The 54,620-nt window shown below is 68.2% G+C and carries 58 protein-coding genes, 1 pseudogene and 1 riboswitch (1 of these 60 running past the window's edge); of the genes and pseudogenes, 33 read left to right on the top strand and 26 right to left on the bottom strand.

What is annotated here, in order from left to right:
* The 12 genes from SBI67_RS02255 to SBI67_RS02200 all read left to right on the top strand — a co-directional run.
* On the top strand, positions 1-114 hold the final stretch of the coding sequence (locus tag SBI67_RS02255) for an SRPBCC family protein (protein ID WP_318978999.1). It extends 327 nt beyond the left edge of the window; the window shows 114 of its 441 coding nt (coding positions 328-441); its start codon lies beyond the left edge, outside the window; it ends in the stop codon at positions 112-114.
* Between the two features lie 288 nt (positions 115-402).
* Positions 403-1,254 carry an ABC transporter permease gene (locus tag SBI67_RS02250; protein ID WP_318978998.1) on the top strand — a complete coding sequence of 284 codons (852 nt, stop codon included), beginning with the start codon at positions 403-405 and terminating at the stop codon, positions 1,252-1,254.
* Complete coding sequence (locus tag SBI67_RS02245; RefSeq protein WP_318978997.1) at positions 1,251-2,234, top strand: ABC transporter permease; 984 nt, start codon at positions 1,251-1,253, stop codon at positions 2,232-2,234. The genes SBI67_RS02250 and SBI67_RS02245 overlap by 4 nt, the downstream gene beginning before the upstream one ends.
* A 47-nt stretch (positions 2,235-2,281) precedes the next feature.
* Entirely contained in the window at positions 2,282-3,874 is a 1,593-nt protein-coding gene (locus SBI67_RS02240) for an ABC transporter substrate-binding protein (RefSeq protein WP_318978996.1), read from the top strand.
* A gap of 32 nt (positions 3,875-3,906) precedes the next feature.
* Entirely contained in the window at positions 3,907-4,962 is a 1,056-nt protein-coding gene (locus SBI67_RS02235) for an isopenicillin N synthase family dioxygenase (RefSeq protein WP_318978995.1), read from the top strand.
* A gap of 62 nt (positions 4,963-5,024) precedes the next feature.
* Positions 5,025-5,702 (top strand): GntR family transcriptional regulator, encoded by a 678-nt coding sequence (locus SBI67_RS02230; protein WP_318978994.1) that lies wholly within the window; start codon positions 5,025-5,027, stop codon positions 5,700-5,702.
* A 223-nt stretch (positions 5,703-5,925) separates the two neighbouring features.
* Complete coding sequence (locus SBI67_RS02225) at positions 5,926-6,366, top strand: SRPBCC family protein (RefSeq protein WP_318978993.1); 441 nt, start codon at positions 5,926-5,928, stop codon at positions 6,364-6,366.
* A 42-nt stretch (positions 6,367-6,408) separates the two neighbouring features.
* Positions 6,409-7,326, top strand: coding sequence for a TIGR03564 family F420-dependent LLM class oxidoreductase (locus SBI67_RS02220; protein WP_318978992.1), 918 nt, complete (start codon positions 6,409-6,411; stop codon positions 7,324-7,326).
* Positions 7,327-7,371: 45 nt separating this feature from the next.
* Positions 7,372-8,073 (top strand): GntR family transcriptional regulator, encoded by a 702-nt coding sequence (locus SBI67_RS02215; protein WP_318978991.1) that lies wholly within the window; start codon positions 7,372-7,374, stop codon positions 8,071-8,073.
* 81 nt (positions 8,074-8,154) lie between these two features.
* Positions 8,155-9,702, top strand: coding sequence for an NCS1 family nucleobase:cation symporter-1 (locus tag SBI67_RS02210; protein ID WP_318978990.1), 1,548 nt, complete (start codon positions 8,155-8,157; stop codon positions 9,700-9,702).
* A complete protein-coding gene (locus SBI67_RS02205) occupies positions 9,699-10,418 on the top strand; it encodes an aspartate/glutamate racemase family protein (RefSeq protein WP_413232384.1) in 720 nt (239 codons plus the stop codon). Before SBI67_RS02210 ends, SBI67_RS02205 begins: the two co-directional genes overlap by 4 nt.
* Entirely contained in the window at positions 10,412-11,206 is a 795-nt protein-coding gene (locus SBI67_RS02200) for a phosphodiesterase (protein ID WP_318978989.1), read from the top strand. The genes SBI67_RS02205 and SBI67_RS02200 overlap by 7 nt, the downstream gene beginning before the upstream one ends.
* 7 nt (positions 11,207-11,213) lie before the next feature.
* On the opposite strand, the gene SBI67_RS02195 is transcribed toward SBI67_RS02200, so the two are convergent.
* Together SBI67_RS02195 and SBI67_RS02190 are read right to left on the bottom strand one after the other, a co-directional pair.
* Positions 11,214-12,422, bottom strand: a complete 1,209-nt coding sequence (locus tag SBI67_RS02195; RefSeq protein ID WP_318978988.1) for a DUF6986 family protein — start codon at positions 12,420-12,422, stop codon at positions 11,214-11,216.
* Between the two features lie 9 nt (positions 12,423-12,431).
* A complete protein-coding gene (locus SBI67_RS02190) occupies positions 12,432-13,604 on the bottom strand; it encodes a pyridoxal phosphate-dependent aminotransferase (protein ID WP_318978987.1) in 1,173 nt (390 codons plus the stop codon).
* A gap of 79 nt (positions 13,605-13,683) precedes the next feature.
* Between SBI67_RS02190 and SBI67_RS02185 the strand changes: the two genes are divergently transcribed.
* The 3 genes from SBI67_RS02185 (at position 13,684) to SBI67_RS02175 (ending at position 18,297) form a co-directional block, all read left to right on the top strand.
* Positions 13,684-14,793, top strand: coding sequence for an alkene reductase (locus SBI67_RS02185; protein WP_318978986.1), 1,110 nt, complete (start codon positions 13,684-13,686; stop codon positions 14,791-14,793).
* A gap of 132 nt (positions 14,794-14,925) precedes the next feature.
* Positions 14,926-16,137, top strand: coding sequence for an acetyl-CoA C-acetyltransferase (locus tag SBI67_RS02180; protein ID WP_318978985.1), 1,212 nt, complete (start codon positions 14,926-14,928; stop codon positions 16,135-16,137).
* A 12-nt stretch (positions 16,138-16,149) separates the two neighbouring features.
* Entirely contained in the window at positions 16,150-18,297 is a 2,148-nt protein-coding gene (locus tag SBI67_RS02175; RefSeq protein ID WP_318978984.1) for a 3-hydroxyacyl-CoA dehydrogenase NAD-binding domain-containing protein, read from the top strand.
* Between the two features lie 53 nt (positions 18,298-18,350).
* Here the strand turns inward: SBI67_RS02175 and SBI67_RS02170 are convergent, their stop codons facing one another.
* Positions 18,351-19,532 (bottom strand): FAD-dependent monooxygenase, encoded by a 1,182-nt coding sequence (locus SBI67_RS02170; RefSeq protein ID WP_318978983.1) that lies wholly within the window; start codon positions 19,530-19,532, stop codon positions 18,351-18,353.
* Positions 19,533-19,608: 76 nt separating this feature from the next.
* Here SBI67_RS02170 and SBI67_RS02165 point away from each other — a divergent pair, with 76 nt between their 5' ends.
* Positions 19,609-20,154: a TetR/AcrR family transcriptional regulator gene (locus tag SBI67_RS02165; RefSeq protein WP_318978982.1), complete on the top strand. Its 546-nt coding sequence runs from the start codon at positions 19,609-19,611 to the stop codon at positions 20,152-20,154.
* Here the strand turns inward: SBI67_RS02165 and SBI67_RS02160 are convergent.
* The 5 genes from SBI67_RS02160 to SBI67_RS02140 all read right to left on the bottom strand — a co-directional run bounded on the left by SBI67_RS02160 (position 20,151) and on the right by SBI67_RS02140 (position 25,276).
* On the bottom strand, positions 20,151-20,573 hold the full coding sequence (locus SBI67_RS02160; RefSeq protein ID WP_318978981.1) for a PPOX class F420-dependent oxidoreductase: 423 nt from the start codon (positions 20,571-20,573) through the stop codon (positions 20,151-20,153). The two genes, SBI67_RS02165 and SBI67_RS02160, sit on opposite strands and share 4 nt — an antisense overlap.
* Entirely contained in the window at positions 20,570-20,995 is a 426-nt protein-coding gene (locus SBI67_RS02155; RefSeq protein ID WP_318978980.1) for a pyridoxamine 5'-phosphate oxidase family protein, read from the bottom strand. Before SBI67_RS02155 ends, SBI67_RS02160 begins: the two co-directional genes overlap by 4 nt.
* Positions 20,996-21,043: 48 nt before the next feature.
* A complete protein-coding gene (locus SBI67_RS02150) occupies positions 21,044-22,663 on the bottom strand; it encodes an alpha/beta fold hydrolase (protein WP_318978979.1) in 1,620 nt (539 codons plus the stop codon).
* Positions 22,664-22,780: 117 nt separating this feature from the next.
* Complete coding sequence (locus SBI67_RS02145) at positions 22,781-24,466, bottom strand: esterase/lipase family protein (protein WP_318978978.1); 1,686 nt, start codon at positions 24,464-24,466, stop codon at positions 22,781-22,783.
* A 159-nt stretch (positions 24,467-24,625) separates the two neighbouring features.
* Positions 24,626-25,276 (bottom strand): hypothetical protein, encoded by a 651-nt coding sequence (locus SBI67_RS02140; RefSeq protein ID WP_318978977.1) that lies wholly within the window; start codon positions 25,274-25,276, stop codon positions 24,626-24,628.
* 85 nt (positions 25,277-25,361) lie between these two features.
* Between SBI67_RS02140 and SBI67_RS02135 the strand changes: the two genes are divergently transcribed.
* Positions 25,362-26,351 carry an LLM class F420-dependent oxidoreductase gene (locus SBI67_RS02135; RefSeq protein ID WP_318978976.1) on the top strand — a complete coding sequence of 330 codons (990 nt, stop codon included), beginning with the start codon at positions 25,362-25,364 and terminating at the stop codon, positions 26,349-26,351.
* On the opposite strand, the gene SBI67_RS02130 is transcribed toward SBI67_RS02135, so the two are convergent.
* Both SBI67_RS02130 and SBI67_RS02125 read right to left on the bottom strand, forming a co-directional pair.
* A complete protein-coding gene (locus tag SBI67_RS02130; protein ID WP_318978975.1) occupies positions 26,344-26,712 on the bottom strand; it encodes an SgcJ/EcaC family oxidoreductase in 369 nt (122 codons plus the stop codon). The genes SBI67_RS02135 and SBI67_RS02130 overlap by 8 nt on opposite strands.
* Positions 26,699-27,403, bottom strand: coding sequence for an SDR family NAD(P)-dependent oxidoreductase (locus SBI67_RS02125; protein WP_318978974.1), 705 nt, complete (start codon positions 27,401-27,403; stop codon positions 26,699-26,701). Before SBI67_RS02125 ends, SBI67_RS02130 begins: the two co-directional genes overlap by 14 nt.
* Before the next feature lie 118 nt (positions 27,404-27,521).
* Between SBI67_RS02125 and SBI67_RS02120 the strand changes: the two genes are divergently transcribed.
* Positions 27,522-28,454: a LysR family transcriptional regulator gene (locus SBI67_RS02120; RefSeq protein ID WP_318978973.1), complete on the top strand. Its 933-nt coding sequence runs from the start codon at positions 27,522-27,524 to the stop codon at positions 28,452-28,454.
* Positions 28,455-28,496: 42 nt separating this feature from the next.
* Here the strand turns inward: SBI67_RS02120 and SBI67_RS02115 are convergent.
* Positions 28,497-29,420, bottom strand: a pseudogene (locus SBI67_RS02115) (YbfB/YjiJ family MFS transporter); the annotation flags it as partial.
* A 214-nt stretch (positions 29,421-29,634) separates the two neighbouring features.
* Between SBI67_RS02115 and SBI67_RS02110 the strand changes: the two are divergent.
* Together SBI67_RS02110 and SBI67_RS02105 are read left to right on the top strand one after the other, a co-directional pair.
* On the top strand, positions 29,635-30,312 hold the full coding sequence (locus SBI67_RS02110; RefSeq protein WP_318978972.1) for an SDR family oxidoreductase: 678 nt from the start codon (positions 29,635-29,637) through the stop codon (positions 30,310-30,312).
* Positions 30,313-30,351: 39 nt separating this feature from the next.
* Positions 30,352-30,696, top strand: a complete 345-nt coding sequence (locus tag SBI67_RS02105; RefSeq protein ID WP_318978971.1) for a cupin domain-containing protein — start codon at positions 30,352-30,354, stop codon at positions 30,694-30,696.
* A gap of 4 nt (positions 30,697-30,700) precedes the next feature.
* On the opposite strand, the gene SBI67_RS02100 is transcribed toward SBI67_RS02105, so the two are convergent.
* Complete coding sequence (locus SBI67_RS02100; protein WP_318978970.1) at positions 30,701-31,117, bottom strand: DUF5313 domain-containing protein; 417 nt, start codon at positions 31,115-31,117, stop codon at positions 30,701-30,703.
* Positions 31,118-31,200: 83 nt separating this feature from the next.
* On the opposite strand from SBI67_RS02100, the gene SBI67_RS02095 reads away from it, so the two are divergent.
* The gene (locus SBI67_RS02095; RefSeq protein WP_318978969.1) at positions 31,201-31,677 is read left to right on the top strand and encodes a MarR family winged helix-turn-helix transcriptional regulator; all 477 of its coding nucleotides are present in this window, start codon (positions 31,201-31,203) and stop codon (positions 31,675-31,677) included.
* Here the strand turns inward: SBI67_RS02095 and SBI67_RS02090 are convergent, their stop codons facing one another.
* Positions 31,678-33,327 carry a DNA repair helicase XPB gene (locus tag SBI67_RS02090; RefSeq protein WP_318978968.1) on the bottom strand — a complete coding sequence of 550 codons (1,650 nt, stop codon included), beginning with the start codon at positions 33,325-33,327 and terminating at the stop codon, positions 31,678-31,680.
* Positions 33,328-33,360: 33 nt separating this feature from the next.
* Positions 33,361-35,619 (bottom strand): helicase-associated domain-containing protein, encoded by a 2,259-nt coding sequence (locus tag SBI67_RS02085; protein WP_318978967.1) that lies wholly within the window; start codon positions 35,617-35,619, stop codon positions 33,361-33,363.
* Between the two features lie 84 nt (positions 35,620-35,703).
* Between SBI67_RS02085 and SBI67_RS02080 the strand changes: the two genes are divergently transcribed.
* Genes SBI67_RS02080 through SBI67_RS02065 form a run of 4 tightly spaced genes read left to right on the top strand, consistent with a single transcriptional unit; the run spans position 35,704 to position 37,263 of the window.
* Positions 35,704-35,895: a hypothetical protein gene (locus SBI67_RS02080; protein ID WP_266048237.1), complete on the top strand. Its 192-nt coding sequence runs from the start codon at positions 35,704-35,706 to the stop codon at positions 35,893-35,895.
* Positions 35,896-35,941: 46 nt separating this feature from the next.
* Positions 35,942-36,376, top strand: a complete 435-nt coding sequence (gene moaC / locus SBI67_RS02075) for a cyclic pyranopterin monophosphate synthase MoaC (protein ID WP_318979547.1) — start codon at positions 35,942-35,944, stop codon at positions 36,374-36,376.
* Positions 36,369-36,845, top strand: coding sequence for a MogA/MoaB family molybdenum cofactor biosynthesis protein (locus SBI67_RS02070; protein ID WP_318978966.1), 477 nt, complete (start codon positions 36,369-36,371; stop codon positions 36,843-36,845). Before moaC ends, SBI67_RS02070 begins: the two co-directional genes overlap by 8 nt.
* The gene (locus tag SBI67_RS02065; protein ID WP_318978965.1) at positions 36,835-37,263 is read left to right on the top strand and encodes a molybdenum cofactor biosynthesis protein MoaE; all 429 of its coding nucleotides are present in this window, start codon (positions 36,835-36,837) and stop codon (positions 37,261-37,263) included. Before SBI67_RS02070 ends, SBI67_RS02065 begins: the two co-directional genes overlap by 11 nt.
* Positions 37,264-37,342: 79 nt before the next feature.
* Here SBI67_RS02065 and SBI67_RS02060 read toward each other — a convergent pair whose 3' ends face one another.
* The 4 genes from SBI67_RS02060 to SBI67_RS02045 all read right to left on the bottom strand — a co-directional run bounded on the left by SBI67_RS02060 (position 37,343) and on the right by SBI67_RS02045 (position 40,816).
* Positions 37,343-38,686 carry a transglycosylase family protein gene (locus tag SBI67_RS02060; RefSeq protein WP_318978964.1) on the bottom strand — a complete coding sequence of 448 codons (1,344 nt, stop codon included), beginning with the start codon at positions 38,684-38,686 and terminating at the stop codon, positions 37,343-37,345.
* Positions 38,687-38,695: 9 nt separating this feature from the next.
* A riboswitch (cyclic di-AMP (ydaO/yuaA leader) is annotated at positions 38,696-38,874 on the bottom strand.
* Positions 38,875-39,120: 246 nt separating this feature from the next.
* Entirely contained in the window at positions 39,121-39,375 is a 255-nt protein-coding gene (locus tag SBI67_RS02055; protein WP_266048242.1) for a MoaD/ThiS family protein, read from the bottom strand.
* Position 39,376: 1 nt separating this feature from the next.
* Entirely contained in the window at positions 39,377-40,426 is a 1,050-nt protein-coding gene (gene moaA / locus SBI67_RS02050; protein WP_318978963.1) for a GTP 3',8-cyclase MoaA, read from the bottom strand.
* Positions 40,427-40,816, bottom strand: coding sequence for a YccF domain-containing protein (locus tag SBI67_RS02045; RefSeq protein ID WP_318978962.1), 390 nt, complete (start codon positions 40,814-40,816; stop codon positions 40,427-40,429).
* A 116-nt stretch (positions 40,817-40,932) separates the two neighbouring features.
* Between SBI67_RS02045 and SBI67_RS02040 the strand changes: the two genes are divergently transcribed.
* Both SBI67_RS02040 and SBI67_RS02035 read left to right on the top strand, forming a co-directional pair.
* Positions 40,933-41,343, top strand: coding sequence for a cold-shock protein (locus SBI67_RS02040; protein ID WP_318978961.1), 411 nt, complete (start codon positions 40,933-40,935; stop codon positions 41,341-41,343).
* A 92-nt stretch (positions 41,344-41,435) separates the two neighbouring features.
* Complete coding sequence (locus SBI67_RS02035; RefSeq protein WP_318978960.1) at positions 41,436-42,395, top strand: glutathione S-transferase family protein; 960 nt, start codon at positions 41,436-41,438, stop codon at positions 42,393-42,395.
* A 17-nt stretch (positions 42,396-42,412) separates the two neighbouring features.
* Here the strand turns inward: SBI67_RS02035 and SBI67_RS02030 are convergent, their stop codons facing one another.
* Together SBI67_RS02030 and SBI67_RS02025 are read right to left on the bottom strand one after the other, a co-directional pair.
* On the bottom strand, positions 42,413-42,901 hold the full coding sequence (locus SBI67_RS02030) for a DUF2771 domain-containing protein (protein WP_318978959.1): 489 nt from the start codon (positions 42,899-42,901) through the stop codon (positions 42,413-42,415).
* The gene (locus tag SBI67_RS02025) at positions 42,898-44,472 is read right to left on the bottom strand and encodes an MFS transporter (RefSeq protein ID WP_318979546.1); all 1,575 of its coding nucleotides are present in this window, start codon (positions 44,470-44,472) and stop codon (positions 42,898-42,900) included. Before SBI67_RS02025 ends, SBI67_RS02030 begins: the two co-directional genes overlap by 4 nt.
* 150 nt (positions 44,473-44,622) lie before the next feature.
* Here SBI67_RS02025 and SBI67_RS02020 point away from each other — a divergent pair, with 150 nt between their 5' ends.
* Positions 44,623-45,543, top strand: coding sequence for a DUF3027 domain-containing protein (locus SBI67_RS02020; RefSeq protein WP_318978958.1), 921 nt, complete (start codon positions 44,623-44,625; stop codon positions 45,541-45,543).
* On the opposite strand, the gene SBI67_RS02015 is transcribed toward SBI67_RS02020, so the two are convergent.
* Both SBI67_RS02015 and SBI67_RS02010 read right to left on the bottom strand, forming a co-directional pair.
* Positions 45,540-46,004, bottom strand: coding sequence for an SRPBCC family protein (locus SBI67_RS02015; RefSeq protein ID WP_318978957.1), 465 nt, complete (start codon positions 46,002-46,004; stop codon positions 45,540-45,542). The two genes, SBI67_RS02020 and SBI67_RS02015, sit on opposite strands and share 4 nt — an antisense overlap.
* 10 nt (positions 46,005-46,014) lie before the next feature.
* Positions 46,015-46,278, bottom strand: coding sequence for a DUF2530 domain-containing protein (locus tag SBI67_RS02010; RefSeq protein ID WP_318978956.1), 264 nt, complete (start codon positions 46,276-46,278; stop codon positions 46,015-46,017).
* Between the two features lie 57 nt (positions 46,279-46,335).
* Here SBI67_RS02010 and SBI67_RS02005 point away from each other — a divergent pair, with 57 nt between their 5' ends.
* The 3 genes from SBI67_RS02005 to SBI67_RS01995 all read left to right on the top strand — a co-directional run bounded on the left by SBI67_RS02005 (position 46,336) and on the right by SBI67_RS01995 (position 47,872).
* Positions 46,336-46,773 (top strand): Rv0880 family HTH-type transcriptional regulator, encoded by a 438-nt coding sequence (locus SBI67_RS02005; RefSeq protein WP_318978955.1) that lies wholly within the window; start codon positions 46,336-46,338, stop codon positions 46,771-46,773.
* A 104-nt stretch (positions 46,774-46,877) separates the two neighbouring features.
* The gene (locus SBI67_RS02000; protein WP_318978954.1) at positions 46,878-47,582 is read left to right on the top strand and encodes a TrmH family RNA methyltransferase; all 705 of its coding nucleotides are present in this window, start codon (positions 46,878-46,880) and stop codon (positions 47,580-47,582) included.
* A complete protein-coding gene (locus SBI67_RS01995) occupies positions 47,582-47,872 on the top strand; it encodes a DUF2537 domain-containing protein (protein ID WP_318978953.1) in 291 nt (96 codons plus the stop codon). Before SBI67_RS02000 ends, SBI67_RS01995 begins: the two co-directional genes overlap by 1 nt.
* Positions 47,873-48,047: 175 nt before the next feature.
* On the opposite strand, the gene sepH is transcribed toward SBI67_RS01995, so the two are convergent.
* The 3 genes from sepH to SBI67_RS01980 form a co-directional block, all read right to left on the bottom strand.
* Positions 48,048-48,899 carry a septation protein SepH gene (sepH, locus tag SBI67_RS01990; RefSeq protein ID WP_318978952.1) on the bottom strand — a complete coding sequence of 284 codons (852 nt, stop codon included), beginning with the start codon at positions 48,897-48,899 and terminating at the stop codon, positions 48,048-48,050.
* Between the two features lie 66 nt (positions 48,900-48,965).
* Positions 48,966-50,072: a phosphoserine transaminase gene (gene serC, locus SBI67_RS01985; protein WP_318978951.1), complete on the bottom strand. Its 1,107-nt coding sequence runs from the start codon at positions 50,070-50,072 to the stop codon at positions 48,966-48,968.
* A gap of 49 nt (positions 50,073-50,121) precedes the next feature.
* Complete coding sequence (locus SBI67_RS01980; protein ID WP_318978950.1) at positions 50,122-51,075, bottom strand: SPFH domain-containing protein; 954 nt, start codon at positions 51,073-51,075, stop codon at positions 50,122-50,124.
* Between the two features lie 359 nt (positions 51,076-51,434).
* Between SBI67_RS01980 and SBI67_RS01975 the strand changes: the two genes are divergently transcribed.
* The gene (locus tag SBI67_RS01975) at positions 51,435-52,451 is read left to right on the top strand and encodes an AurF N-oxygenase family protein (protein ID WP_318978949.1); all 1,017 of its coding nucleotides are present in this window, start codon (positions 51,435-51,437) and stop codon (positions 52,449-52,451) included.
* A 9-nt stretch (positions 52,452-52,460) separates the two neighbouring features.
* Positions 52,461-54,152, top strand: a complete 1,692-nt coding sequence (locus SBI67_RS01970; RefSeq protein WP_318978948.1) for an FAD-dependent oxidoreductase — start codon at positions 52,461-52,463, stop codon at positions 54,150-54,152.
* A 15-nt stretch (positions 54,153-54,167) separates the two neighbouring features.
* Here the strand turns inward: SBI67_RS01970 and SBI67_RS01965 are convergent, their stop codons facing one another.
* Positions 54,168-54,617 carry a VOC family protein gene (locus SBI67_RS01965; protein WP_318978947.1) on the bottom strand — a complete coding sequence of 150 codons (450 nt, stop codon included), beginning with the start codon at positions 54,615-54,617 and terminating at the stop codon, positions 54,168-54,170.
* Between the last annotated feature and the right edge of the window lie 3 nt (positions 54,618-54,620).

The following is a 54,620-nucleotide window of genomic DNA, read 5'->3' as shown; positions in this document are numbered from 1 at the left end:
GTCGAATTGGCCATCCCGATGCCCGGGTTCCTGCTCAAGAAGGTGATGAAGGGTGCCCTCGACGTGGCGACCGACGGGTTGCGCAAGCAGGTGCTAAAGGTCAAGAAGGGTTGACGAGCGGCATTTTGCATACCGTTTGGCTTGAACGGTTTTGGTGACTTCGTGTTGAACTGCGTTGAAACGTGATCGTCACCGTCGCTAACACGTGCGCAATCCAAAACGGTATACCGTTTGCGATGTGAGCCTTCCGATCCGTGTCGCGCGATGATGCATCAGACATCAAGCGCTGGTGGCCACGGATCAGGTAGGGCGTGCGTCATCACGCCCTATCTAGGTGACCTTCTACGCGGCCTTGACACAGATGCGCCCGCAGCCGGGGGCTGAAGCACCCACGGGGGCGCCATGACCGCGCTCGCCGTGCCGCGCCGCCGCCTCTCCCCGTTGCAGCTCGAAGTGCACGGACGGTTCAACCACGCGATGGCCGCGCTCCTGGCGGTGATCACCGTGCTGGTCCTGGTGGCGCCGTGGATCGCGCCGTATGACCCGGTGCAGCCGGTCGGCGGACTCAACTTGCCGCCCCTCACTCCGGGGCATCTTCTGGGTACCGACGGGGTCGGGCGGGATGCGCTCAGCCGCACCCTGTTCGGTATTCGGGCCAGTTGGCTGTCGGCGTTGCTCGTTGTCGCCGTCGGCCTGCTCGTCGGCGGAGTCGTCGGGCTGGTCGCCGGGGCGACGGGGCGCTGGGTGGACGGGATCCTGATGCGGCTGACAGACCTGTTTCTTTCGCTGCCGGGAACGTTGGTCGCGATCGCCATCGTGGCCGCGCGCGGTCCCGGCTTGGCCAACACCCTGATCGCCATCTCGATCGTCTGGTGGCCGTACTACGCGCGCGTGGTCCGTGGTGAGGTACGTGCTCTCGCGGTACGCCCGCACGTCGAGGCGGCCCGGCTGGCCGGCGCTGGTCGGATCCGGGTCCTGCTGCGGCACCTGTTGCCCGGTGTGCTGCCGACTTCGGTGGTGGCGGCCAGCCTGGACGTCGGCAACGCCGTGTTATTGCTGGCGGGACTGTCCTTCCTCGGGCTGGGGCAGCGCGAACCCGCACCGGAACTCGGCTCGGACACCGCGGCGGCGTTACCGCAGCTGCTCGGCGAATGGTGGGTACCGGTGATCCCGGCGGCCACCGCCCTGCTGCTCAGCCTGGCGGCCAACCTGGGTGGCGACGCGCTGGGCAAAATCCTCGGCGAGAAGTCATGATCCGCTTCGTCATTCGCCGCTTCTGCTGGGCCGTGCTGCTGCTGGCGGTGCTGTCCGGGGCGGTGTTCGTGCTGCAGAAGATGAGCCCGGGCGACGGCGTCAAGGCCTATCTCGGCGGCAATGCCTCCCCGGCGGCCGTCGTCGCCGCCCGGCACCAGCTGGGGCTGGACCGGCCGATGCTCCAGCAGTACCTGGACTATGTGTGGCGGGCCTTGCACGGCGACTTCGGCACCTCGATGCGCAGCCGCGACGCGGTGTCGGCTGATCTGCTCACCTTCGGACCTGCCACCGCCGAACTCGTCCTGTGTGCCTTTGTGATCGCGGTGGCGCTGGCCCTGGTGTTCGCACTCTCGGGTGCCGTCCGGATCCCGGGCACGGCGTGGTATCGGGGCGCGCTGCTGGTCGGTGGGTGTGCGCCGCCGTTCCTCGTCGCGATGGTCACCTTGATCGTGTTCTACCGCAACCTGGCCTGGCTTCCAGGAGGTGGCCGCGGGCAGTCCGACGGACCCACCAATATCGTTCTGCTGGACAGCATTCTGGCCGCCGACCCGGACCGGTGGTGGTCCGGTGTTCAGCACCTGATCCTGCCGGCCGCGACCCTGGCCATCGCGCCTGCATTGGCCATGGGCCGGGTGTTGCGGACCAGTCTGGAGTCGACCATGAAGGCCGACTACATCCGCAGCGCGCAGATGAAGGGCCTACGCCCGGCTTCGCTGCTGATGCGGTACGTGCTGCGCAACGCCGTCAACCCGGCGCTGTCGATGGCCGGTCTGCAACTGGGCTTCATGTTCGCCGGTGTCGTCGTGGTGGAACAAATCTTCAACTGGCCCGGCATCGGCAACTACCTGGCCGCCAGCATTCCGGTCGACGACTTCCCGGCCATCGCCGGGGTCACCCTGCTGCTGGGCGCCATCTATATCGTCGCCAACGCCGTCGTCGACATCCTCCAAGCCATGGCTGACCCCCGAATCGCCCTGTGACGCGCGCCCGGACGATGCCAAAGATCTTCGAAATCAAGGAGTATCGCGTGATATCGCTGACATCGGGCGGCGTGCGCGCCGTCGCTGCCGCGCTCTGTGCGGTCTCGGTGCTCGTCGCGGGCACCGCATGTGGCGGCAAGAACGCCTCCGGTGGGGGCTCGAAGGCGCCCACCGACGGCGTGTTGGTGCTCGGGCTCAACGGCGATATCGGCCAGCCGCCCGACCCGGATATCTACTACGCCAACAACGGTGTGGCCATCATCCAGAATGTGTACGAGGGTCTGGTCAAATACAAGGACGGCGCCAACAGCCCGGAACTCGCGCCGGCGCTGGCCACCGCGTGGACGGTGAACCCACAGAACACGGTCTTCACCTTCCAACTGCGCGACGGTGTCACCTTCCACGACGGCACACCCTTCGATGCCTCGGCGGTCAAGGCATCGTTCGATCGGCGCACCGCCGTCAACGGTGGACCCGCCTACATGGTGGCCGGTGTGCAGAGCGTCGCGACCCCGGATGCCCACACCGCCGTCGTCACGCTCAAAGAACCCAACTCTGCCTTCCTGGACTACCTCGCTTCGCCGTTCGGGCCGAAGATGGAATCGCCTGCGGGACTGGTCAAGTATGCCGGATCCGACCACGGCCAGGACTATCTGAGCAAGCATGACCTGGGGACGGGTCCGTACGAACTGAGCAAAGCCGAGACCGGTAGGCAGTACGAGCTCGCCGCATACCCGGGCTACTGGGGCCAGAAATCCCCCTTCACCACGGTGCGGTTGACGGTCTACAACGATGTCTCGGCGCTGCAGCTGGCCCTGGAGCAGGGTGATGTGGCTGGTGCGGTGAATGCGCTGCCGTCCTCGAACCTCAAGCGATACCAGTCGATGTCGTCGGTGAACAACTACTTCCTGCCGACGCTCGGAGCCGCCCTGCTGACTCTCAACCCGAGCAAGGACTTCTTCCGCGGCCAGCCCGCACGAATGGCCTTCCTGCAGATGATCGATCAGCAGAAACTTGTCGGCGAGGTGATGGGGGAGACCTCCGAGGTGGCGACCACCATGTACGGAAAAGGGATGATCCCCGGCGGCGCGGATCGCCAGCACGTCAGCTATGACCCGTCGGTCATGGCGGCGTACGCCAAGACATTGCCTGCCGGTACCGAGATGACGCTCGGCTACGCCACCGGCAACGAAAATGCCCAGAAGATGGCTAATCTCATTGTCGCTCAGCTCCAGACGACGGGAATCCAGGCCGCGGCGCAGGCCTATCCGACCGCCACGGTGTTCTCCTGGCCCAACGACCCGACCAAAGGCCCTGACGCATTCGTCGACGGCAGCAACGGGCCCGACGGCGGCAACCCGTACATGTGGGGTCATGTGTTCTGGGACAAGTCCGGCGGTATCAACTACTTCCTCTGCGATAGCCCGGACGTGGACCGCCTACTCGACGACGCTGTCAAGACCGGCGACATCGCGACCTACGTGAAGGCCGGTGACGCCTACGGCGCCACCGGTTGCTACCTGAACCTGGCCTACAACAAGGACTGGGTGGTGGCGCAGAAGTGGCTGGGCAACGTGGAAAAGGCCCACAACATCGGGTCTTTCGAGCTCAACTTCAACCAGCTCACCATCAACGCTTAGCAGAGGTCACCCGAATGCCAATAAGGAATGACATGAACGACCACTCCGGCCCGCAGCTCAGCCCCAGCGCGGAGTACATGACCACCTCGCGCATCGCCGACGTGGCCAGCAGCGGTGTCGTCGAAGTCGAGACCGTCGATCTGACAGGTTCTCTCGGAGCCGACGCGTCCCGTGCCAGACTCGCCGAGGTGGCTGCCGAGTTGGTGGCGGCATTCGGCCGTACCGGATTCGCTGTGGTGACCGGTCACGGTGTCCCCCAGGACGTGTTCGACGACTTCTGCGCGACATCAAGGGAGTTCTTCGCTCTGCCCGTGGCCGAGAAGATGAAGGTGTCCTTCCCCGCCCCGGAGATCATCCGCGGTTACGAACCGCTTCCCGACATCACCGGCGCGGTCAGAGCCCCGAACGCCATGGAGTCCCTGCTGATCAACCGGCTCGACACCGTCGACGATTACGCACCGGGCAGCCCGCAGGCCCGGCTGTGGCGGTGGCCGAATCTGTGGCCGGAGCGGCCGGCGAACCTGCGGCCGGTCTGGGAGCGCTATTACCGCGAGATGGAGTTGCTCGGAAACCGCTTGTTGGAGCTGATCGCCGCCGGCTTGGGTCTGCCGCACGACTGGTTCGCCGACAAGTTCGACCGCCACTTCAACAACTTGGCTTCCAACTTCTACCCACCGCGCCAGGACGTCGGCGACGGCTTCATGATCCCGAACGGCACCCACACCGACCACGGGGCGCTGACCTTGCTGTACCGGCCTGTCGAGCCTGGCGGACTGGAGGTGTTTGCGCAGGAGCAGTGGTGGAACGTGCCGTACATCGAGGGATCGCTGGTGCTCAACGTCGGGGATGTCTTGGAGCACTGGACCGGTGGACGGCTGCCCGCGACACCGCACCGGGTGGTCTGGGCGCAGGGACCGGCAGCACGCCTGGGCCGCCAGTCCGTCGCCTACTTCCAGCAGCCCAATCCGGATGCCCCGCTGACGGCAGCGCCCGGACTGGGCGGCGCAGCCACACCGGCCGCACTGGCGGGCCCGCACATTTCCCGCAAGGAACTCGGGCAGGCCACGCTGGAGGCGCTGGGTATCTGAAGCGGGCGCCGGGTAGCGTCGATCGACAGTCAAAGACGCGAGAGACCACGACGGGAGAGACAATGCCGAGCCTGAAAGCCGAAGCACCCCGGTCATTGTCCTCGAAGATGATCTACGACTCGTTGCGCGAGGGCATCATCCGTGGCACCTATCCGCAGGGCGCGCGGCTGGCTGAGCAGCGGCTGGCCGCCGAATTCAACATCAGCCGGGTCCCGCTGCGGGAGGCCGTCCCGAGGCTGGAATCCGACGGATTTGTGCGGACCCTGCCGAGGCGCAGCGCCGTCGTGAACTCGTGGACGGTGCAGACGGTGCACGAACTATTCGATCTGCGGCTGTGTCTGGAGGTTGGGGCGGCCCGGTACGCGGCCCGCCAGGTAGCTCTCGGTGCGTCCACAGACCGGCTGCACCGCGCCCTCGACGATGCCACGCGCGGGCTGCAAACCCGCGACGTCTATCTGGTCGCCGAGCAGAGCACCGAGTTCCACGAGGTGATCGCGGATCTCACCGGCAACGAGCTGATGCGTTCGATGATGCGATCACTCGCAGGCCGGATGATGTGGCTGTTCTACATGACCTCCGACCTCGACAACGTGGCGGCCCACCAGGACCACGCCGACATCGTGACGGCGATCGAGACCGGCAACGAGCGGCTCGCCGAGAGCGTCGCCTACGCCCATATCGAGCGGGACCGGCAGGAGTCCGTTCAGGTGCTCAAACGGCACGGCCTGCTTGTCGGCTGAGGCTGCGAGCAAAGTGATCGGCGGGCCGGGGCCGCGCTGTTGCGGATGCGTCCGCCGGGCACCTGTCGCCGATCTCCTCCGACGGAGCACAACCGGCCGGCGCGTCGTCGTAAAGCGCAGTGCCGGTCGACCGGATCGCCGGCTGACGATTCGCTTACGTTTCGGACAAAATTAGCCCTCGGAAGCGCTGCACGAGGCCGAATCGCGAATTAGATTTGCCCGTATGGCCGTCAGGGCAACCCGGGAAGCCGTCTTCGACGCCCTCCCGGAGGAGATACTGGACGCTATCGCCGATGTCGACGCGGTCCCGTCGTGGTCGTCGCTGCACCGGGAAACCGAAGTCCTGGACCGTCATCCGGACGGACGTCCGCACCACGTGCGGGCAACACTGAAGATCATGGGTTTCACCGACAAGGAGTTGCTCGAATACCACTGGGGCGAGGACTGGGTGGTGTGGGACGCCGCGAGCACCCTCACCCAGCGCGGCCAGCACGGCGAATACAACCTCACCCGCGAAGGTGACCGCACCCGGGTCCGCTTCGACATCATCATCGACATCGCCGCGCCGCTGCCCGAATTCATCGTGCGGCGCGCCAAGCGGATCGTGCTCGACACCGCCGTGGACAGCCTGCGCCAGCAGGTGCAGGACAAGTACTCAGCCTGAGCGCAAGGGAATCTCGGCGGGCGGCGGCCGGTTGTGGCCGGTATGCCCACCGGAGTTGTCCTCGATCCCGACCGCACCGCCCCCAACCACGTGGCCGCCGCCATCGACCAGGCTCGCCGCGCCCACGACGCGGGTGTCCGTCAGGTGTGGATCGCCCAGCAGTTCGACCATGACGCCATCTCGCTGGCCGGCTACGTCGGGGCAGCCGTGCCCGGCCTGGGCGTCGGCACGTTCGTGGTGCCCATCAACCCGCGCCACCCGCTGATCGTTGCCTCGCAGGCGCAGACCGCGCAGGCGGCCACCGGCGGGAACTTCAGCCTCGGTCTCGGGCTCGGCGCCCACGCACCCGAGCAGGCGGCCTTCGGTACCGCCTGGCCGAACACCGTGGGACGGCTGCGTGAGCATCTGCAGGTGCTGCGGTCCATCCTCGATACCGGAACCGTCGACTTCCACGGTGACCAGTTCACCGCGGCCCCGCAATGGCCGGTCGCGGTGGCAGGCGGCGCACCGCTGCCGGTCTACGTTGCGGCCATGGGGCCCAAGGCCTTACGCGTCACCGGCGAGCTGGCCGACGGTACCTTGCCCTACCTGGCCGGCCCCCGCACGCTGGAAGAGTTCATCGTGCCGACGATCGCGGCGGCCGCCGCCGATGCCGGCCGACCAGCACCCAAGGTGATCGCGGCGGTGCCGGTGCTGGTGACCGATGATGTCGAGCAGGGGCGGGCGGCGGCCGCCGAGGTCCTGGAGTTCTACGCGGCCATCCCGTCGTACGCGAAGGTCATCGAACGCGAGGGGGTCGACTCGGTGGCCGAACTGGCCGCGGTGGGCACCGCGGCCCAGGTCACCCGCCAGCTGCAGCGCTACCGCGACGCCGGGGCCACCGATATCGTGCTGAGCCCGCTGGCGCGGACCGGGATCGCGGCGCTGGAGCCGATCTGGGACGTGGCGGCCGCGCTGTAAGCGACACGAAACAGGGCCGCAACACCGGTGTCCTACCCTGCGCCCATGCGGCCTCAACGGCGATCGGCGCTGCTCGACCATCTGGTGGCCGACCGCGCCGGCTCCTCACAGCAGGCCGTGCTGGGCGAATTGCGCCGGGCCATCCTCGATGGTGGTGTCCCGCCCGGGACGCCGATCCCCCTGGCCGAGGTGGCCGAGGTCTTCGGCGTAAGCCAGATACCGGTGCGCGAGGCGTTGAAGACCCTGGTGGGTGAGGGGCTGGTGGGGCAACGGCGCAACGCGGGGTACACCGTTGCGTTGCTGACCGCCCAGGAGCTGCGCGAGATGTACATCGTGCGGGAGACGTTGGAATCGGCGTCGTTGGCGGCGGCCGTCGCCAACGCCACCGACGCCGACCGGGCAGCGGTTATCGCCGCCAACGACGTTCTGGAACAAGCGGTTCGGGATGGCGACGGGGTGGCCTATCACCGCGGTAGCCGCGCCTTCCATGCGGCGCTGACGAAGCCGTCACGGATGCACCGGCTGCTGCACATGCTCGAGGCGGCGTGGAATGTCACCGAGCCCGTACAGTCCATGGTTCATGTCGCACGCGAGGAGCGCGCGCAGCTGCACGCCGATCACGGCGCCATGCTGGCGGCCTTCCTCGCCGGGGATGCCGCACGGCTGCTGGCCACCTCCGAGGAACACGCGGCGCGCTTGAACGCCGTGATCGCGACGCTGCCCACCGACACCGGCCTGCTTGCCTAGCTGGCAATATATTTTCTTCGCAATCAATCCATAGTCGTTGTGAAACGCCAGGGAAACACCTGGTTCCTAGCGTCACCGACTATGACCGATACCGTCATCCCCAAGAACGACCTGCCTCCCGGCGCCGTGGTCGGCGCCGGTGACATCGTGGAAGCGGCCGGTCACCCGGTCGGCGGTGGTGAGATCAAGCCCGGCTACGACCCGCGGCTGACCAATGAAGACCTGGCCCCGCTGCGCAAGCAGACCTGGGGCTCCTACAACATCTTCGCGTTCTGGATGTCCGATGTGCACAGTGTCGGTGGCTATGTCACCGCGGGCAGCCTGTTCGCGCTGGGCCTGGCCAGCTGGCAGGTGCTGATTGCGTTGCTGGTGGGCATCAGCATCGTGTACTTCCTGTGCAACCTGGTGGCCAAACCCAGCCAGCTGGCCGGTGTGCCGTATCCGGTGATCTGCCGCACCGTGTTCGGCGTCCTGGGCGCCAACATCCCGGCCATCATCCGCGGCCTGATCGCGGTGGCGTGGTATGGCATCCAGACGTTCCTGGCCTCGGCGGCTCTGGACATCGTGCTGGTGAAACTCTTCCCGGGGCTGGCGCCGTACGCCAAGGTGGACGACTACGGGTTCGCCGGGCTGTCCCTGCTGGGCTGGGGCAGCTTCCTGCTGCTGTGGGTGCTGCAGGCGTGCGTGTTCTGGCGCGGTATGGAATCCATCCGCAAATTCATCGACTTCTGCGGCCCGGCCGTGTACGTCGTGATGTTCATCCTGTGCGGTTACCTGATCTATAAGGCCGGGTGGAGCGCCATCGACCTGAACCTCGGCGATGTGAAGTACACCGGCTGGTCCTCGCTGCCGGTGATGCTCGGCGCGATCGCCCTGGTGGTGTCCTACTTCTCCGGGCCGATGCTGAATTTCGGTGACTTCTCCCGCTACGGCAAGACGTTCGCGGCGGTCAAGAAGGGCAACCTCCTCGGCTTGCCGGTGAACTTCCTGGTGTTCTCGGTCCTGGTGGTGGTCACGGCCTCACTGACGTTGCCGGTGTTCGGTGAGCTGATCACCGACCCGGTGGAAACGGTGGCCCGGATCGACAGCACCTTCGCTATCGTGCTGGGCGCGTTGACGTTCACCATCGCCACCATCGGTATCAACATCGTCGCCAACTTCATCTCCCCGGCGTTCGACTTCTCCAACGTCAGCCCGCAACGCATCAGCTGGCGCGCCGGCGGCATGATCGCCGCGGTCGGTTCGGTGCTGATCACCCCGTGGAACCTGTACAACAACCCCGAGGTCATCCATTACACGCTGGAAACCCTCGGCGCCTTCATCGGCCCGCTGTTCGGTGTGCTGATCGCCGATTTCTACCTGATCCGCAAACAGAAGGTGGTCATCGACGACCTGTTCACCATGGATGAGGGCGGAAAGTACTGGTACACCAAGGGATACAACAAGGTTGCGGTGATCGCCACCGTCGCCGGCGCCGTCCTGGCCGTCATCCCGGTGCTGCTCGGCGGTTCCGTCTACGGTATGCACACCGCGGCGCAGTACAGCTGGTTCATCGGCTGTGGCGTGGCGTTCGGTCTGTACTATCTGCTGGCCCGCCGCGACGTGCTGGTCGCCGAGTCGGTGTCGTGAAGATCTGGGTAATCAATCCCAACACCACCCGGGCCATGACCTCGACCATCGAGGCATGCGCCCGGGCGGTGGCCGGTCCGGCCACCGAGATCACCGGTGTGACATCGGAGTTCGGACCGCCGTCCATCGAGAGTCACTACGACGAGGCGATGAGCGTACCCGGTCTGTTGGATGCCATCCGGCGCGGTGAAGACCAGGGTGTCGACGGTTACGTCATCGCGTGTTTCGGTGACCCCGGGCTGGATGCCGCCCGCGAGCTGGCCCGCGGGCCGGTGCTCGGCATCGCCGAGGCCGCCATGCACACCGCCAGCCACCTGGGCCGCGGCTTCAGTGTGGTGACCACACTGGCCCGCACCATGGGCCGTGCCGCTGACTTGGCCGAACACTATGGCATGCAGCGGTTCTGCCGCGGCATCCACGCCTGCGAGATCGCGGTGCTTGACCTCGAGACCGACCCCGATGCCCGCAAGATCATCACCGAAGCCTGCCGGGAAGCACTGGAAACCGACAGCTCCGATGTCATCGTGCTGGGTTGCGCGGGCATGGCGGACATGTGTGCCGCCATCTCGGCGGACCTCGGTGTGCCGGTGATCGACGGGGTGACGGCCGCGACGTTGACGGTGCAGTCACTGATCACCCTGGGCCTGCGGACGTCCACCCGCGGCGAGTTCGCGGCGCCCCCGGAAAAGCGCTACACGGAACGTTCGATGTGCTGATCGCGCAAGTGTCGGACCCGCACGTCCGTCCGCGCGGGGTGCTGTATCAGGGGGTGGTGGACTCCAATCGCGGGTTCGCCGAGGCGATCGAGCACGTGCTGGCGCTGCAGACCCGCCCCGACCTGGTGCTCGTCACCGGTGACCTGGTGGACGAGGGGTTGCCGGACGAGTACGCGATGGTGCGGGAAATCCTTGCCGCCCTGACCATTCCGCATCTGGTGATCCCGGGCAACCACGACGACCGGGCGCGTTTTCGGGCCGCATTCTCCGATCATCGGTATCTGCCGCTGCGGGGCCCGTTGCACTACTGTGTCGACGACCATCCGGTGCGCATCATCGGCCTGGACTCCACCGTTCCCGGGCAGCACCACGGCCACCTCGACCAGGCGGGATTGGACTGGCTGGCAGACACTTTGGCCCAGCAGCCCGACAAACCGACGGTGGTGATGCTGCACCACCCGCCGCTGGTCAGCGGCATACCGTACCTGGACGCCTACCGCTACTTCGACGAGTCGGCACTGCGCGGCGTCGTCGCACGGTTCGGCAACATCGAGGCGGTGCTGTGCGGGCATGTCCACCGGCCGATGGTGAAACGCTGGGCCAACACGGTGCTGTGCACGAGCCCGAGCACCGCAACCCAGATCGACCTAACATTCACCGCTACCGCGGCCCCGTCCAGTCACGACGGCCCGCGGGGCTACCTGCTGCACCACTGGACCGAGGGCGACGGCTTGGTCAGCCACACCGTCCAGCTCGGCACGTTTGCCGGGCCATACCCGTTCGCGTAGCGGCGCATCACACCTGTCGCGACTTGAGCGCCCGTAACGTCGCCAGGTCGGCGCTGGGCGCCTGTGCCAGCACGTCGGCAATGTCGACCGCACCGCAGTCCAGTCCGCGCAACACCACCGCGGCCAACGCCTCGGCGGTCGCCGGTTCGTCGACCACGGCCCCGCCGCGGCGATCCAGGTACGCCTGCAGGCGCGGCGCCGCGGCGGTCAGCGCGGACCGGAAGAAGGTGAATGTCGCCAGCCACCGTGTCACCAGGTGCCCGGGATGCATATCCCAGCCCTGATAGAAGCCGCGCTCCAACGACCGGGTGACCAGCCGGTGATGGCGCCGGATCGCCTGGTGCACTTCGGCTTCGGTGCCCACCGGGTTCACCTGGGTGGACCCGTCGGCCACCCACACCCCGGTCTGCGCGGCGGCGGCCAGCATGACGGCCTTGGCATGATCGGCCACCGGATGCTCCAGCGACTGATGCTGGGGGGTGATACCGCACGCCGCGCTGTAGTCGTAGGTGCCGTAATGCAGGCCGGTGCAACGGCCTTCGGCCAGATGCAGCGCTCGTGCCAGCGTCGCGGTCCCGTCGGCGCCGAGCACGGCCTGGGGGCTCTCGATCTGCAACTCGAAGCGCAACGCCCCAGACGGCAATCCGTGCGCGTGCTCCAGCGCCTCACACACCCACACCGTCGCGGTGACCTGTTCGGCGGCCCGCAGTTTCGGCACGGTGAAGACGAACCCGTCCGGCAGGCCGCCCTCGAGCACCAGCTCCAGGGTGCGCACCGCGCGCGGCCGGTCGGCCAGCGTCAGCCCCTTGAACCGGATCCCGGACGAACCCAGCCGCAGCGCCCGCAGCGTCTGCCCGGCGCGGCGCGCATCGGTGTCCTCCACATCGTCGCCGCGACGACCGTAGCCGTCCTCGAAATCCAGGCGCAGGTCGGCGATCGGCGCCTCGACCAGCCGCCGGCGCACCATGGCGAGTACCTCGGCCGACCCGAGCTCCTCGAATACCGCCGGATGCCGGTCCAGCAGTTCCAGCGCGGCCGCGCCCCACACCGCCGGGGTGTCGGCCGAGGCATCCGCGGCGCTGACGTACACGGTGTGCACCGGCTGCGGTTGCGGGCGGTCCCCGGGGTAGTGGGCGGCCAGATCGGCGTCGATATCGGCCAGCAGGGCGTCGATGCGGGCGAGCGTCGGTTCGGGAATCGCGTTCACGCCCACCATCGTTGCGTGTCAGCGCGGCCGGAGCACGTCCAATCGCCGGATCGCCTCGTCCAGCGTGTCGTCGCGTTTACAGAAGGCGAAGCGCACCAGGTGATTCCAGCCGTTGGTGGGCTCGGCGCAGAACGCCGACATCGGGATGGCCGCGACGCCGGCCTTGTGCGGCAGCTCAGCGCAGAACTCGGTGCTGTCGTGGTAACCGAGCGGCCGTGGATCGGCGCACAGGAAGTAGGTGCCGTGGCTGTCGTGCACCTCGAAACCGAGGTCGGTCAGCGCGCCGGCCAGCCGGTCCCGTTTGCGGTGCAGGCTGTCGCGTAACGCGTGCACCCAGGCGTCCTCGTGATCCAGGGCGTAGGCCACCGCGGGCTGGAACGGCGCCCCGCCCACGTAGGTGAGGAACTGCTTGGCCGCACGCACGCCGGCGATCAGTTCGGCGGGCCCACAAGCCCATCCGATCTTCCAGCCGGTCACGTTGAACATCTTGGCGGCACTGGAGATCGTCACCGTGCGTTCGGTCATCCCCGGGTAGCGTGCCAGCGGCAGATGCCGGACGTAGTCGGAGTCGGTGTACACCAACGCCTCGTAGACCTCGTCGGTGATCACCAGCAGGTCGGCGTCCACCGCCAGGTCGGCGATGGCGCTGAGTTCGGCATCGCTGAGCACAGTCCCGGTCGGGTTGTGCGGCGAGTTGAGGATCAGCGCCCGGGTCTGCGGCCCGATGGCGGCGCGCAGCGCGTCGAGATCCAGGGCGAAGCCCCGCCCGTCGGGCACCATCGGCACCACCTTGCGGATGCACCCCGCCATGGCGATGACGGGGGAGTAGGAGTCGTAGAACGGTTCGAGCACCAGCACCTCGGAACCGGGTTCCACCAGCCCGATGACGGCGGCGGCGATGGCCTCGGTGGCCCCGACCGTCACCAGCACCTCGGTGTCGGGGTCGTACTGCATGCCGTACTGCCGGGCCCGCTGTCGCGCGATCGCCTCCCGCAGTTCCGGGATCCCGGGGCCGGGTGGGTACTGGTTGACCCCCTCGGCGATGGCGTCCTGGGCAACCTTCAGCATGCCGGCCGGCCCGTCCTCGTCGGGGAAACCCTGGCCGAGGTTCACCGCACCGATCCGAGCCGCCAGCGCGGACATCTCGGCGAAGATCGTCACCGCATACGGCTGAAGCCGCGACACCGTCATGGCACCGAGAGTATGTGGGAATGCGCACACGGCGGGAACCGAGTGGAATGAATCGCCGGGCAGCAGCGCTTACCAGCACATGGCCTTCACCCTCGCCCCCGATGCCGCCCTGCTGAAGCCGATTCGCGTCGGTGACATCGAAGCGCGGAACCGGATTTTCATGGCGCCGCTGACCCGGTCCCGGGCGCAGGACGACGGCACGCCCTCGGACCTGGCGGCGCTGTACTACGCGCAGCGTGCCGGAGCGGGCGTCATCATCACCGAGGCCACCGCCATCTCCGAGGCCGCCAACGGCGCCTATATGAACACCCCCGGCAACTACACCGACCGGCATCAGGAGAAGTGGGCCGAGATCGCCGACGCCGTGCACCACGCCGGTGGCCGAATCTTCATGCAGCTGTGGCACGTCGGTCGGATGGGCCACCCGGAGGTCAACGGCGGCATCGAACCCGTCGCCCCGTCGGCCGTCGCCGCCGACCTGACCACCCACACCCCGAACGGCAAACAGCCGCTCGTGCTGCCGCGCGCACTGCGCACCGACGAGATCCCCGGCATCGTCGCCGATTTTCGGGCCGCCGCTCGCCGCGCCGTCGATGCCGGCCTGGACGGAGTGGAGATCCACGGCGCCAACGGCTATCTGCTGCACCAATTCTCGTCCGATGTCACCAACCAGCGCACCGACGCGTATGGCGGCTCCGCGGAGAACCGGGCCCGACTGACCGCCGAGGTGGTCGAGGCTGTCGCCGCCGAGATCGGCGCGGGCCGGGTCGGCCTGCGCATCTCGCCAGGGAACACCGCCGGCGACATGCGTGAGGAGAACCCTGTCGCCGTCTACGAGGCGCTGCTCAATCGGATCGCCCCGCTGGGCATCGCCTACCTGCACGTGCTGATCGACCCGAGCGCGCGCGAGTTCGGCGTGCTGCGTGCGCTGTGGTCGGACAACCTGGTGCTCAACACCGGGCGCAACACCGGCACCGACTTCTGCCAGCTGGAGAGCTACGCCGAGTGGGGTGCCGTCAGCGCCGTCGCGGTTGGCCGGGCGTTCTTGGCCAACCCCGATCTGATCGACCGGTTGTTGCTGGGCGCCGAGCTCAACGAGCCGGATGTGGCCACTTTCTACGCACCGGGTGCCGAAGGTTACATCGACTATCCCACCCTGGCTGAGCTGGAGGAACCGCGCGCGGTGTGACCGTGTGGGGGTGAACGGGCGGCGAGGCAGATGCCCAACCAACAGGTTGGTTTGCGCTTTTGTTAGGCTTCGCGACCAGTGGACCTGCGTCCTCACCGACGATCCCGTCACCCACCCGAAAGGGAACTACACATGTCCGAAGAAGCCTTCATCTACGAGGCCATTCGCACGCCGCGCGGTAAGCAGCGCGGCGGCGCCCTCAACGAGGTCAAGCCCGTCAACCTCGTGGTCGGGCTGATCGAGGAGATCCGCAGCCGGTTCCCCGATCTCGACGAAAACCTGATCAGCGACGTCATCCTGGGTGTCGTCTCCCCGGTCGGCGATCAGGGCGGCGATATCGCCCGTACCGCAGCTCTGGTGGCCAAGCTGCCCGAGACCACCGGTGGATTCCAGCTCAACCGGTTCTGCGCGTCCGGCCTGGAGGCCGTGAACCTGGCCGCCCAGAAGGTCCGCTCCGGCTGGGACGACCTGGTGCTGGCCGGTGGTGTGGAGTCCATGAGCCGCGTCCCGATGGGGTCCGACGGCGGCGCCTGGGCGTCCGACCCGGAGACCAACTACCGCATCGGCTTCGTCCCGCAGGGCATCGGCGCCGACCTGATCGCCACCATCGAGGGCTTCTCCCGCGAGGACGTCGACGCGTACGCGGCCCGCTCGCAGGAGCGCGCGGCGGCGGCCTGGTCGGGCGGCTACTTCGCCAAGTCCGTGGTGCCGGTGAAGGATCAGAACGGTCTGGTCATCCTGGATCACGACGAGCACATGCGGCCCGGCTCCACCGTGGAGTCCCTGGGCAAGCTCAAGACCGCGTTCGACGGTATCGGCGCGATGGGTGGCTTCGACGATGTGGCGCTGCAGAAGTACCACTACGTCGAGAAGATCAACCACGTGCACACCGGCGGCAACAGCTCGGGCATCGTCGATGGCGCCGGCCTGCTGCTCATCGGTAGCGAAAAGGCCGGCCAGAGCCAGGGCCTGACCCCGCGGGCGCGCATCGTGGCCACCGCCACCAGCGGCGCCGACCCGGTCATCATGCTCACCGGTCCGACCCCGGCCACCAAGAAGGTGCTCGACCGGGCCGGCCTGACCGTCGACGATATCGACCTGTTCGAGCTCAACGAGGCGTTCGCCTCCGTCGTCCTGAAGTTCCAGAAGGATCTGAACATCCCGGACGAGAAGCTCAACGTCAACGGTGGCGCCATCGCCATGGGCCACCCGCTGGGCGCCACCGGCGCCATGATCACCGGAACCATGGTCGACGAGCTCGAGCGCCGCGGCGCCCGGCGTGCCCTGATCACGCTGTGCATCGGCGGCGGCATGGGCGTGGCCACCATCATCGAGCGCGTCTAGGGAGAACCGCACATGACCGAGAACACCATTCACTGGGACAAGGACGCCGACGGCATCGTCACCCTCACCCTGGACGACCCGACGGGTTCGGCCAACGTGATGAACGAGCACTACAAGGAGTCGATGCACAACGCCGTCGAACGCCTCTTCGCGGAGCAGGAGGAGATCACCGGTGTGGTGATCGCCAGCGCCAAGAAGACGTTCTTCGCCGGCGGTGACCTCAAGGCCATGATCAACATCGGCCCGGACAACGCGGCCGACGCGTTCAACGAGGTCGAGACCATCAAGCGTGATCTGCGCACGCTGGAGACGCTCGGCAAGCCCGTCGTCGCGGCCATCAACGGCGCCGCCCTCGGCGGCGGCCTGGAGATCGCGCTGGCCACCCACCACCGCATCGCCGCCGACGTCAAGGGTGTGCAGATCGGTCTGCCCGAGGTCACCCTGGGCCTGCTGCCCGGTGGTGGCGGCGTGGCCCGCACCGTGCGCATGTTCGGCATCCAGAAGGCCTTCATGGAGATCCTGAGCCAGGGCACGCGGTTCACCGCGGCCAAGGCCAAGGAGGTCGGCCTGGTCGACGAGCTGGTCGGTTCGGTCGACGAGCTGATCCCCGCCGCGAAGGCATGGATCAAGGCCAACCCCGAGGCCCACACCCAGCCGTGGGACGTCAAGGGCTACAAGATCCCCGGCGGCACCCCGGCCACCCCGGCGCTGGCGGCCATCCTGCCGTCGTTCCCGGCGCTGCTCAAGAAGCAGCTCAAGGGTGCGCCGATGCCCGCGCCGCGCGCCATCCTGGACGCCGCGGTCGAGGGTGCGCAGGTCGACTTCGACACCGCGTCGCGCATCGAGAGCCGCTACTTCACCCAGCTGGTCACCGGGCAGGTCGCCAAGAACATGATCCAGGCGTTCTTCCTGGATCTGCAGGCCATCAACGGTGGCGCGTCGCGGCCCGAGGGCATCGAGTCGGTGCCGATCAAGAAGATCGGCGTGCTGGGCGCGGGCATGATGGGCGCCGGTATCGCCTACGTGTCGGCCAAGGCCGGCTACGACGTGGTGCTCAAGGACGTCACCATCGAAGCCGCCCAGAAGGGCAAGGCCTACTCCGAGGGCATCGAGGCCAAGGCACTCAAGCGGGGCAAGACCACCGAAGAGAAGTCTGCCGCGTTGCTGGCGAAGATCACCCCGACCGCGGACGCGGCCGACCTCAAGGGCGTCGACTTCGTCATCGAGGCCGTGTTCGAGAGCCAGGAACTCAAGCACAAGGTGTTCCAGGAGATCGAGGACATCGTCGAGCCCAACGCCATCCTCGGCTCGAACACCTCGACGCTGCCCATCACCGGCCTGGCCAGTGGGGTGAAGCGGCAAGAGGACTTCATCGGTATCCACTTCTTCTCGCCGGTCGACAAGATGCCGCTGGTGGAGATCATCCGCGGGGAGAAGACCTCCGACGAGGCGCTGGCCCGGGTGTTCGACTACACGCTGGCCATCAAGAAGACCCCGATCGTCGTCAACGACAGCCGCGGCTTCTTCACCAGCCGCGTCATCGGCACCTTCGTCAACGAGGCGCTGGCCATGCTGGGTGAGGGTGTCGAGCCCGCCACCATCGAGCAGGCAGGGTCGCAGGCCGGTTACCCGGCCGCGCCGCTGCAGCTGTCCGACGAGCTCAACCTGGAGCTCATGCACAAGATCGCGGTCGCTTCCCGCAAGGGCGTCGAGGACGAGGGCGGCACCTACGTGGCGCACCCGGCCGAGGCCGTCGTGGAGAAGATGATCGAGATCGGCCGTCCCTCACGGCTTTCCGGTGCCGGCTTCTACGAGTACGCCGACGGCAAGCGGGTGGGCCTGTGGCCGGGGCTGCGCGAGACGTTCAACTCGGGCAGCAGCTCGATCCCGCTGCAGGACGCCATCGACCGCATGCTGTTCGCCGAGGCGCTGGAAACTCAGAAGTGCCTCGACGAGGGCGTGCTCACCTCGACCGCCGACGCGAACATCGGCTCCATCATGGGTATCGGCTTCCCGCCGTACACCGGTGGCTCGGCCCAGTTCATCGTCGGTTACGAAGGACCGGGCGGGGTCGGCAAGGAGGCCTTCGTGGCCCGGGCCAAGGAACTGGCCGCCAAGTACGGCGAGCGCTTCAACCCGCCCGCCTCGCTGCTGAGCTAGTAGTTTCACGCGAATCCCTCGGAACCCGCTGCGGTTCCGGGGGATTCGTGCGTTCAGGCAGGCAGCGGCATGGTGTCGTACAGCCGCACACCCTTGCTGTTGAGCCGGGCCAGCGACTGGGTCAGGCTCAGCGGCAGCACCGAAATGGCCCGTCCGGCCGCGACGAGGGCATTCACCCCGAGGCGACTGCCGGGGACTATGGTCTTCGACACCGTCGCGGCGAATGTGCGCGCGGCGACCACCGACGGCATCATGATGGTTTCGTACGCTGCGAAGGCTGCTTGGTAGTTTTCACCCGCACGGGCGATCTCACCGGCCAGCACATACGCGCCGTAGACCGCCAGGCTGGTGCTACCACCCACCGCCGGACCGGGGCAGTAGCCCGCGTCCCCCACCAGCGTCACCCGTCCCCTCGACCAGTTCGTCATTTCCAGTTGGGTGATGGAGTCGAAGTAGAACGCCGGTGTGCGGTCCATCTCGGCCAGCCAGCTGTCGACCTCGCCGGACACGTCCGCGAACGCTCCGCGGAGTTGCCTTTGCTGACGTGCGGTATCGCGATAGTCGAACTCGAGCTCGCCTGGCCGGAAGATGAACACCGCTCGGGCGTCGTCCAGATGGTCGGCGGTGTAGATCATCGCCAGCCGATTGGGTTCGTAGTATCCGGTCATCTCGCCCTCGCGGGCAAAGGATTTCGGTACCGACACCACCGCCAGGTATCCACCGAGGAAACGTTCGGCCACCTCGCCGAACACCAGTTGCCGCACCCCGGAGTGCAGACCGTCGGCGCCGGCGATGATGTCGAACTGCCGGGACGGGGATCGGGCAAAGCTCACCTGGCCGTCGTCGGCGATCGCGCTGATCTGGTCGCCGAAGATGTACTCGACGTCGTCTCGGCTTGCGTTGTAATAGATCTCACTGAGATCGTCGCGCATGATCTCGACGTGTCTGTCGGACATCACGCCCGCCATCTTGACGTAGTCGATGCGGGCAGCTCGAGTGGTCCAGGGCCTGTGAACGTCGAGCACCGTGGTGCCGGTCTTGCGGGCCAGTACCTGCGGCAGCACGCCCATCCGCTCCGAGATGTCCATGGCGGGCCGGAACAGGTCGATGGCGTGGCCGCCGGTCTTTCGCAGTGCGGGAGCGCGTTCCACCACGGTGACGTCGATGCCCTGGCGGGCCAGCCAGTAGGCGAGCACCGGGCCCGCGATGCTGGCACCGGAGATGAGAGCCTTCATGTCGGCCTCCTTACTTAACGGTCGGTAAGTGTACGTCGAGCAGCTTACCGCCCGTTAAGTCAGCTAGGGTGGCTACGTGACGAAGCCCCCGTCGGAGACCCGCCAGCGCATCCAGGAGGCGGCGCGCGAGTTGTTCGGCCAGAAGGGGGTGCAGCGCACCAGCCTGCAGGACATCGCCGACCGGCTGGGTATCACCAAACCGGCGCTGTACTACCACTTCCGGTCGCGGGAAGACCTGGTACGCAGCATCTTGGCGCCGCTCATCGAGGAGGGTGAGGCGTTCGTGGCCGGGCATGAGCGGCTGCGCGGATCGGCGCGGACCGGGCCGCGTGAACTACTGGAAGGCTACTTCGACTTCCACTACCGGCACCGCGCCGACCTGTTCCTGATCGTCGCCGAGCTGACCACGCTGGCCGACCTGGGGTTGATCGACGTGATGCTGGCGTGGCGGGAACGGCTGGGCAAGTTGGTGTTCGGGGCCCGGCCCACGCTGGCGCAGTCGGCGCGCGCGGTCATCGCCTTCGGTGGCGTGCAGGACTGTTGCCTGCAGTTCCCGGACACGCCCTACGACGCGCTGCGCCGTGCGAGCATCGACGGCGCCATGGCCGCCCTGGGGCTCTAGTTCGCGACGTCGAAGCCGGCGTGCACTTTCGTCGGGCGCACCCGCACCACCAGTTCACCGGGGACGCCGTTGCGCCGCCCGAATTCCTCCGCCCGGTCGGCACCCATATAGCGGCCACCGAGCCGGGTGGCGGTGTCGAGCAGTTCGGCCGGGTCCTCGCTCAGCGTCGCCACCCCCTGGATTTGGACGAATGAAAATGGAGGTTGCGAATCATCCACGCACAGAACCACTCTGGGGTCACGGGTCAGCGCTCTGCCTTTGGCGGTGTCCTTGCCGGTGTTGAACACCAACTCGTCACCGTCGACCAGGAACCACACCGGTGCGGCCAACGGCCGGCCGTCGGCGGCCACCCAGCCGAGCACCGCGGTGCGGGTGCCTTCGGACAGGAACGCCGCGACGCGTTCGTTCAGGGCGGTCACACCGACCCCAGATCCGCCGACACCCAATGCTCGGGCTTGAGGAAGACCGCGATGTTCTCCCCGTGCTCGCGGCGAGCGAACTCCAGATACGGTTCCACCTTTTCCGGAGCCAGGTAGCGCTTGGTCATCTCCACGAGCTGCTCGTCGGTGCCGGGCTCGATCCGGTCGACCGCGCCGTCCACGGCGACATAGCGCACCGTGGGCTCCAGCCGCTCGACCATCAGCGAGAAGTGCCCGGCGGCCTCGATCAGGGTGTGCTTGCGCGAGCCTTTCCCGGTGAGCAGCCACGGCTGGCCGCCGGGGGAGTACTGGTACCAGATCGGCACCGTGAGTGGTCCGCGCTTGTCACCCGCATACACCGACAACGCGGCGATATGCGGCTCGGCGAGAAACTGTTCGCGTTCTTCTTTGGAGAGGGCCATGGCAACAGCCTAGCTACGGAATCCAATCACGTTGCCGATGACCGGTTTTCACGCCGCCAGCGGTACAGAGGCCGATGCAGGGTTGGCCTGCGGGTTGGCCGCCAGCGCGCCGAGCACCGCGTCCCACGTCGGGGCGGCGAACACGATGCCCAGGTGTCCGGCGTTGAAGTGGGGGTACTGGTCTTGCAGGATGATGTTGGTGACGTTCGGCCCGTCCAGCGCCTGATTGGTGTACGGCGTGACGATCCAGTCGTCCTTCGTGGTGATGGTCGTGTAGAGCACGCCGGGGCGGGTGTCGCCGTTGCCGTAGATCTCCTGCAGTAGCGGGGACCCGACGGCCTGCTGCAGCCAGGCCGGTCCGAGCAGGTTCATCAGGCTGGCGATCGGCCGTCCGATCACCGGGATGTTCTGGATATAGGCCAGCCCGCTCAGATCGGCGCCGTGATTGCCCGGCGCGATCCCGATGAACTGTGACACCTTGGCCGCCCCGTCGAGGTTGTTCAGGTAGTACTCCGGGGTCATCCCGCCGCCCTGGGAGTGGCCGATCAGGATGACCTTCGGCGCGCCGGTCTCGGCGAGCACCCGGTCCACCTCGGCGGCGAGTTCCTGCGCGGACTCCCGGATATCGCCCGTGCCGCGCACCGGCCAGTTCGGATTGTTGGTGACGTTGCCGTAATTGAAGGTGAACACCTTGTAGCCGGCGTTGGCCAGCACCGGTGCCCCGACACTCCAGTTGAAGGGCGCATTGGCGGCGGTCCCGGCGATCAGGATGATCGGCAGCGGGTGCTCGGCGGTGACCTGGATCGTCGGATCGTTGGCCCCGGCCGGCGGCTTGTTGACGTTGAGGTAGCCGAGCAGGTCGCCGACACCGAAGGTGACCTTGAACCGCCCGGTACTGGTGGTGTCGGCGTCCAGCGGCGTTCCGGAGAACAGCTTGCCGGCGGTGGCCGCGGTCCCGGCGATGGCATTGGCCACGTGATAGGGCACGCCGAAGAACGGCTTGGGTCCGATGGTGGCTGCTGCCGCGGCGGCGATGTTGTTCACCACGGTGGCGGCGAGCAGGCCGATATCGCTGGCCAATCCGGTCATCTGCCGGACGAACTGAGCGGCTTGCTTGACCGGGTTGAAGGCCTTGGCGGTGGCCGACGGGGTGACCGCCGGCGTTGCGAGTTTCAGGGTGGCGGCCGACGCGGTGCTGACGGTGCTGGCCTTACCGGTGACCTCAGTGGTGGCCCTTGTGATGGCCGAGGCGCCGGCTGCGGTGGCGGGCTTGGTGTCCGGCTTGGTGTCGGCCTTCGAATCCGGCTTGGCGTCCGGCTTCGAAGCGCCCTTCGTATCCGGCTTGGTTTCTGCGGCGCCCGCCTGGCCGGTGGTGTGCTTGCGTGTACCGCGCGGCTTCTTGACCGGCTTGTCCGTGTCGGGTGTGTCGGCCTTACCGGTCGCCGGCTTGTCGACCGACGTGGTCGGCTCTGCGGGCTTCTGGTCGGGTTTGTCGGCCTTCTCGGCGGCGGCGCCGGATGTCGTGCTGCCCTGTGTCGACCCATGCGGCGCGGTGTCATCGGCGTAGGCGACGCCTGCGGTCAGCCACAGCATGGCGGACGCCCACAATGCGACCAGCAGTGCCGCCGTCACCCGATATGTCCGCGCGCCAACACGATTCAACGACACTGATATCTCCCCGACCTCGATGGTGTAACCCCCGGTACGGGTTATATCGGAAGGCCGGGCCCGTCCGCGGGCTTTTGGGTAACAAATGGCCGTTCTTGTCAATATTGGTGGCGGGTTTCAGGCCGCCAGCGCGGTGGCGGGCAGCGAGTTGGCCCCGGGGTTGGCTTCCGGATTGGCTGCCAGCGCACCGAGCACGGCGTCCCAGGTCGGTGCGGAGAACACGATGCCCAGGTGTCCGGCGTTGTAGCCCGGGTACTGGTCCTGCAGCACGATATTGGTGACATTCGGCCCGTCCAGTGCCTGCTGGGTGTACGGTGTCACGACCCAGTCGAACTTCGACGAGATGGTCGTGTACAGCACGCCCGGCCGGGTATCACCGTTGCCGTACACCTCGTCCTGCAGCGCCGACCCCATGGCCTGCTGGGTCCAGGCCGCCCCGAACAGGTCGACGATGCGGAAGATCAGCGGCCCCAGTACCGGGATCTTCTGTACGTAGGTGATGCCGTCCACGTCGGTGCCATGGTTGCTCGGGGCGATCCCGATCAACTGTGACACCTTGGCGTCCCCGCCGAGATTGTTGATGTAGTACGAGGGCATGATGCCCCCACCCTGCGAATGCCCGATCAGGATCACCTTGTCCGCGCCGGTCTCGTCGAGCACCCGCTGCACCTCGTCGGCGAGTTGCTGGGCGGATGTGCGGATGTCGGCGGTGGCCTGCACGGGGAAGTTCGGGTCCGTGGTCGTGTTGCCGTAGTTGAAGGTGTAGACCTTGTAACCGGCGTTGGCCAACACCGGTGCGCCGACGCCCCAGTTCACGCCCTGGGTGGCGGTGGTGCCGTTGAGCAGGATGATCGGCAGCGGGTGTGCCGGGGTCACCGTAATGCTCGGATCATTGGCTCCCGCAGGCGGTTTCGTCGGATTGAGCCAGGCCAGTAGATCACCGACGCCGTAATCGACCTTGAACGGCCCCGTGCTGGTGGCATTCAGCGGGGTCCCGTCGAGCAGCTTGGCCACGGTGGCGGTGGTGCCGGCGACGGTCTTGGCGATGTTGTAGGGCACGCCGAAGAACGGTTTGGGACCGATCGCGGTCGCCGCGGCGGCGGCCAGGTTGTTCACCAGCGAAACGGCGATCAGGGTCAGATCGTTGGCCAGCCCGACCATCTGACGGACGAATTGGGTGGCCTGTTTGATCGGTGTCGGCACGGCCGCGCTGGCCGACGGTGCGACCGACGGGCTGACCACCTTGAGGGCGGTCGGAGCGACGGAGAGGGTTGCGGTCGAGGTGCTGACCGCAACGCTCTTCGCGGTGCTCGTGGCTTTGGCCGACGTGGCTGGGGTCTCGGTCTTGTCGTTGGCGGTGGCGGCCGGCGAAGCACCGGATGTGGTGTCAGCCTTCGATTCTGCCGCGGTCGTCGTGGTGGCCGCGGCCGCCGTGGTGTGCTTGCGTGAGCCGCGGGCCGGCTTGGGTGTAGTGGCTTTGTCCGCTTTGTCCGCTTTGTCCGCTTTGTCCGCTTTGTCCGCTTTGCCGGTTTTGGCCGGCTTGTCAGCCTCGCCCTCGGCGGTTCCGGTCGGCTCCGGGTCGGACTTCGGCGCCGAAGCCGACGTGTCCGGCTTCGCGGGCTTGGCGGGTTTGGCGGGTTTGTCGGCGGTGCTGCCTGACCCGGCGTCGCCACCGGTCTGCGCACTGCCCGTCGCGGAGCCCGGTTTCGACGTCTCGTCGGCGTGGGCGACTCCGCCGGCCATCCACATCGTCGCCAATGCCCACAACATCGTGCACAACGCCGCCACTGCGCGCCGCGGCAAAGCATGACCATGCTGCACCGACATCTGTCCCCCCACCCGATAAGCGATACCAGCGGTCCTGTGTATACCGAACCGAGGCGTATCCGCGTGGCGTTTTCGCGTGACCGCTTTGCGGGGACAGTTACCGGCGAGGTCGATGCCGGCGGTCGAAAAGCAGGATCAGATGCAGGGCCGGAAGAAGACGAACTTCACCGGCAGGCAGTTCTGGAACAGCTTGGGCATCCCGATCTTCGGCAGCCCCACCTTGGGCATGCCGACCTTGGGCATCTGGGGCAACCCGATCTTCGGGGACGGCAGCGACTGTGCGGCGTCGGCGATGGCACCCATCGCACTGACCGGAGCGGTTGCGGTCTTGGCCAGGGCGCCCGCGCCACCGGCCCCGCCCAGGAACTGGCCGGCGAAGTACAGCGCGTCCGCGGTATCGCTCAACCCGCTGGCGACACTGGTCGGCACGTCGATGGCCGAGTTGACCACGCTGAAGACGTCCTTCGTGGCCTGGATGCCCGACGGCAACCCCGCGTACTGCTGGCCGACCTGATAAGCCTGCCCCCACTGCTCGGGGGTGACCTGCGCGACCATCGGGGCCTGTGCCTTGCCCAGCGCGGCGGACAGCGCGTTGCGGCACTCACCGGTGGTGCCGTCACGCACCTCGCTCTTCTTGCAGTTCGAGTCGACGCAGTTGCCGTTGAAGGTGGTCTGCCCCGCGGCGCACTCGGCCGAACTCGGCGCCGCCGTGATCACCGAAACCACCGCCAGTGGTGCGAAGGCAGCCGCCACGGCCGCCGCATAGCGGCGTGTCGAGTTGGTCATGGCCAGTCCTCACCCTTACGTCCAGCGAACAATCTCCTCAGAGTGTAGACGAGATAACAAATCCGTGGGCCTACAGTTGGATGGCATGCGCTTCGGACTGTTCATCCCACAAGGCTGGCGGCTGGATCTCGTCGGCATCCCCACCGAGCGGCAGTGGCCGGTCATGAGCGAATTGGCAGCTCATGCCGATGCCGGGCCGTGGGATTCGGTGTGGGTCTATGACCATTTCCACACCGTTCCGGTGCCCACGGACGAGGCCACGCATGAGGCCTGGTCGTTGATGGCGGCGCTGGCCGCGACCACCAGCCGGGTCAAGCTGGGGCAGATGTGCACCGCCATGAGCTACCGAAATCCGGCTTACCTGGCAAAAGTCGCCGCCACCGTCGACGTGATCTCTGGCGGGCGCACCCAGATGGGGATCGGCGCCGGCTGGTACGAGCATGAGTGGCGGGCCTACGGCTACGGTTTCCCGTCGGCAGGCGAACGGCTGGGCCGCCTCGACGAGGGCGTCCAGATCATGCGCGACGCCTGGCGCGACGGGCGGGTCACCTTCGAGGGCAAGCACTACCAGGTGGACGGCGCCATCGTCGCCCCGAAACCGCTGCAGCCCGGCGGGCTGCCGTTGTGGATCGCCGGTGGTGGCGAGAAGGTGACGCTGAAGATCGCGGCCACGTACGCGCAGTACACCAACTTCAGTTCGGCCCCCGACGACTTTGCCCGCAAATCGACGATCCTCGCCGAGCACTGCCGCACCGTCGGCACCGACTACGACGCCATCGTGCGGTCGGCCAACTTCAACGCCGTGCTCGGTGAGTCCGAGTCCGACGTGAAGGACCGGCTGGCCCGCATCCGGGACCGCCAGGTCGGTGCGGCCGACGAGGCCGCCGTAGACGGGATGCTGGCCAACGTCTCCTCACCCGACTCGGCCACCGGCACCCCCGAGCAGGTCGTGGAGCGGCTGCGGCGGCTACGCGACCTCGGGTGCGAGTACGCCATCCTGTACTTCCCCGAGGCCGCATACGACCGGTCCGGTATCGAGTTGTTCGAGCGCGAGGTCATTCCCGCGCTCAGTTAGGCACCGCACTGACCTGGTAGTGCTGGATCCGCCAGCTCTCGCCGGTGCGGATCATCACCACCCCGAGCATCAGCGCGACGACGGTGCCGTCCGCCCTGGTGAAGTCGGCGCGGCCGTAGCCCAGCAGCACCCCGTCGGCCGGTCGGCGGACCTCCTCGAGCCGGTAGTCCACCGTCAGTCCCTGCGGCTGACCGTCGTAGTAGCCGAACACCCCGGCGCGGCCCACCGTGTAGGGGCGCAGGCCCTGGAACACGGCGTCTTCGGTGAACACCGCGGCCACCCGGGCCGGGTCGTGCGCATCGATCCCAGCCTTCCACTCGTCGAGCACACCGCGCACGATGTCGTGCTCAGTGCCCGGCACTTTGGCCTCCGTCGACGTGCAGGATCTCGCCGGTGACGAAGCCCGCGTTCTCCAGATACAGCACGGCGTCCACCACATCGTCGAGCGTGCCCAGCCGGCCCACCGGGTGCAACCCGGCCAGGAAATCGTGGGTCTGCGGCTGATGCATCGGGGTGTCGATGATGCCGAGCGCCACCGCGTTGACCCGCACACCGCGTTCGGCGTACTCGATGGCCAGTGATGTGGTGGCGGCGTTGAGGCCGCCCTTGGTCAGCGCGGCCAGCACGGCGGGTACCTGCTTGTCGGCCTGCTCCACCAGGCTGGTGGAGATGGTCACGATGTGCCCACCGTCGTTGAGCACCTCGAGCGCAGCGCGGGTGAGTTCGAAGAAGCCACGCAGGTTGACCGCGGTGATGGCGTCGTAGTCGGCGTCGGTGTACTCGGTGAACGGCTTGGAGATGAAGATGCCGGCATTGTTGACCACGGTGTCGACCCGGCCGAACCGCTCGACGGCGGCGTCGATGACCTGGCGGCCGACCCCGGGCCGGCCGATGTCGCCGGCTACCGTCAGCACCATCGGGTCGTCGCTGTGGGTGATGCTGCGGGAGTTGGCGACGACGGCATAACCGAGCTTGCGGTAGCCCGCCACCAACGCTTCGCCGATGCCCTGGGATGCGCCGGTGATGACGGCTACGCGGGGTGTGGTGTCCATATCCGTGCCTTTCTGTTGGTCTGGTGCCTAGCTCAACGCGGCCGGCGCGCCGGTCATGTCCGCTGTTCAGGACGGGATTTCTCGCTCGTGAGAGGAAACTCCTATTACGCTTTCGTAGGTGGAGCTGCGCCAGTTGCGGTACTTCGTCACCGTCGCCGAGGAGCTGAACTTCGGTCGGGCCGCCGAGCGGTTGCACATCGCCGGTCCGTCGCTGTCTCAGCAGATCAAGGCACTGGAGCGCGATCTCAAGGTGCAGTTGTTCGACCGGGACCGGCGCTCGGTGGCGCTCACCCCGGCCGGCGCGGCGCTGGTGGCCGACGCGCGGGCCTTGATCGACCAGGCCGACGCATTACGCAGGCGTGCAACGGGTTTGGCGGTGTCGGACCCGGTCCGGATTGGCTGCGTGAACTGGTGTCCCACCGATTGGGCCGAACGGGCCGCCGGGGTGGCGCAACTGCGGGTGGACACCTGGGTGATGCCGTCGCACACCCAGGCCGCGCGGGTGGCCGACGGGGCGCTGGATCTGGCGATCTGCTGGGTGCAGGACGACGACCTCGTGGAGTTGTCGCTGCAGGCCGCGTTGATCGGTGTGGACCGGCTCGCGGCCCTGTGCCCCGGCACCGACGAATCGCCGGTGGCCGCCAAAGATGTTGTGGTGCTGGTGGATACCGACACCGCCAGCTGGTTGTCGTGGAACCGCTACGCCGAGCGGTTCGCCGCCGACACCGGGGCCCGGGTGATGCGTACCGACGACGGGGGTGTCACCGGACCGACGTTCTTCGAGCATGTCCGTCGGCTGGGCCGTCCCGTGCTGGTCAATCCGCGCGGCCAGCAGGACCAGCCGCCGCGCGGTCTGGTGCGGCGTCCGGTGGTCGGCCCCACTCCGCTGTGGACGTGGTCACTGGTGTGGCGTGCCGGTGAAGACCGGCCGGCCGTGCGGGCCGTCATCGACGAATTCACAGGTGACACAGGCCCGCTGGGAGTGGGTGACCCGGATACCTGGCTGCCTGCCGAGGATCCACACCGCCGCGGTGGCCAGCGCGGCCAGTGACACGACGAGGGCGGAGGTGACCAGCGCCGGCCGGTAGCCGCCGTCCAGCAGCGGCGCCACCACCAGCGGGCCGGCGATCTGCCCGACCGAATAGCCGACGGTCAGCAGCGCCACCGCGCCGCGGACGCCGAGCAGCCGGCCCTCGGCCACCGCCAGCACACTGACCCCGATGAAGGTCCCGCCGAATAACACCGCACCGACCAGACTGGCCAATCCGCTGCCCTGGCAGGCGAATCCGATACCGACTGCTTGCAGCGCCAGCGCCGCGGTGAGCATCGCCGGCTGACCGTACCGCTTGCCGGACCCCGCCCACGCCGCCGCCGACGGGATGACGGCCAAACCGACCACCAGCCAGACACTGTTACCCAGGGGGCCGGGGGAGTGCTGAGCCACCGCGGCCACCACGAAGGTGCCGGCGATGATGTAGCCGATGCCCTCGGCGGTGTAACCGGCGAACAGCAGCACGAAGCGTGCGGTGCGGGCGCGATGTGCCCGGGCGGGCGCGCTCACCGGCGAGGAAGATCCGGGTTGGGGCCGCACCCACCACCCGGCCGCGCTCAGTGCCGCGGCCAGGGCGGCCGCAGACCACCACGCCGCCCGCCACCCGTCGGTGGGCAGCGCGAGCACCAGCACCGCCGACAGCGCGATCCCGGCGCCGACACCGCCGAAACCCCAACCCACCTTTTCCGGCAACCGCTCCAGCAGCGTATTGACCGCGACCACGAACACCACCGCGCTGGCAAACCCGGCCACCGCCCGTAACCCGATCCAGTCGAACAGGTTGAGCGTCAACGGCATTGCGGCCAGGCTCGCGACGATCGTTACCAGCGATATCCGGCACGCCACCCCGGAGCGGGCCAGCCGCGGCGACAATGTCGTCGCCACCGCGCCACCGAGATAGCCGACGTAATTGGCGGTGGCCAGCTGCCCCGCACCGTGCGCGGTGATGCCGGACTGGGCTGTCATCAACGGCAGGATGGGTGTGTAGACGAACCGGCCCACCCCCATCGCGGCGGCCAGTGCGGCCGCGGTGGGCAGCACCGCCGTATGCAGATGTCGTCGCATCGTTTCATCGTCGGGTGGCGCCGGCCTCCCGGCCACGACCGGATTGCTCACAGCTGGAAGGTGTTTCCTCACACCGGTCGGGACTGAACACCACACCGGGAGCGTTGACGGCGGCATGACTGAGAACATCACGGCGCTGGTGACCGGCGCCAACCGCGGATTGGGCAAGCAGCTCGCCGCCGAATTGGTCGCGCGGGGCGCGAAAGTGTATGCCGCCGCGCGGCGCCCGGAAACCGTCGACCTGCCCGGTGTCATCCCGGTGCAGCTGGACATCACCGACCCCGAGTCGGTGCGGCGGGCCGCCGAGCTTGCCTCCGATGTCACCGTGCTGGTGAACAACGCCGGGATGTCCACCCGGGCCAACCTGCTCACCGGTCCCATCGACGACGTGCGGCTGGAAATGGAGACGCACTACTTCGGCACGCTGAACGTCATCCGGGCCTTCGCGCCCGTCATCGAACGCAACGGCGGCGGCGCGATCCTCAACGTGCTTTCGGTGCTGTCGTGGGCGCACCCGCCGACCTCGGGGGCGTATGCCTCGGCGAAGGCCGCGGCCTGGGCGCTCACCGACGCCGTGCGCACCGAACTGGCGCCGCGCGGGGTGACCGTATCGGCGCTGCACGTCGGATACATGGACACCGATATGGTCAGCTACATCCCGGCCGACCAGAAGACCGATCCCGTGGTGGTGGCGCGGCAGGCCGTGGCCGGGCTGCTGGCCGGGGAGCCGGAAATCCTGGCCGACGACGTTTCGCGGGCTGCCAAGGCCGGATTGTCAACGACCTTTGCCTAGTCCTCGATGCGTGCGGCGCGCAGGTGCAAACATCGACGCATGGAGAAGATCTCATTGACCGCCCTGGCCCGCCGGGAACTGGCGGCGGCCCGGTCGGCCAGCAGCGGGCGCAGCGCCCACACCGTGTACGGCGGGCATGAGCATGCGCTGCGGCAGACCCTGATCGCGCTGACCGAGGGCAACGGCCTGGACGAGCACGAGAGCCCGGGGGAGGCGACGCTGCAGGTACTCGAGGGACGGGTGCGGCTGAACAACGCCGACGCCGGCTGGGAAGGCTCTCCCGGCGATCACATCGTGGTCCCGCGCACTCGGCACAGCCTGAGCGCACTGGCCGATTCGGTGGTGCTGCTGACCGTCGTCAAACCGGTCGGACCGCACGTCTGAGACGTCAGAACGGGCTGGAGTTCGCCTGCCACTTGGCCGATTCCGGGCGGGCGCCGTAGCGGCGGGCGTAGTCCTCATGCAGGCGGGCATTGCGCTGACGGTTGGCCACATCCACCAGGTTGGGGTCCAGGCCGTGCTGGGCCAGCCGGTGCCTGCGCCAGATCTTGTTGAGCACGAACGCCATGACCACGGCCCAGAAATAGATGGGCACCGTCATCTCCATGTGCACGTACAACGACGCGGGCAGCAGCCACAGCGGGGCCAGGATGAGCAGCGGCGGAATCGAGTATCGGATCATGTGCCGTCGGATCGCGCCGGGACCGGTCAGGTCGGCGGCGACGAATTCGCGCATCGAATCCGGCAGGCGCCGCCCGTAGGCGTACGCGAGGTACTGCAGCGGGGCGGGGCGGGACATGGCCATGGTGGCTCCTGGGGGTGGTGCCGATGATTCCATTTAGATAGTACACTAATGATTAGCGCACTATCTAGTTGTATGCTGTGAGCATGCCCACCGTGACCGAAGACGTCGACCCCCTCGCCCTGGAACGTCAGGTGTGCTTCGCGCTGGCCGTGACCAACCGCGCGGTGCTGGCCGTGTACCGCCCGCTGCTGGAACCTCTCGGGCTCACCCACCCGCAATACCTGGTGATGTTGGCGCTGTGGGATAACGCCAACGCCGACGGGCCCGCACTCTCGGTGAAACAGATCGCCGCGTTGCTGCAAATGGACTCGGCCACGACATCGCCGATGCTCAAACGGCTCGAGGCGCTCGGCCTGATCACCCGCACCCGCAGCAGCGCCGACGAGCGCACCACCCACGTCGCCCTGACGGCCGAAGGTACCGCCCTGCGGCAGCGCGCACTGAGCATCCCGCCGGCGGTGGTGGCGCGCCTCGGTGTCGAGCTGTCCGAATTGGAGCATCTGCACACGGTGCTCACCCGGATCAATGCGGCGGCCGTGGCCGCCGGTGCACTCGATTAGTCAGACGGCCGGGCCGAGCAGGTCGTCGGCGTCCTTGATGATGTAGCCGTATCCCTGCTCGGCGAGGAACCGTTGCCGGTGCGCGGCGTACTCGGCGTCCAGGCTGTCGCGGCTGACCACCGAGTAGAACACCGCGCCGCCGCCGTCGGCCTTCGGCCGCAGCAGCCGGCCCAGCCGCTGAGCCTCCTCCTGGCGGGACCCGAACGTCCCCGAAACCTGTACGGCGACAGACGCTTCCGGAAGGTCGATGGAGAAGTTGGCGACCTTGCTGACCACCAGCGTGCGGATCTCGCCGCGCCGGAACTGGTCGAACAGCGCCTCGCGTTCGGCGTTCTTCGTCGAGCCCTGGATCACCGGCGCGTTCAGCTCCGCACCGAGCTCGTCCAGCTGGTCCAGATAGGCGCCGATCACCAGCGTCGGCTCATTCGGGTGACGTTCCAGGATCGACTTCACCACCGCGATCTTGGTGTGCGCGGTCGAACACAGCTTGTAGCGTTCCTCCGGTTCGGCGGTGGCATAGAGCATCCGCTCGTTGTCGGTCATGGTGACCCGCACCTCGATGCACTCGGCGGGCGCGATCCACCCCTGCGCCTCGATGTCCTTCCACGGCGCGTCATACCGTTTCGGGCCGATCAGGCTGAACACGTCGCCTTCGCGGCCGTCCTCCCGGATCAGCGTCGCGGTCAGCCCCAGCCGGCGCCGGGACTGCAGGTCGGCGGTCATCCGGAACACCGGCGCGGGCAACAGGTGCACCTCGTCGTAGATGATCAGGCCCCAGTCCCGGCTGTCGAACAACTCCAGATGCTTGTACTCACCCTTGGTGCGTCGGGTGATCACCTGATAGGTGGCGATGGTGACCGGACGGATCTCCTTGCGCTCACCCGAATACTCGCCGATCTCGTTCTCCGTCAACGAGGTTCGTGCGATCAGTTCGCGCTTCCACTGCCGGCCGGCCACGGTGTTGGTGACCAGGATCAGCGTCGTGGCGCCGGCCTTGGCCATCGCCGCTGCGCCCACCAGCGTCTTACCGGCGCCGCACGGCAGCACCACCACGCCGGAGCCGCCGGCCCAGAACGAATCGGCGGCCATCTCCTGGTAGTCGCGCAGCTCCCAGCCGTCCTGATCCAGGGTGATCGGGTGCGCCTCGCCGTCCACGTAGCCGGCGAGGTCCTCGGCCGGCCAGCCGATCTTGAGCAGCATCTGCTTGACCCGGCCGCGTTCGCTGCCGTGCACGATGACGGTGTCGTCGTCGATGCGGGCGCCCAGCATCGGAGCGATCTTCTTGTTGCGCAACACTTCTTCGAGCACCGCGCGATCGAGGCTGACCAGGGTCAGGCCGTGGGCGGGATGCTTGACCAGCTGCAGCCGGCCGTACCTGGCCATGGTGTCGACGATGTCCACCAGCAACGGCTGGGGCACCGCGTAGCGCGAGAAGCTGACCAGTGCATCGACCACCTGCTCGGCGTCGTGCCCGGCCGCGCGCGCGTTCCACAGCGCCAGCGGGGTGATCCGGTAGGTGTGGATGTGTTCGGGGGCGCGCTCCAGTTCCGCGAACGGGGCGATGGCGGCGCGCGCCGCGCCGGCGAGTTCGTGGTCGACCTCGAGCAGGACGGTCTTGTCCGATTGGACGATCAGCGGGCCCTCAGTCATGGCGGTGGCCCTCGGCGGTGTTCATCCCATCCATTATCCAGAGTCCGCCGACACCACCGAGGTCACGCGATGGATGGCAAACTCCCGCACCCGGCCGGCCGCCGGGTCGAACGCGGTCAGCTGCCCGCCACGGATGTTGATGGGTTCCACCACCCGCTGGGTGGACACCCCGGCCGGATCCACGTACCCCATCACCACCGGTTGCTGGTTGAGGGCGGCCTGCTGCAACTCGGCGATCAGCCCGGCCGGGTCCAGCCGCTGACCCGCCGTCGGGGCGGAGGACACCTTGCGCAATACGGCGACGATGGCGGCCAGCGTCTGCGCGTTGGGGGCGCTCAGCGGCCGGTAGGTCCGGCGCTTGCCCTGCACGGGCACCCGGGAACCGCGGGCGCTGATATCGACGACGGCCCCGGAGGAGTCCTCGGCGGCCGGGACGAACCCGGCGGTGCGCAACGCGGCCAGCACGTCACCGATCTGGTGCTGCGAGACGGCGACCGTCGGTGCCAGAATGCGTAACTCCAGCGGCTCGACCGCGGGGCTGGCCACCGCCTGGGCCAGCAGCGCCGGATCCTCACACCGCACGAACGAGGCGGCCATGCCGACCCGCAGCTGCCCGTGCCGGCGCGCCACATCGTCGATCAGATACGTCAGGCCTTGCGGCACCGGCGTTTTCGAATGACGCTCGAAGAACGCGTGCAGTTCGCCCGCGGTGCGCCCGGAGTCCAGCGCCTGCCGGATGGAGGGCTCACTGATCCGGTAGACCATGGCCGCCCCCGCCGACTCCACGGTGGCCACCACCGCCAGTTGCTCGGCCAGGTCGCGCTGCAGCGGCCCGGGCACCACGACCGTCAGGTCGGCCTGCAGCAGGAAATGGTCCAGCGGGGCCGGCAACACCTTGTCCATCGCGGCCACGACCTCGTCGTCGGAGCCGCCGGCCAGCAGCACCCGGGCCGGTGAGGCAATCGCACCGCGGCCCACCGCGCCCACCGCATGCGCCTCGCGCAGCAGGTCGGTGACCGGGCCGAGCTGCAAGCGCGCCGCCCAGCGGGGCCGGTGCCAGATCATCGCCGCGGCGGCCGACGCCGCATCCACCCCGGCCCCCGGCTTCAGTTCGGCCAGCATCTGCAGCAGCAACCGCCGGTCCAGCGGCGCCGCGGTGGAGTAGAGCGCATCCGACAGAGCGCCATAAGGCTTGCCGTCGGGCCCGCGGCTGCCCACCAGGCCCGGGCGCGACGGCAGGTCCAACCAGGTGGACACGACCAACTGCCAGCGGCTGGCGGTGCTCGCCTCGATGAACCGGTCGGCGGCCACCGTGGGCGCCCAGTACGGGGCGGTGCCGTCCGGCGGTAAGGGGTCGGGCACGCCGGAGGCGATCAGGCCGGCGCCGGCGGCGATGTCGAGGATCAGCCCCAGCCGTTGTTCGTCGATACCGGTCAGCTTGGTCAACCGCTTGACGTCGCGTACGCCGAGCCCGCCGGCCCGCAGTTCGGAAATCGGTGTGGCCGACAGGCTTTCGATGATCAGGTCGATCTCGCGGAGCAGGTCGATGGCCGCCCCGGCGGCCACCGAGTCGACGTCGGCCTGCGTCGTGGTCGACACGGTGGGGTCCGGGACGTGCAGCCCGACCGGGCCGGGCAGCTCGTCGCGCAGCAACTGGCCGACCAGCCGGGGCAGGATCACGGTGTCGGTGTCGACGCGGTCCAGCAGCCCGGATGCCAGCAGGCGCGGTACCGGGCGATCGGCAGGAGCGCCGGGCACCGCGTCCCGGGTGCGCCCGACCGGTGAGCCTTGCGACAGCCGGGTCAGCAGCTCGCGTTGCGGTTCGTCGATATCGGCGAGCAAGGCGGTGATCGCCTCGGCGCTCAACTCGGGCTCGGCGCGCGCGGCCTGCCCGGGAAACCATGGCAGGCCGGCGGCCACCTCGGGGGTGACCCGCAGGGTGTCCTCGCCCCACACCAGCGCCCGATCGACCAGATCGGCCAGCGCCGCCTGCACCGCATCGGCACCGGCCCGGGAACCCAGCGACTCCACCACCGTCTCCGCGAGCACCGGCCCGGCGTCGGCCTGCAGCGTGAGCATGGCGTCCAGGACGGCCAGATGCAGGAAGTCCAGCGCGTCGGTGGCAGCCTTGACCGACTGGCGGGCCTGCGCCCGCGCGGCAAGGGCGGCCAGCGTGCCCGGTGGCGGCTGGGTGAGGTCGGGCCGCAACTCCAGCAGACGGATCAGGCGATCGTCGGGGAGGTCGGCCAGCCAGACACCCAGGGGCACGCTAGACGGTGCATGATGCGTCATCGCTGACCAGCGTAAAGCAGCTTCCCGCGGGGCCGGGTCGCGAGATCATGACCGGCCTCGCCCCCGCGGGCGGTACCTGCCACAATGTCAGTCGTGGCTGACAAGAAGAACCAGTACGTCGACAATGGCTGGCCCGAGGTGGCCGACGGTGATCACGCCGTCAGCGAGCTCGCCTCTGACCGTACCGGCGCGCTGTCGCCGTTCGGCGATGTGACCTTCCCGCTGCCTGCCGACGAGCTGCCGTACACGCACCCGGTCACCGTCGTCAACAAGTAGATCGGTGAGCGGGCTCTCGCACCTGGACGAGTCGGGTGCCGCCCACATGGTCGACGTCGCGGCCAAGGAGCCGACGAAACGCACCGCCGTCGCCGTCGGCACCGTGCGGACCCGCGCCGACGTCGTCGACCTCATCGCGGGCGGCGGCCTGCCCAAGGGTGATGCCCTGGCCACTGCACGGGTGGCCGGCATCATGGCCGCCAAACGCACCAGCGACCTGATCCCGTTGTGCCACCAGCTGGCGCTGACCGGGGTCGATATCGCGTTCACGATCGGCGATGCGGAGGTCACGGTCACCGCCACGGTGCGCACCACCGACCGCACCGGGGTCGAGATGGAAGCGCTGACCGCGGTGAGCGTGGCCGCGCTGACGCTGTACGACATGATCAAGGCCGTCGATCGCGCCGCCCGGATCGACGGTATCCAGGTGGTGCACAAGGAGGGCGGCAAGACCGGCACCTGGACGCGCACCGATGTATAGCGCCGTCGTCATCATCACCTCCACCCGCGCTGCGGCCGGTGTGTACGAGGACCGCACCGGACCGATCATCGTGGACTGGCTGACCGGGCGCGGTATCGCGACCGGCGCGCCCCGGGTGGTGCCCGACGGCGCATCGGTGGTGCGAGCGCTGAGCCAGGCCATCGAAGAACGCCCGAGCGTCATCATCACCTCCGGCGGCACCGGCATCTCGCCAACCGACGCCACCGCCGACGCCACCGAGCAGATGGTCGACTATCAGATTCCCGGGCTCGCCGACGCCATCCGGGCGTCCGGTTTGCCGCACGTGCCCACCTCGGTGTTGTCCCGCGGCGTGTGCGGGGTGCGCTCCGGTGTGCTCATCGTGAACCTGCCCGGCTCCACGGGCGGGGTGAAGGACGGCCTCGGCGTGCTCGACACGGTGCTGGAACACGCGCTGGATCAACTGCGCGGCGGCGACCATGCCGGCTGAGGTGCTGCGGGTCGCGCTGACCGAGCAACCCATTGCGCTGTCCGAACACGAAGAGCTGGTGGCCCACGCGGCGGCCGGTGCGGTGGTCGGGTTCTCCGGTGTGGTGCGGGATCACGACGGCGGGCGCACCGTCACCCGACTGGAGTATTCGGCCCATCCCTCGGCGTTGCAGACCCTCACCGAGGTGGTCGAGGAAGTCGCCCGCGACGCCGCGGGCGTCCGAGCTGTCGCGGTCAGCCACCGGATCGGGGTGCTGCACATCGGTGACGCGGCTCTGACGGTCGCGGTGGCCGCCGATCATCGCGGTGCCGCGTTCACTACCTGTGCCCTGCTCGTGGACACGGTGAAGGCCAGGCTGCCGGTGTGGAAGCACCAGTTCTTCGGCGACGGTTCCGACGAATGGGTCAACTCGGCCTGATACGGGCCTCTCGCGATCAGGTCCACAAAGCAGAAACTGCACTCCGCGGGGAGTGCAGTTTCTCTCGTTGTGGTGGCGCCTACGGCGTCGGCAGCAGCGGGGCCGGAGCCGGACCGGGAGCCGGCGCGGGCGCCGCACCGGGAGCCGGAGCCGGGGCGTTCGGCGGAGCCGGGATGTCCTCCGGGATGGGGCTGTTCATCGACCGCTGCGTGGTGATCGCGATCAGCGCATCCTTGCCGGTGATGTCCTGGTTCTGCACGGCATGCCAGAGCTGACGCAGGTAGCTGACGTTCGGGCTCTCGTTCGGGACCGCGTTGGGATCCATCGTCGACCCCGGCGGCAGGTTCTCGGGGCTGACCAGGTGCGGGACGCCGTCGGCGAGCGGATCGGGCGCGGGTGCTGCGACCGGGGCATCCGCCGGGGCGGCGGCGACCGGGGCATCCGCCGGAGCGGGAGCCGGTGCCGGGGCGGGCGCGGGAGCCGGAGTCGGCAGCACCGGGTCCTGCGGCAGCGGGGCACCGTGCAGGGCCCACACCTGGGGCTGGTCCGCCGGTGCGGGAGCGGCGTCCCAGCTGGCAGCCTGGATCACCGGCTGTGCGGCCGGATCGACCGGCGGGGCCGGAACGGCATCCACAGGAGCGGGAACGACATCAGCGGGGGCCGGGGGGAGATCGGCGGGAGCCGGGGGGAGATCGGCGGGGGCCGGGACGGCGTCGGCGGGGGCCGGGACGACATGGTCGACGGCGACGATGTCGGCAGGAGCCGGAGCCGGGGCAGGAGCCGGAGCGTCCAGCGGGGCGGCGTCGACCGGGGCGGGAGGCAGATCGGCCGGCGCGGGTGCGGGCAACACCGCGTCGACAGGCACCGCCGGAGCTTCGGGTGCCGGCGGCAGCGGCTCGGGTGCCGGCGGCGGAGGCGGGGCGTCGGGCAGCGGAGCGGAGAGTGCGTCGATGGGCGCCGGCTCGGGAGCGGGCGGCGGGGGGAGTTCACCGTTGACGCCGGGGTTGTCGATCGGGTTGTCCAGCGCCTGCGGGGCGTCGTTCACCACATTGCGCGGGCTGGCGGCGCCGAGGCCGCGGCCGCATACGGGCCATGCGCCCTTGCCCTGGCTGGCCAGGACACGCTCGGCGACGGCGATCTGCTCTTCCTTGGTGGCCAGGTGCGCGGCCGGGGCGTATTCACCACCGCCGTGCGAAGACCACGTGCCCGGCGAGAACTGCAATCCGCCCTGGTAACCGTTGCCCGTGTTGATCGCCCAGTTGCCACCGGATTCACAGCGGGCGACCTGGTCCCACTGGCCGTCGGTGGCGGCACCGGCCTGACCGGCCAGAGCGAGGCTTCCGCCGCCCAGAACCGCGCCGGTGACGGCGATCTTGGCGACGCTGACTGAGGATGATGTGGGCTTGCGGTGCCGTCCACTCATAGAAAAAGACAGTCCTCTCGTGAACGCCTACGAGGTCAGCTGTCGGGTTCGGGCTGGAGAGGTCGCCCGGCCTGCGTCGTTGCCGACGCCGGCTTCACCCCAAGGGCTCAGACTTCGAGCCCTGGTCTGCTTTCGGCGGACCGGTGGGTCCCCCGCCTCCATCCAAGGTTGTTCGTCGGTGGCAGTTCCCGGGCGGATGGAGCTCGGCGTACTGGGCGCTGCGGGCTATCTGATAGAGGTCAGATGGCTTGGGCAAGACGGTAACTGCTCGACGCGTGAGAGTCATCTCGACCCGTTTTCGGCGTTTTCACAGGCAGCAAATCTTGTGAGAACTTTAAAGGCGCAGGACGCCCGGGCGTTTCCGCTGGTGTTTGCCGGAGTCAAACTCCGGTTGGCCTCATTGTGACCGTTTCGTTATGTGATGTAAATCACGGCTATCCGCCGGCGAATGGGGGTAACACATCGACCGTCTGGTTTGTTTCCAGCGGCCTGCCGCGATCGCGCACCGCAACCTCGTCGCACAGGAACGAGCAGCGTGCCAGCACTTTCGCCAGTTCCGGGCCGCGGGCGGACAGTTGCTGCACCAGCCCGTCCACCGTCAAGCCTTTTTGCAGGTGCAACGTTTCGGTCTCGATTCCCGCGGCGGCCCGGGCCGCGGCGAAATAGCGCACCGTCACCGTCACGGTCATCTCAGCCGCCGATCGCGCTCATCGGTCGGGCGGGCTGCACGAAGCTCGGATCGTTGATGCCGTGCCCGGCCGGTTTCGCCCACATGGTGCGGCGCCACGCGGCCTCGATCTCGTCGTCGTCGGCGCCGTCCCGCAGCAGCCCCCGCAGGTCGGTCTCGGCGGTGGAGAACAGACAGCTGCGGATCTGCCCGTCGGCGGTCAGCCTGGTCCGGTCGCAGGCGCCGCAGAACGCCGCCGACACCGACGCGATGATCCCCACGGTGGCCGCGCGGCCGTCCACCCGCCACAGCGCCGCCGGCGCCGAACCGCGCGGCGCAGGATCCGGCCGCAGGTCGAAATGCCGGCGCAGCGTGTCGAGCACCGTGTCGGCGCTGATGGCCCGGTCCCGGCTCCAGACATGTCCGGCGTCCAGCGGCATCTGTTCGATGATCCGCAGCTGGTAGTCGTGTTCCAGGCAGAACCGCAGCAGCGGCACCACGTCGTCCAGCCCGGTGCGCGGATCCAGCACCGCATTCACCTTCACCGGCGCCAGGCCGGCGGCTGCCGCCCCGGCCAATCCGGCGAGCACGTCGTCGAGGCGGTCGCGGCGGGTGATCTCGGTGAAATGCGCGCGGTCGACGGTGTCCAGGGACACGTTGACCCGGTCCAGCCCGGCGCGTTTGAGTCCCGCGGCCCGGGCCGCCAGCCCGATCCCGTTCGTCGTCATGGCGATCGTCGGGCGCGGGGTCAGCGCGGCGGCCGCCGCGATCACCTCTTCCAGGTTCCGCGACACCAGCGGTTCACCGCCGGTGAAGCGGACATTGGTGATCCCGAGCCGGGTGACGGCGATCCGTAGCAACCGGCTCAGTTCGGTGGCGCTGAGCAACTGGCTGCCGGGCAGCCAGTCCAGCCCCTCGGCCGGCATGCAATAGGTGCACCGCAGATTGCACCTGTCGGTCAGCGACACCCGCAGATCGGTGGCGACCCGGCCGTAGGTGTCCAGCAGCGGTCCACTGGCCGGCATGCCCGGCCGGGTGCCCAGCATGGGCAGGCCGAGTTCGGTCACGCTCACTCAGGCCACCCGTTTCTCGTCGACCGGCACGATCTCTTTACCCAGCGGCATCAGGGAGACCGGGATCATCTTCAGATTGGCCAGCGCCAGTGGGATGCCGATGATCGTGATGGCCATGGCGATGGCGCTGACCACATGCCCGATCGCCAGCCAGATTCCGGCCACGACGAGCCAGATGATGTTGCCGATCAGCGCACCGGGGCGAACTCCGGGCTTGTCGACGACGGTCTGCCCGAACGGCCACAGTGCGTACAGCGCGATGCGCAGCGCGGCGAAGCCGAAGGGGATGGTGATGATGAGCACGAAACAGATCAGTGCCGCGAGGAGGTAGCCCAGCGCAAGCCACAACCCACCGAAGATCAACCAGACGATATTCAGGACCAGTCGCATGTCTCCTCCAGCGGTCGTTACAGACTACCGACCTACTAGTAAGCTCTTCCACATTGCGTCCTGCGCAGGCGGGACGCATTACTTATGTGATCGATGAGACGAGCGGGTGAACAGCAGTGCCGACCGGCAAGGTTAAGTGGTACGACGCCGAGAAGGGCTTCGGCTTCCTGTCCCAGGAGGACGGCGAGGACGTCTACGTCCGGTCTTCCGCGCTGCCTTCGGGTGTCGAGGGGCTCAAGGCGGGCCAGAAGGTCGAGTTCGGCCTGGCTGCCGGGCGTCGCGGGCCGCAAGCGCTGAGCGTCAAGCTCATCGACCCGCCGCCCAGCCTGTCCCGGACCCGCCGCGAGGCCACCGCCGCCGAGCACAAGCACACCCCCGACGAGCTGCACGGCATGATCGGTGACCTCATCACGCTGCTGGAGAACACCATCCAGCCCGAGCTGCGTAAGGGTAAGTACCCCGACCGCAAGGTGGCCCGGCGGGTGTCCGAGGTCGTCAAGGCCGTCGCCCGCGAGCTCGACGCCTGATCCGAGCCGCCGAGACGACGGTTGTTGGCGCCGATCGGGCGATCCTGCGCCAGAAAGCGTAGTTTCGGCGCGGAAGTGGGAAGACTGTAGGCATGGCCTACGTCAACCCCACGGGCGAGTTCAACCGCGACACCAACTACATCACCACCCGCGTGACGGCCGATGGCCGTGACGGCTATCCCGTCGAGGCGGGCCGCTACCGGCTGATCGTCGCGCGGGCCTGCCCGTGGGCCAACCGCGCCATCATCGTGCGGCGGCTGCTGGGCCTGGAGGACGCGCTGTCCATCGGCTACTGCGGGCCGGTGCACGACGAGCGCAGCTGGACCTTCGACCTGGACCCGGGTGGGGTCGACCCGGTGCTGAAGATCCCGCGGCTACAGGACGCCTACTTCAAGCGCGACCCCGACTATCCCAAGGGCATCACCGTGCCCGCCATCGTCGACATTCGCACCGGCGCCGTCGTCACCAACGACTTCGCCCAGATCACCCTGGACTTCTCCACCGAGTGGACCGCCTTCCACCGCGAGGGCGCGCCGCAGCTGTACCCGGAACCGCTACGCGAGGAGATCGACGAGGTGGCGCAGCGGATCTACACCGAGATCAACAACGGCGTGTACCGATGCGGATTCGCCGGCGCCCAGCACGCCTACGACGCGGCGTATGACCGGTTGTTCACCGCGCTGGACTGGGTCTCCGAACGGCTCAGTGGGCAAAGGTATCTGGTGGGTGACACGATCACCGAGGCCGATGTCCGGCTGTTCACCACGCTGGCCCGGTTCGACGCCGTCTATCACGGGCACTTCAAGTGCAACCGGTCCAAACTGTCCGAGATGCCGGTGCTGTGGGCCTACGCCCGCGACCTGTTCCAGACACCCGGATTCGGGGACACCGTCGATTTCGACCAGATCAAGGCGCACTACTACATCGTGCACAAGGACATCAACCCCACCCAGATCGTCCCTAAGGGACCCGAGCTGTCCGGCTGGCACACCGCGCACGGCCGGGAAGCCTTGGGCGGCAGGCCATTCGGCGACGGCACTCCGCCGGCGTGAGCTAGTTCCAGACGGTGCTAGTTCCAGACGGTGCGCACCGACCACTCGGCGTGCGGCAGCGGGAACTCGTTGCCGGCTTCGTCGCGCACCAGGGTCGGCAGCTGCACCGCGAATCCGGTCAGCCTGCCGAACCGGGCGTCGACGGTGGGGATGGTGACGGCCAGCGTCGTGCCCGGCCGGAACTCCGAGACGACGGGGGTGGGGGCGTCCTCGTAGCCCCGCAGCAGCCACCACGGTGCCCGCGCGATCGCCGACGGCACCGACAGCTGCACCGGGTTGCGCGAGTTGACCGCCAAATCGCCTGTGGTTTCCGGGATTTCGCAGTTGTTCAGATCCAGTACCTGGCAGAAGCGGTACGGCCCGACGCGCACCGACGCGCCATGCGAGTAAGCGCTGATCTCCGGGAAGCCATTGTCGGCGTGCCGGCTGAGCTGCCACACCAGCAGACCGGTGCCCACCGAGGCGACGAGTGCCACCGCCAGCAGGACCGCGGCGACGCGCTTCATCGGCGCCCCACCGGCGCGGCCAGCGGGCCGCCCTCGGTATCGGCGAGCACCGGGCGGTTGCCGCCGAAGCCGGGTATCAGGGACGCACCGTTGTGGCTCACCAGTGTCTGGGCCAGACCGAGAATCAACACGGCCGTGATCGTAGTGAACCCGACCCACAGCTGCGGATAGATGAGGACGCCGGTCGCCCCGCCGGCCACCCAGGCCAGCTGCAACAGTGACTCGGACCGGCCGAAGGCCGACGCCCGGGATTTCTCCGGCAGGTCATCCTGCAGCGACGCGTCCAGTGACGCCTTCGCGATGGCGCTGGCACCGGAGGTGACCAAGGTGGCCAGCGCGGCCACCAACAGGTTGCCGGTGACAGCGGCGGCCAGTGCCATCACCGTCACCGCGATGGTGGCGCGGGTGACCAGCAGGGCGGGCCTGCCGAGTTTGAGCCGGGCGGCGGTGAAGTTGCCGACGAAGTTGCCGATACCGGCCGCCGCCCCGATCAGACCCAGGATCCGCAACTGCTCCCACCCGCCGTCACCATGCGATTTGGCGACGAAGGCCGGGTACAGGAACAGGAAGCCCACCATCGCCTTGATGGTGCAGTTGCCCCACAACGACGTGATGATGTTGCGGCCCAAGGGTTGACGCTCCTTGGCCGGCCGGCGCAATGCCTCGGTCTCGCCACCGTGGTAGCTCAACGTGGTGGGCACCTCGCCGGCTGTCACCTCGACCCACTTCGGGATCCGCATCGACAGCACCGCCCCGACAACGGTCACCGCCACCAGCACGTACAGCGCACCGGGCAGCTGGGCCATGTTGAGCAGGTATTCGGCGCCGGCGGCGATCGTCCCGCCGGCCATGGTGCCGCCGAGCAGGCTGAACATGGTCAGCCGCGAATTCACCCGCACCAGGTCGATCGTGGGCGGCAGCACCCGCGGGGTCACCGCACTGCGCAGCACCGAGAAACTCTTGGACAGCACCATCATGCCCAGTGCGCACGGGTAGAGCACCCAGGACGGGTAACTCCCGGTGGCGCCGTCGTAGTTGCCGATCAACACCACGGCCAGCACGGTGCGCAACGCGAACGACATGGCCAGCGCCACCCGGCGGCCGTGCTGGAGGCGGTCCAGTGCCGGGCCGATCAGCGGGGCGATGATCGCGAACGGCGCGATGGTGATGAGCAAATACAGCGCCACCTTGCTCTTGCTCTCACCGGAGGCCGCCGCGAAGAACAAGGTGTTGGCCAAGGCCACCGCCATCGCCGCGTCGACCGCCGAGCTGGCCACCACCGGCCAGGTGAGGGCGGTCAGGCCGGATTTGTCGGCACCGTCGGCGGTGGCGGCCCGGTGCACCAGGTCGTACATCTTGGTGCCCATCTCGCGGCTGCGCGCAGCGGCGGCGCGGGTGACGGTGACCTTCTCGCCGGCCGACGATCCCACGCCGGACCGGGCCCGCGGCGGCGGGTCGGTCCGTGGCCGGGCCGCCTCGTCGTCCAGCGGGGGCAGCCAGCGGTTGGCGCTCGGTCCGGACGGCGGATGCTTGCGCCGTCCGATATCACCGTCGCTGGGATAATTGGCCATGCCGGGGTGCTCACCGTCGGACGGCGGCCGCGGTGGGTGGTAGCGGGGATCCCGGGAAGGCACAGCTCCGATTGTCCCTTACCGAGACGTCTGCGGCGGGAAGCCCACCGGTGTGGCTCTGGTGGGCATGGTCAGGCAATATTGGACGCGATGGACACAGGAACCGACACCGTCGCCGATCTCACCGACCAGGCAGAACCGCATGCGCTGCGCTCACCCGAGCTGGAGGCGTTGCTGCTTGGGGCGGTCGAGGCGGCCCGCGCCGCGATCGAAGAGTTCAGCGGTGCCGACGCCGTCGGCGAATATCTGGGTGCGGTGTTCGACGACCCGACCGCGGCCACCCACCGCTTCCTCGCGGTGCTGCCCGGCTACCAGGGCTGGCAGTGGGCGGTGGTGGTGGCGGGTTATCCCGGCACCGACCACGTGACCATCAGCGAAGTCGTGCTGGTGCCGGGCCCGACCGCGCTGCTGGCGCCGCAGTGGGTGCCGTGGGATGAGCGGGTTCGTCCCGGCGATCTGAGCCCCGGCGACCTGTTGGCCCCGCCGGCCGACGACCCGCGTCTGGTGCCCGGATACCTGGCCAGCGGCGACGACGAGCAGGACGAGGTGGCTGCCGAGATCGGCCTGGGCCGCCGCAAGGTTCTGAGCCTGGAAGGCCGGCTCGACGCGGCGCAGCGCTGGCATGACGGCGAGTTCGGTCCCGGTTCGGCGATGGCCCGCGCGACTCGGCGGGTGTGCCGGGATTGCGGGTTCTATCTGCCGCTGGCCGGTTCGCTGGGCACGGTGTTCGGCGTGTGCGCCAACGAGATGTCCGCCGACGGCCGGGTGGTCGACAGCGAGTACGGCTGCGGGGCGCATTCGGACACCCCCGCCCCGGCGGGAACCGGTTCGCCGCTGTACGACCCTTACGACGACGGGGTGCTCGAACTCGCCGAGATCCCGGCCGGCGCCGAGGGCCCGGCAGACCAGGAAAGCCCGGCAGATCCGGAGAGCCCGGCAGATCCGGAGAGCCCGGTAGATCCGGAGAGCCCGGAGAGCCAAGAAGGCTCCGCGAGCCCCGTCGGCTCCTAGCGTCCGGCGCCTTCCGCGGCGGACTTGATCCGCTGCAGCGACGCGTTCATGCCGGCCAGCAGTTCCTGCTCGAAGGTGGGAACCCCGCCCATGAACTTGTCCACCAGCATGGTGGGCACGGTCTTGAAGCCCTCGGGCGCTCGGCGGCTCTCGATCACCCGGGTGCCACCGCCGTCGAGCGGCTCCAGCTCGTAGCTCCACCGCATCGCGTTGAAATCGACGCGGAAGGCCAGCGCGCGCTCGGGTTCCAGCTCGGTGATGGTGCAGGTGGTCGGCCAGAACATCGTGTTGCGCCGGTTGAGGTTGATCGCCTTGGCGCCCACCCGGGTGCGGCCCAGCACCTTCATGACCCGGCACTGTGGACTCCACTGCGGCATCCGGCGCAGGTCCGAGATCAGCGCCCAGACCGTGGACACCGGTGCGTCGATGTCGATCTGTGCTTGCAGGAGAGGCGAACCCATGGCGTTTCCTTCAGTCGACGAGGCCGCGCTGCGCGCCCCGGTCGCCGCGGCGGGCGGACCGTAGCTGCAGCAGGAAGATGCAGGTGCCCAGCAGTCCGACACCGAGCCCGGCGACGGTGACGGGCCGCCAACCGTGCAGGGCGGGGACGGTGAACGCCAGCGCGACGGCGATGAGCCAGCCGGTCGCGATCGCGATGATCACCGGCACCGGCTCCAGCAGCCGGGCCGGCAAGGCCGGCGGCTCGATCGGCGTCTCGCTGGTGGCTTCTGACATCGCTTCACAACCTAGCCTCACCACTTCCCGGCTGTCCTCTGGGTATTCTCTTGCCCTGTGACAGACGTCGACTCCAGGTTGTCGAGTGATCTGTCGCTGGCCGTGATCAGGTTGGCCCGGCAGCTGCGGTTCCGCAGGCCCGATTCCCCGGTCTCGCTGTCCCAACTTTCGGCGCTGGCCACGGTGGCCAAGGAAGGGCCCATGACGCCGGGCGCCCTGGCCGTCCGCGAACGGGTCCGCCCGCCGTCGATGACGCGCGTGATCGCCTCGCTGGTCGATCTGGGCTTCGTCGATCGCGTCGCCCATCCCGACGACCGCAGGCAGGTGCTGGTCTCGGTCTCACCCGCCGGCCTCGACCTGATCGAGGCCGAACGCAGAGCCAGCCGGGAATGGTTGCAGCAGCGGCTGGCCGAACTCACCCCCGAACAGCGCCGGACCCTGCTCGAAGCCGCCGACCTGATGTTGGCGATCGTGGACGAAAGCCCGGCGAGCTGACCAACGTCATCGATATCGCGGACGCGGCCGATCCGCGGCTGGACGATTTCCGCGACCTCAACAGTGTCGATCGCAGGCCCGATCTGCCCAGCGGCAAAGGGCTGGTGATCGCCGAGGGCGTGCTGGTGGTGCAGCGCATGCTGGCCTCCCGGTTCCGGCCCCGCGCGATGCTGGGCACCGACCGTCGATTGAGCGAGTTGGCCGCCGATCTGGCGGGTGTGGACGTGCCGTACTACCGGGCCAGTGCCGAGGTGATGGCCGAGGCGATCGGGTTCCATCTCAATCGCGGTGTGCTGGCCGCCGCGCCGCGTCCGGCCGAGCTGACGGTCGCCGAGGTGCTGGCCGGCGCGCGCACCGTCGCGGTGCTCGAAGGCGTCAACGACCACGAGAACCTCGGATCGATCTTCCGCAACGCCGCCGGGCTGGATGTGGATGCCGTGTTGTTCGGCACCGGCTGTGCCGACCCGCTGTACCGGCGGGCGGTGCGCGTCTCGATGGGGCATGCCCTGCTGGTGCCCTACGCGTGGGCGCCATCCTGGCCGAATGAGCTGAAGACCCTGCGGGACAACGGTTTCCGAGTGCTGGCGATGACCCCGAATCCGGCCGCCGCGACGCTGGCCGAGGCGATGTCGGAGTTGACCGGTGACCGGGTGGCCATCCTGGTGGGAGCCGAGGGGCCGGGCCTGACCGAGCACACCATGCGGGCCGCCGACGTGCGGGTGCGTATCCCGATGACGCGGGGCACCGACTCGCTGAATGTCGCCACCGCCGCCGCGCTGGCGTTCTACGAGCGGGCTAGGGTGAGCTGATGTCCGGCGACAACACGCCATCGCGGGGAACAACGCCCTGGGGCACCGGTCTGACCGTCGCGGGATTCGTGGCCGCCGTGACCGCCGCCGCGATCGTCGTGCTGAGCGTCGGTCTGACGCGGGTGCATCCCCTGTTGGCCATCGGGCTGAACCTGGTGGCGGTCGGGGGTCTGGCGCCCACGGTATGGGGCTGGCGGGCCCGTCCGGTGTGGCGCTGGTTCGTCCTGGGATCCGGGATCGGGGTGGCCATCGGTTGGTTGGCGCTGATCGCCCTGCTCGTCAGCCGGTGAGCGCGCGCCGACCGCGTTGACTCGGCGCCCAGGACCATCCGCACTCGGACGTCGTCGCCCTTAGCGCCAAGTCAAGCGCTCATCGGTGTTGTCTGCTCTTCGCGCAAGCGCTCATCGGTGTTGTCTGCTCTTCGCGCAAGCGCTCATCGGTGTTGTCTGCTCTTCGCGCAAGCGCTCATCGCTGCGTGCCGGAGCGCACGCCCAGCAGCACGTCCTCCCACGCCGGCACCGTGGCGCGGGCCTTGCGACTGCGGGCGGGCTTGGGTGCCGGCTCGGCGGGCTGCGGCGCGGGTTCCTCGGCCGGCGTGGGCGCGGCGGTCGGCGCCGCCGCCTCGACAGGCGCCGGTGCCGGCTCCGGGGTCACCGCGGGAGCGGGAGCCGGCGCGGCGACCGGTTCGAAATCCAGCTGCGCCACCGGGGCCACCGGCCGCAGCGGGCGGGTGAAGTTCGGGTCGATCAACTCGGCCGCCCGCTCGTCGAATGCCGTCACCGTGCCGCCGTGCGACCCGGGGGTGAACCGGAAATGGGCCTGCAGGTCCGACCGGCCGGCCTTCCACGACAGCTGCACCGTCCACCGGCCGTCTTCGTTGCGCCAGGCGTCCCATGTCGTGGCATCGGGATCCAGGCCGCGCGAGATCAGCGCCGAGGTCACGGTCTCCAGCAGGGTCAGCACCGCCGGGCCGTCGGCCAGGATGGGGTGCGCGGCGGTGGCCAGCTCCGCGGCACGGGCGCGCTCCAGCAGCACCGGGTTGGCGAATCGCTGCACCCGGTCGACATCGGCGCCGGTGATCGCCGCAACCTGCTCGACCGATGCGCCCGCACGAATTCGAGACTGAATTTCCTTGGGGCGCAACGTCGTCGGTACCTCTACCTCGATCTGGGTTTGGTTGGAGGTGGCCTTGTCGCCGCGCACGGCGGCACGCAACCGGTTATCCACCCGAATGACGTATTTCTCGCCGGCGTCCGCCGCCTCGCAGATCAGACGCTTGCCGTCCACGTCCAGCCCGACGACCTTGAGTTCGCGCATACTGACCTCCTGCGGGGCACCCTACCGCGTTATCCGGCCGTTACCGGGCTGACACGCAGGGGTTGCTCAGAGTCGCTCGACGACCCAGTCGATGCAGGTGGTCAGGGCGCTGATGTCATCGGGTTCGACGGCCGGGAACATCGCCACCCGCAATTGGTTGCGGCCCAGTTTGCGGTACGGCTCGGTGTCGACGATCCCGTTGGCGCGCAGCACCTTGGCCACCGCGGCGGCATCGACATCATCGTTGAAGTCGATGGTGCCGACCACTTGCGAGCGCAGCGCCGGATCGGCCACGAACGGCGTCGCGAACGATGCCGCCTCGGCCCACGAGTACAGCCGCTGCGACGAATCGGCGGTGCGCTTGACGGCCCAGTCCAACCCGCCGTTGCCGTTCAGCCAGTCCAGCTGCTCGGCGAGCAGGATCAGCGTGCCGATGGCCGGGGTGTTGTAGGTCTGGTTCTTCAGGCTGTTGTCCACCGCGATGGGCAGCGACAGGAAGTCGGGCACCCAGCGATCCGTCGCCGCGATGGCCTCGATGCGGGCCAGCGCGGCCGGCGAGAGCACCGCGATCCACAGCCCGCCGTCACCGGCGAAGTTCTTCTGCGGGGCGAAGTAGTAGGCGTCGGCGTCGCGGATGTCGACGGGCAGGCCGCCGGCCGCCGAGGTGGCGTCGATGAGCACCAGGGCGTCACCGGCCGGCCGCTGCACCGGCACCGCGACCCCGGTCGAGGTCTCGTTGTGGGCCCACGCGACGACGTCGACCGACGGGTCCGAGGTCGGCTCCGGTGCGCTGCCCGCGTCCGCCTTGATGATGATCGGATCGCCGACGAACGGGTTCTTGGCGACGCACGAGGCGAATTTCGAGCTGAACTCGCCATAGGTGAGGTGCAGCGAGCGCTTGTCCACCAGACCGAACGCGGCGGCATCCCAGAACGCGGTCGAGCCGCCGTTGCCCAGGATGACCTCGTACCCGTCGGGCAGCGCGAACAGCTGGCGCAGCCCGTCGCGGACCCGGCCGACGAGGTTCTTCACCGGCGCCTGCCGGTGCGAGGTGCCGAACAGGTCACCGGCCGCGGCGAGCGCCTGCAGCTGTTCGGGGCGCACCTTCGACGGCCCGCAGCCGAACCGTCCGTCGTGCGGCTTGATATCGGCGGGGATCGTCAGCTCGGCCATGGCGTTCAGATTATCGGCCCGCGCCACCGGTCAAGACGGCCGGTGTGGGTCAGGGCGCCTGCGGCACCACATAGGTCGGCTGGAACGGATTCTGGCCGTTCTCGATGGCGATGGCCCGCAGGTAGGCGTCGACGTCGGGATAACCGGCGATCTCGGCCTGTTTCTGCAAGGCACGCTGGCGAGCCAGTTCGGTCTGGGCTTGGGCGGCGGCCTTGTCCGCCTCGGCCTTGGCCTTGGCCGCGTTGGCGTCGGCGACACCCTTGGCCTCGGCGGCCCTGGCATCGGCGATGGCCTTCTGCTCGGCGATGATGGCCTCCTTGAGGCCGTCGTCGACCGGGTCCGGTTTCATGACGGTCACCTGGAAGTTGGTGAAGAACTCGCGACCGTCGGTGCGGGCCTTGGAAGCGCTGGGCAGCGCGTCGCGCAGCGCGTTCTGGAATTCGATGCGCACCTTCTCGTCGTTCCAGATCTCACGCCAGGTGTATTTCTGGGCGACGCTGATGAGTACCTGCTCGGCGGGCTGGCCGACGACGTAGCGCAGCAGGTTCTTCCAGCCCTCGGTGACCAGACCCTCGTCGTCCAGCCAGCCCTGGTATTTGGTGCCGAAGTCGCGGTGGAAGTCCATCAGCATGGCGCAATCGGTGGTCAGGTCGAAGGTGATGACCACCGGCACGCGCAACTCGGCGGGCGCGGTGGCGTTGGAGACCACGATGGTGGGTTCGGCCTCGGCGTCGGGGCTACCGGTGGCATCCCAGCTGATCTGTCGGGACGGATAGCGATAGGCCTTGAAGCCGCCGGGTGGATTGAACTCGGAGGTCTCGGGGTTGATGCAGCCCTCGACCTTGGGGTCGGTGGGGATGAGGGCGTAGTCGTCCACCTTGACCGCGGTCTGCCCCGGACCGATCTGGGTGGCACAACTGGACAGGACGGTCCCGGCGATCAGGACTCCGATCAGCAGTACGCCGCCGACGACGACACCTTTGACCTTGCGATTGACGGCCATCCGGATCCCTTTGCCTGCGCTGTGTATGAGCTGGGAGTGTAGTGACGCGGTCGGGATTCGCCACTGAACTGCAGGAATGGATGTCGTGCCGGCGTTTGACCGCGCCGCGGAGGTGGTATCTACACGTCAAAACAGCTGTTGGTGACGAGGTGTGACGCACTCCCAGCAACGCCGAACACTGTGGCCAGAAGCACTTTTGTGTTGGCGGTCACAGGTTCTATCGTGGCTTTGATCGCCGGACTGACCCCGACGCCGGATTCTCAGCAAATGCTCACGCTGGGGCTGTGGACTTCTACCCGATACCTGCGGTACCGTCTAGACAACAAGCCGGTCAATGTAAACCTGGTGGAGGAATTCCGATGGCTAGAACAAAGATGATCCGGCGTTGGCGCAAGAACATGGACGTCAGCGACGACACCCAGTATGTCGAGATGCTCACCACCTTGTCCGAGGGTTCGGTGCGCCGGAATTTCAACCCCTACAAGGACATCGACTGGGACTCACCGGAGTTCGCCGTCACCCCCGACGATCCGCGCTGGGTACTGCCCGCCACCGACCCGATCGGCCAGCATCCCTGGTACCAGGCGCAGAGCTTGCAGCGTCAGATCGAGATCGGCATGTGGCGCCAGGCCAACGTCGCCAAGGTCGGCCTGCACTTCGAGTCCATCCTCATCCGCGGTCTGATGGAGTACGCCTTCTGGACGCCCAACGGCTCACCGGAATACCGGTACTGCCTGCACGAGGCGGTCGAGGAGTGCAACCACACCCTGATGTTCCAGGAGATGGTCAACCGCATCGGCGCCGACGTGCCCGGCATGCCGCGCCTGCTGAAGTGGATCCAGCCCGGCATCCCGCTGGTCGCCGGCCCGCTGCCCATCCCGTTCTGGTTCGGCATCCTCGCGGGCGAAGAGCCCATCGACCACACGCAGAAGAATGTGCTGCGTGAGGGTAAGGCGCTGCATCCGATCATGGAGCGCGTGATGGCGATCCACGTCGCCGAGGAGGCCAGGCACATCTCGTTCGCGCACGAGTACCTGCGCAAACGGGTGCCTGAATTGTCGCGCCGCAAGAGGTTCTGGCTGTCGATCTACGTTCCGATCGTGATGCGCATCCTGTGCTCGGCGATCATCGTGCCGCCGCGCTCCTTCTGGAAGGAGTTCGACATCCCGCGCTCGGTGCGCAAGGAGATCTTCTTCAAGTCGCCGCAGTCGCGCCAGATGCTCCGCGATATGTTCGGCGACGTGCGGATGCTGGCCCACGACAGTGGCTTGATGAACCCGGTTTCGAAGCTGGTCTGGCGGATCTGCCGGATCAACGGTTCGCCGAGCCGCTATCGCAGCGAGCCGCAGCGCGAGCACCTGGTCTCGGTCGCCTGACGCAGCCCAATGCCTCACGTCATCACTCAGTCGTGTTGCAGCGACGGGTCATGTGTCTACGCCTGCCCGGTGAACTGCATCCATCCGTCCCCGGATGAGCCCGGCTTCGCCACCGCCGAGATGCTCTACATCGATCCCGATGCGTGTGTGGACTGCGGTGCCTGCGTCAGCGCGTGCCCCGTCGGCGCCATTGCCCCCGATTCCCGGCTGACCGACAACCAGCTGCCGTTCATCGAGCTCAACGCCGCGTTCTATCCCAAGCGGGAGGGCAAGCTGCCGCCCACATCGAAGCTGGCGCCGGTACCGGAAGCACCCAAGGTGCACCCGCGCGACGGCGGCCCGCTTCGGGTGGCGATCGTCGGGTCCGGCCCGGCGGCGATGTACGCAGCCGACGAACTGCTCACCCAGCGAGGGGTCCGGGTGAACGTATTCGAGAAGCTGCCCACGCCGTACGGACTGGTCCGCGCCGGAGTGGCACCGGACCACCAGAGCACCAAGCGGGTCACCCGGCTGTTCGACCGGATGGCCCAGCAGCCTGGTTTCACCTTCTTCCTCAACGTCGAAATCGGTAACCACCTGACCCACGCCGATCTGCTCGAGCATCACCATGCGGTGCTGTACGCCGTCGGGGCGCCCAACGATCGCCGGCTCGGTATCGACGGTATGGATCTGCCCGGCACCGCCACCGCGACCGAGGTGGTCGCCTGGTTCAACGGGCACCCCGAGTACGTCGGGCTGCCCGTCGACCTCAGCCATGAGCGGGTGGTCATCGTCGGTAACGGCAACGTGGCACTCGACGTCGCCCGCGTGCTGACCACCGACCCGGATGCCTTGGCGCGCACCGATATTGCCGATCATGCCCTGGCAGCTCTGCGGCAGTCCAAGGTGCAGGAAGTGGTGATCGCCGCGCGCCGCGGGCCCGCCCAATCGGCGTTCACGCTGCCCGAGTTGATCGGCTTGACCTCGACCTGCGACGTGGTGTTGGACGCGGCCGACCACGACCTGGTGATCCGCGACCTCGCCGCCGAGACCGACCCGCTGACCCGGAACAAGCTGGAGATCCTGTCCAAGGTCGGCGACGGTTCGTCCCCGGCGACCCGCCCGCGGATCCGGCTGGCCTACCGACTCACGCCGCAACGGGTCCTCGGGGAAACCGGGGCCGGTGCGGTGCAGAGGGTGGCCGCCGTCGAGTTCGGGATCACCGGAACCGATGCGACCCGCACGATCGATGCCGGCATGGTGCTGACGTCGATCGGCTACCGCGGCAAGGCCATCGCCGACCTACCGTTCGACGACGACGCAGCCGTGGTGCCCAACGCCGGCGGCCGGGTGCTCGACGGCGACACCCCGGTGCCCGGTGCCTATGTGGCCGGCTGGATCAAGCGTGGTCCGACCGGTTTCATCGGGACCAACAAGTCGTGTGCCGCCGAGACGGTGCACAACCTGGTCGAGGACTACAACCGAGGACGGCTCGGCGACCCGGCCCACAAGCCGGCGGCGCTGGACAAGCTGGTCCGTAGCCGCCAGCCCGCGGTCGTCGACGCCGCCGGCTGGCTGGCCATCGACGCCGCGGAGATGACGCGCGGCGGCGATGACCGGCCACGGGCCAAGTTCACCGGCGTCGACGAGATGCTGGCGGCCGCCGCAACGGCACCGAAACCGACCGCGGCCCAACGCTTGCTGGCCGGTCTGCGGCGCTGACCTCAGGCGCCGACCTCACTGTGATTGCATTGCCTGGACGATCTCCTCGGGGCTGACCTCGCGAACCGGTTGGCCCAACGACCACTGGTGGCCGAACGGGTCGCGCACCATGCCGTACCGGTCGCCCCAGAACTGGTCTTCCAGCGGCATCACGACCTGCGCGCCGGCCTCGACGGCCTTGGCGAACTTGGCTTCCACGTCGGTGACGGTCAGGTGGATGGTGACCGGGGAGCCGCCCAGCGCGTTCGGGTTCTGCGCCTTGCCGTCGTTGTACTCCGGAAAGTCGTCGTTGAGCATCACGGTCGAGCCGTTGATGGTGAGCGCGGCGTGCACCAGCCGGCCGTCCGGACCCGGTACCCGGCCCAGCTCGGTGGCGCCGAACGCGCGGACGTAGAAATCGATGGCGGCGGCGGCATCGTCGACCACCAGGTGGGGCGTGACGGCGGGAACGACCTCGATGGTCATGGG

The sequence above is a fragment of the Mycolicibacterium chengduense genome (genome assembly GCF_033741155.1).
GTDB lineage: Bacteria > Actinomycetota > Actinomycetes > Mycobacteriales > Mycobacteriaceae > Mycobacterium.
This window is presented reverse-complemented; position numbering and strand designations above follow the sequence as displayed.

Bases quoted from the DNA above. Each gene is read 5' to 3' on its own strand.
- SBI67_RS02250 (WP_318978998.1), top strand. From the start codon at position 403: ATGACCGCGCTCGCCGTGCCGCGCCGCCGCCTCTCCCCGTTGCAGCTC.
- SBI67_RS02245 (WP_318978997.1), top strand. From the start codon at position 1,251: ATGATCCGCTTCGTCATTCGCCGCTTCTGCTGGGCCGTGCTGCTGCTG.
- SBI67_RS02235 (WP_318978995.1), top strand. From the start codon at position 3,907: ATGAACGACCACTCCGGCCCGCAGCTCAGCCCCAGCGCGGAGTACATG.
- SBI67_RS02230 (WP_318978994.1), top strand. From the start codon at position 5,025: ATGCCGAGCCTGAAAGCCGAAGCACCCCGGTCATTGTCCTCGAAGATG.
- SBI67_RS02225 (WP_318978993.1), top strand. From the start codon at position 5,926: ATGGCCGTCAGGGCAACCCGGGAAGCCGTCTTCGACGCCCTCCCGGAG.
- SBI67_RS02220 (WP_318978992.1), top strand. From the start codon at position 6,409: ATGCCCACCGGAGTTGTCCTCGATCCCGACCGCACCGCCCCCAACCAC.
- SBI67_RS02215 (WP_318978991.1), top strand. From the start codon at position 7,372: ATGCGGCCTCAACGGCGATCGGCGCTGCTCGACCATCTGGTGGCCGAC.
- SBI67_RS02210 (WP_318978990.1), top strand. From the start codon at position 8,155: ATGACCGATACCGTCATCCCCAAGAACGACCTGCCTCCCGGCGCCGTG.
- SBI67_RS02195 (WP_318978988.1), bottom strand. From the start codon at position 12,422: ATGGTGGGCGTGAACGCGATTCCCGAACCGACGCTCGCCCGCATCGAC.
- SBI67_RS02190 (WP_318978987.1), bottom strand. From the start codon at position 13,604: ATGACGGTGTCGCGGCTTCAGCCGTATGCGGTGACGATCTTCGCCGAG.
- SBI67_RS02185 (WP_318978986.1), top strand. From the start codon at position 13,684: ATGGCCTTCACCCTCGCCCCCGATGCCGCCCTGCTGAAGCCGATTCGC.
- SBI67_RS02180 (WP_318978985.1), top strand. From the start codon at position 14,926: ATGTCCGAAGAAGCCTTCATCTACGAGGCCATTCGCACGCCGCGCGGT.
- SBI67_RS02175 (WP_318978984.1), top strand. From the start codon at position 16,150: ATGACCGAGAACACCATTCACTGGGACAAGGACGCCGACGGCATCGTC.
- SBI67_RS02170 (WP_318978983.1), bottom strand. From the start codon at position 19,532: ATGAAGGCTCTCATCTCCGGTGCCAGCATCGCGGGCCCGGTGCTCGCC.
- SBI67_RS02155 (WP_318978980.1), bottom strand. From the start codon at position 20,995: ATGGCCCTCTCCAAAGAAGAACGCGAACAGTTTCTCGCCGAGCCGCAT.
- SBI67_RS02140 (WP_318978977.1), bottom strand. From the start codon at position 25,276: ATGACCAACTCGACACGCCGCTATGCGGCGGCCGTGGCGGCTGCCTTC.
- SBI67_RS02135 (WP_318978976.1), top strand. From the start codon at position 25,362: ATGCGCTTCGGACTGTTCATCCCACAAGGCTGGCGGCTGGATCTCGTC.
- SBI67_RS02125 (WP_318978974.1), bottom strand. From the start codon at position 27,403: ATGGACACCACACCCCGCGTAGCCGTCATCACCGGCGCATCCCAGGGC.
- SBI67_RS02110 (WP_318978972.1), top strand. From the start codon at position 29,635: ATGACTGAGAACATCACGGCGCTGGTGACCGGCGCCAACCGCGGATTG.
- SBI67_RS02105 (WP_318978971.1), top strand. From the start codon at position 30,352: ATGGAGAAGATCTCATTGACCGCCCTGGCCCGCCGGGAACTGGCGGCG.
- SBI67_RS02100 (WP_318978970.1), bottom strand. From the start codon at position 31,117: ATGGCCATGTCCCGCCCCGCCCCGCTGCAGTACCTCGCGTACGCCTAC.
- SBI67_RS02095 (WP_318978969.1), top strand. From the start codon at position 31,201: ATGCCCACCGTGACCGAAGACGTCGACCCCCTCGCCCTGGAACGTCAG.
- SBI67_RS02090 (WP_318978968.1), bottom strand. From the start codon at position 33,327: ATGACTGAGGGCCCGCTGATCGTCCAATCGGACAAGACCGTCCTGCTC.
- SBI67_RS02085 (WP_318978967.1), bottom strand. From the start codon at position 35,619: ATGACGCATCATGCACCGTCTAGCGTGCCCCTGGGTGTCTGGCTGGCC.
- SBI67_RS02080 (WP_266048237.1), top strand. From the start codon at position 35,704: ATGTCAGTCGTGGCTGACAAGAAGAACCAGTACGTCGACAATGGCTGG.
- moaC (WP_318979547.1), top strand. From the start codon at position 35,942: ATGGTCGACGTCGCGGCCAAGGAGCCGACGAAACGCACCGCCGTCGCC.
- SBI67_RS02070 (WP_318978966.1), top strand. From the start codon at position 36,369: ATGTATAGCGCCGTCGTCATCATCACCTCCACCCGCGCTGCGGCCGGT.
- SBI67_RS02065 (WP_318978965.1), top strand. From the start codon at position 36,835: ATGCCGGCTGAGGTGCTGCGGGTCGCGCTGACCGAGCAACCCATTGCG.
- SBI67_RS02060 (WP_318978964.1), bottom strand. From the start codon at position 38,686: ATGAGTGGACGGCACCGCAAGCCCACATCATCCTCAGTCAGCGTCGCC.
- SBI67_RS02055 (WP_266048242.1), bottom strand. From the start codon at position 39,375: ATGACCGTGACGGTGACGGTGCGCTATTTCGCCGCGGCCCGGGCCGCC.
- SBI67_RS02045 (WP_318978962.1), bottom strand. From the start codon at position 40,816: ATGCGACTGGTCCTGAATATCGTCTGGTTGATCTTCGGTGGGTTGTGG.
- SBI67_RS02035 (WP_318978960.1), top strand. From the start codon at position 41,436: ATGGCCTACGTCAACCCCACGGGCGAGTTCAACCGCGACACCAACTAC.
- SBI67_RS02030 (WP_318978959.1), bottom strand. From the start codon at position 42,901: ATGAAGCGCGTCGCCGCGGTCCTGCTGGCGGTGGCACTCGTCGCCTCG.
- SBI67_RS02025 (WP_318979546.1), bottom strand. From the start codon at position 44,472: ATGGCCAATTATCCCAGCGACGGTGATATCGGACGGCGCAAGCATCCG.
- SBI67_RS02020 (WP_318978958.1), top strand. From the start codon at position 44,623: ATGGACACAGGAACCGACACCGTCGCCGATCTCACCGACCAGGCAGAA.
- SBI67_RS02015 (WP_318978957.1), bottom strand. From the start codon at position 46,004: ATGGGTTCGCCTCTCCTGCAAGCACAGATCGACATCGACGCACCGGTG.
- SBI67_RS02010 (WP_318978956.1), bottom strand. From the start codon at position 46,278: ATGTCAGAAGCCACCAGCGAGACGCCGATCGAGCCGCCGGCCTTGCCG.
- SBI67_RS01995 (WP_318978953.1), top strand. From the start codon at position 47,582: ATGTCCGGCGACAACACGCCATCGCGGGGAACAACGCCCTGGGGCACC.
- sepH (WP_318978952.1), bottom strand. From the start codon at position 48,899: ATGCGCGAACTCAAGGTCGTCGGGCTGGACGTGGACGGCAAGCGTCTG.
- serC (WP_318978951.1), bottom strand. From the start codon at position 50,072: ATGGCCGAGCTGACGATCCCCGCCGATATCAAGCCGCACGACGGACGG.
- SBI67_RS01980 (WP_318978950.1), bottom strand. From the start codon at position 51,075: ATGGCCGTCAATCGCAAGGTCAAAGGTGTCGTCGTCGGCGGCGTACTG.
- SBI67_RS01975 (WP_318978949.1), top strand. From the start codon at position 51,435: ATGGCTAGAACAAAGATGATCCGGCGTTGGCGCAAGAACATGGACGTC.
- SBI67_RS01970 (WP_318978948.1), top strand. From the start codon at position 52,461: ATGCCTCACGTCATCACTCAGTCGTGTTGCAGCGACGGGTCATGTGTC.
- SBI67_RS01965 (WP_318978947.1), bottom strand. From the start codon at position 54,617: ATGACCATCGAGGTCGTTCCCGCCGTCACGCCCCACCTGGTGGTCGAC.